Consider the following 54,673-nt stretch of genomic DNA (forward strand, 5'->3'; position numbering starts at 1 on the left):
TGGGAATGGGCACAGGGTTTCCATCGGCTAGGAAAAAATCAGTTATATGTCAATCGTGGTTTGGGAACTTACCTCCCAGGACGCTTATTTTGCCGCCCAGAAGTTACTATAATCACCCTACAAGGTGAATGAGAAGGCAGGAGGTAGTCACTGACTTGTACTTAGCGAACGCAAGAGCGTCTCGTAGCGTAGTCGTTGGCGCAGCCTCTCGCAGAGAAGTAGCTTTACCGTACCACTTCTCTACCAGACGCTCCGCGAACGTGGAAGCAAGCTAGCAAGAGCGTCTCCAAGAGTTGTGCAGGAGGAAAAACCCAAAACTAAATTCAGTGATTTAAAATAAATTAATTAGTTAATTGTATCTGGAGTATAAGACATAAATTATTGCAGTTTCTCAAGTTACATTTTGATTTTTGGTAAGCTGTAAGCGCTGGTATGAGGGGTATCGGTTGTCTTATGCATTGGTTGTTTACAGGACATTTAAGAGTAGATAAAATCACGGTTAAGATTGCGGAACTTCCTGCATCTTTACAGGGGACAACGTTAGTGCAGTTGTCAGATTTTCACTACGATGGTTTGCGGCTGTCGGAAGATATGTTAGAAAAAGCGATCGCATTTACTAACGAAGCTGAACCAGATTTAATTCTATTAACTGGTGACTATGTAACTGACGATCCGACGCCGATTCACCAACTGGTGCTTCGACTCAAACATTTGCAAAGTCGCTGTGGTATCTACGCCGTACTTGGTAATCACGATATTTATTACAGCCACTCCAAAGCAGAAGTTACACAGGCGTTAACTAGCATTGGGGTGCATGTGCTTTGGAATGAAATCGCCTATCCATTAGGAAAAGAATTACCATTGGTAGGACTAGCTGATTATTGGTCACGGGAATTCCACCCTGCACCAGTCATGACTCAACTAGACTCCGTTACACCCCGTATCGTTTTATCCCATAACCCAGATACAGCCAAGATATTGCAACAATGGCGCGTAGATTTGCAACTATCTGGTCATACCCACGGCGGTCACATCGTTATTCCGGGCATCGGCCCTGTAGTATTCTATTATAAAAAGCTACTCAAACAAATTCCCAAAAAATTACGGCGTTGGGTAATATTTTTCCTGGGTGACTGTTCTAAAGTAGTGCGATATTGGGAGTGGGCGCAAGGGTTTCACAAGTTGGAAGAAAATCAACTATATGTCAATCGCGGTTTAGGAACTTATAAACCAGGACGTTTATTTTGTCCGCCAGAAGTGACTGTAATTACCTTAATTAGTCATTAATAACTCTGAACTTTTTAATTAATTCAAAGCAGAAACCGCCTGAAGCTACGATGGATAAATCTCAGCAGCTTGGGGCGGTTTCTTGAAGATTGGAGAATTCAGAAGTAACTAACTTAAACTTTGGTGGACAGTATTCGCAATCGCTTTACTCAGAATTGCACATCCTTATATTCTAACTAGGCAGGCATTTTCTGGCTGTGCGTTGTAAGAACCTCCAAAACAACTCATTGAATTCAAGGCAAAAACACATTCAATGGATGCCACAACTTTGGAGCGATCACAATATCATTAGAGCAGGAGGCACAGGCTCTAACTTGAAAGTTTTGTTTAACTTTTAACCTGTTTGTAACTTTTGTACCTTGCTCTTAATTTAGCATTCTGTTTGTTCAGCTACAAGACACGTTTACTAAACTTTAATACCATTAATTTATCGCAATAATTTATAAATATTGCTTAAAAATTGTCCCACTTGCTATATGTTGGCGTTAATGCCAGCATTATCAAGTGGGCTAAAAATTCAGAAGCCGTTATTGAGCAGAACCGCGTGTAGTAGGATCATCTGCGGTAGAAGAACCGCTATTAGATTTACTGTTTGACTGGTCTACTCCTTGAGGTGGAGTGGTTTTAGAGGTGTCACTTTTCGTACCTGGAGCGACAGTATTAGTAGAAGTATCGCCCTTGTTCTGCGAAGTCGGAGTATTACTCGTTGGACTCGTCGGGCTTTGTGTGGCTTTGGGGGTTGGCTGGGTAGCGAATGGAGCTTTTTGTGCCGCAGGCTGCTGGGGTGGAATAGTAATGTTAATATCCGGTTGGCGAGGTGGTGCAGATGGAGGTATAACCTGCTGTGGAACAGGAACAGCAACAGGAACAGGTACTTCCCTAGTTCTTTCGATTATCGTCGTTTGTGGTCGAGGAGATGCACTGGGGGTTGGACTACTCTTACTCGGTACAGGAACCACGACCGGCACAGTATTGTTAACCGCTGCGTTATTCTGCTGGTTGAAGTACCAGACCCCACCTATAACCAAACTAAGCAAGGAAGTAATAATAACACCCAACAGCAAACCACCACTAGCATTATTATTGTCACGTTCGGCTAAATCAGCTTGCTGATTGCTACGCTCAGTATTTCGACCTTCTACGTAGCCCTTACTATAAGAGTTGGGATTATCTGTGCTATTCTTTACTGTCTCAGTAGTTCGCGTCAAGTCAGTGTGAGTATTACCATTAATATCTGTGTAAGATTCTTGCTTAATTTCACTGTTTTTCCTTTCATGTTCATTGGGAATGGACATAGCTGTTGATTTAACTCCTCAGATACGATATTGACAAACTAAAGCTTTGTAAGAACAAGAGGTTTTTATGAGTTGAAAAATGTATGTTGCTGATAAATATTGAGTTTTATTTGCTACCCAACTGTTGGTAATTCTCAGGATAACCTCTGTGATTAGCAAGTGGCTCTATCTCTAGGGAGTTAATACTCAATCAAAAGAAAGAGTATCTCCAAAGATAGATGTTATTAAACTGTCAGGTGAGCATTGATAAAAAATCTAGTAATTTACTGAAATCATCTAAATTTTTAATTTGTTGTTAGACATGGCAGCGCCAAATTTTAATTGTCATGTCTCGACTACCACTAGCTAGGGTTTTGCCATCGGGACTGAAAGCGACAGAGTTAACCCAATCCGAATGGTTATCCAAAGTGTAAAGATTTTGTCCAGTGCTAACATTCCATAGCTTCACAGTATGATCTGCACTACCACTAGCAAGATGCTGACCATCGGGGTTAAAAGCTACAGACCAAACATAACTATGATGTCCCGCAAGTGTGTTAATTAGCTTACCTGTACTGATATTCCATAACTTGATAGTCTGGTCATAACTACCACTAGCTAAAATTTGCCCATCAGGGCTAATGGCAACACAAGTTACCCAACCTGAATGCCCGTTGAGAGTTTGCAGCAGTTTTCTATTCTTCAAATTCCACAGCTTAATGGTATTGTCTGCACTACCACTAACTAAAATCTGCCGCTTTGGGCAAATAGCAAGGGAATAGACCAAGTAGGAATGACTTTTGAGGACGTGCAACAATTGTCCCATGCCTATATGGGAAATCTTGATCGTGGTGTCTCTACCACCACTGAGGACAGTTTGACCATCCGGACTAATGATTACAGAAAAAACTGGGGTTGAATGTACTTTGAGGGTGCTGAGTAATTTACCTGTAGATACTTGCCAAATCATCATGCTGCTGTCATCACTTCCACTAACCAGAGTTTGGCAATCTGGGCTGTAGGCGAGGCATCTTACCCATTTTGTATGACCAGTGAGAGTATGTAGCAATTTCCCTGTGTCGAGATGCCAAATTTTGATAGTCTTATCAGTACTTCCACTAGCCAGAGTTTGCCCATCTGGACTAATTACAGTAGTAAAAACCCAGTTCAAATGAGTTAGGGTGTGTACACATTTCCACGGTGAAGGTTGAGGTTGTGGTTCTGGTGGCTTTGGCGGTGGCGATGTAGGTTTGGGTGGTGGTGGCGGCGTTGGTGGCTTTGGTGTTGGTGATGAAGGTTTAGGCGATGCTTTTTTCTGTTTCAGTTCCCGTTGTGCGGCATTTTTAAAATCAGACCAAGCTCTATTTTCATATCCCAGTTTTGAGCAAGCAAGCCCTCGGTATTTGTAGGCTTCAAAGTAATTAGGGTTGAGACGAATCGCTTGGCTAAAGTCTTCAATTGCTTCAGTATATTTTCCTCTTTGAGCTTTCTCCATGCCCCGTTTATAGAAACTTTCAGCATTGAATGTAGTGGAATCAATTGTGGTGGAAGTAGAAGCTGATTGATTTATCTCACTTGGTTGATAAGATTTTAACTTTCCATAAGCTTGATTAATTTCTTTGATTTTTTCTTCCGCTTCTAGCTTTTGCTGCGGTTCGAGAAAACAATCTGGATGCCAAGTCTTAGCCATCTGGCGGTAAGCTTGCTTGACTTCCTCAACAGATGCACCTGGTTTTAACCCCAGAATATTGTAAACACCATTTATATCAAAGCGATCGCTCATACTAAGAAATCAGCAGCAAATCAAACTTTACTTAGTATTCCCAAGCATAAGTATTATCTAACTCAAGTTATGGTGTCGCCGTCTGAACTAACACGCAGTAGGGGCACAGCATTGCTGTGCCTCTAAGAATGATATGTATTCCACTTCTTATCTCGAACGCCGATTTAGCCGCAGTAAACTTTTTATCCCTTCACAAAATCTTTTTACCAGAGTTCTAGGCTTTGATACAGGTCTAGGTGAGCGTGATGTACGTGCAGCGCCCGGATTTGTTAACTCTTGTTCTATTTGTGCAGCTTTATTTAAATCTGAAGCGGCTCTATATTCGTATCCCAGTTGAGAGCAAACTAGCCCACGATATTTATATGCGTCAATATAGTGAGGATTGAGACGAATCGCGTGGGTAAAATCTGCGATCGCATCTTCATATCTTCCTTCTGTAGCATTCTCTACTCCCCAACTATAAAAAGTTTCTGCATCCCAACGATTGACAGATATTTTTGTGGGATTTGTAGGCGAAGATGAAGATGGGTTTTCAGGAGTAGGAGGCTCGGATGGACTTTCAGATTTGAGCTTGTTGTAAGCTGCGTTGATTGATTTGATTTTTTCCTCAGCTTCCTGTTTTTGCTTTTGCTCAAGAAAGCGATCGGGATGCCAAATTTTTACCAGTTGACGGTAAGCTCGCTTCACTTGTGCTTGTGATGCACCAGTTTTCAGCCCAAGAATTTCATAAGCATGATTGAGATCGAAGTCATCGCGCATACTGAAAAAATCGGCAACTATATAAATCTATGTTAACTATTCCTCTAAATCTCCTTCAATCAACCCAAACACCTCATTCTGGCTATCACTGGGATGGCAGTAGTCGCCGCTTCTTTGAAGGCTGGTATTACCGCATCACGTTACCGGAAATTGGGCAAACATTCGCCTTTATGTACTCCATCGAAGATCCCATCGGCGGTAAACCCTATAGTGGCGGTGCAGTCCAAATCCTCGGCCCGGATGATGAGTATTTATGCCGGACTTTTCCTGATGTGAACAAATTTTGGGGTAGTCGAGATGTCCTGGGTTTAGGTCATTGGGGTAAAACGGATTTGCAAGTTTCTCCCCTATACCTCCTGCCAGCCGAGTTTGAGCATCATGTTCAAGAGGGTTATCAGGCCACAGCCACTTTAAATCAAGGAATTATTCGCGATGGCAAAGCCATCGCCAAGGGCGAACGCGCCACCAATAATTATTGCCGTTGGGAATATGAAATTCAACCTGTATACGGTTGGGGCAATCAAAATAGCATTCAGCAGTCAACCGCAGGCTGGGTGTCATTTTTGCAGATTTTTGAACCCGGATGGCAAATTTTGATGGCTCACGGTCTAGCCAGCGGAAAGATTGACTGGAATGGCAAAATCTACGAATTCACCAACGCCCCAGCCTACGGCGAGAAAAATTGGGGTGGTGCTTTTCCTCAAAAATGGTTTTGGCTAAATTGTAATTGCTTTGAGGGCGAACCGGACTTAGCATTAACTGCTGGCGGTGGACGGCGGGGTGTACTGTGGTGGATGGAATCTGTAGCGATGATTGGGTTGCACTATCAAGGCAAGTTTTATGAATTTGTTCCCTGGAATTCACAAGTGGATTGGGAAATTCAGCCTTGGGGTAGATGGCAAATGAAAGCTACCAACTATAACTATGAAATTGAATTGATAGGAACTACGGATTTACCTGGTACACCTCTGCGTGCGCCTACAGAGGAAGGTTTAAGATACTGTTGCCGAGACACCATGCAAGGAAAGCTAAATTTAGAGTTACGAGAATTAAATGGCAGAAAATCTCAAATAATCCTGAAAGCAGAAAGTTTTCTTTGTGGTTTAGAAGTAGGGGGCGGCTCTTGGGATAATTATTGGCAGTCTCGCTAAAATTACTGCTATGATTATATATGCTTCATAGTTGGGGTTGTAGCTCAGTTGGATAGAGCGGACGCCTCCTAAGCGTCAGGTCGTGCGTTCGAGCCGCACCAGTCCCGTAAGCAAAATAAATCCCTAAGACCTTGATTGATAGTAGGTCATAGGGATTTTATTTTTACCAGTCCTGAGTTGGCAGCAGCTTTTAATGATAAGACTGATGAAGTAGGATTAACTAAGCCTTCTGCTCAGAGTGTTGCGTGAATTTAAGCAATGTCAGAAATTCCAATAATAGATAATGTGGAGCCGCCAGAGGTTAAACTAACGGCTTTAACATTATCTGAGACAGAAATGCTAATCAGCGACTCATTGCAAAAATCTGTTCAGCCGTTAAGGGAATGTTCGGAAACAATTTAAAATCAATTCGATCCTGCCCTCGAAACACCTTTGGGGGTAAATACTCTCCATCTTCATGTTGGTAGATTGTAATAGTTGGCTGCTTGGGAGAGCCAATGAACCGAATGCCACCAAAAGCAGCATAGTCTACAATGATGTACTCGAAAACGCCCAAGTCCTCATATTCAGCAAGTTTTGTCAGATAGTCGTCCTTCCAGTTGTTGCTAACGACCTCAATGATTCCGGGTGGTGGAATATATGCAGCAGCAGAACTAGAGCTAGTTTTCATCCTCTGCCATTCTTCTCTAGCAAATATGACAATATCTGCTTTCCGGCTTTTTTCCTTTTCTCCTGGTGCTGTTTTGAGCCGAACCTGCTTGGACTGGCGCGAGATGTAAGGCAGGTCATTTTCTTGGCAGTGATTTTCTAAGTAGGCACACAGTCGCTCGATCAAATCCTCATGATTTGCATTTGGTTCTGATAATGGCACGGGAATCCCATCCAATAGCTCAAAGTCTCTGCCTGAACCATCGTCCCAGGCAAGAAACTCTTCAAAAGTCAGTGGTTGTGTGACGGTTGCGTACATCGCCCTCGCTTCCTTGCTGACGGATACTTCACTCAATGCTACCAAGATGTACAGCTTTGTCTATAAGTCCTGCTTGATTTTCCTGCCGTAGTTCTGAAACAACAGCTTGAGGTTGGCTAACAAAAGGCGATCTAAGAAAAATTTGAGTGAATGTTTGGTGACACAGAATTCTAACAAATCTACAAATTAAAATCAATAATTAGCGATTCCAAATATATTTTATATATTGACGTAGGTAATGCAAATATCCATCATTAACTTGAATGAAATAGTTAAATGTCTTAAATTCTTCAGCATCAGTATTCTCAGTCTCTATTCCATTTTCTTCTACATAGACATATTTATGAGTAGGAATTTGCTCATTATGTAAAGTTGTTTCTATTAAACTATAATCAAGTCCATGTTTAGACATTACTAACATTTCAAATAACTCTTGATTTTTACCTTGTATAGCAAATAAAGGATAGGATATGGATGCTATTTCAGAAGCAGATTTTATAATATTTTCTAAATTTTCAGGATAAGTTTTTCTATCCCATTCAATAAAACCTGTTAGAAAAATAACTTTATTATCCGGTAAATTATCTACTAAAACCTCTAAGATAGGATGAAAATGAACATTATATAAAGAAAGTAGTATATTGCATGGGTTGTAAATAAACACTGAAACATTCGCTTCATGATGTTCATTTTTAATTTTATCTAAAAACGATTCTAATCCTGCTTGCCAGACTTCATTTCCTAATAAACAATAGTGGATTTTTTGAATGGCACTATTCCAAGAAAGCTGAAAATTTGGGTTAATTATAGAGAAAAATCTTTCAGCATTCCCACCTTTTAAACCCATAATCTCTTTTAGTAAGTCTTCATCATTTATTAAGGTTTTAGATGTAGATGAAGCTAACCTACCTTGTCTGCAAATCTCTTCTATTTTCCATGATTTTTGTAACCTAGCAAATTCTTCTGGGTTACTTGTTCCTGTTTTCTCACATAAATGACTGAGTTTTCGAGAAATTTCACAAATAACTAATTCTTCAAATTCCCATTTTTCTTGTTCGGCTAAATAATTTTTGGGAATCCAACTATCTTGAAAAATATTTTCATCTTTTGTATTTAAAGAATATGTTTTTCCTATGATTGCTTCTTTTTCGTGTATTCTAAGCTCATCAATTACAAGATATTGAATAAAAGGGTATGTATCATATACTTTTTTATTTTTACCTTCATAACACATTGCCAAGATGTAATAGTTTTTTATTCCTATTTCTTCTAAAATTATTGCATCAAGCTTTGACAATGCATCATCTCTTATACTCTGTTTTTCAAATGAAAATATTAAATGTTTAGGACAAATATTATTTTCTTCAATTTCTGGTGTAGGCTTGACTTTTTTAGCTTCATAAGGTATAAATTCTGGGTCTAAAGAAAGACTATAGCCATCAACCGGATACTTAACATTACGTTTAAAATCAGAGAATGGTACTATTAATTCATGCCAATCAGTAGAAATTAGAATACATCGCAAGTCTTTATCGGCTATTTTTAAATTTTGTTTTATCAATGCAACATATTTACATAACTGATGTGAAGCGTTTTTTGCGGAAGAATTACTTGTTTTGATTTCTATAATCACTATTAGACCAAATTTATCTCTAGCTATAATGTCAACCGAACCATCTGAACCAGAAATATTTGGTAATTTAAATTCTGTTTTGATAGCATTTAAACCATCTTCAATTAAATGTAAATTGTTTACGAGAAAATCCCTAATTTTTGCTTCCTTAGTCATATAGAGTTATTGTTGAAGCTTATAGTTTCTTTTCTGGCGTTAGTTAGCTATACCATAACTTATACTTGTTTGTATGTCAGTAGAAAACTCTCCTCATAAACAGAATTAATCTACTAAAAAAAATATAAGTTTTAGTCAATGAAAAATTTCATTTAGATTCTATTTTTTTTAGAAAAGCTATGGATAGGGTGAACGTGTGTCATTGTTCATTTTAAATTAGCGATCTGAATGGGAACAAAATCTACATCACCTCCCAGAACACAAGGCCCGATCGCTTTTCATTACTTTCTGGTTAGTCTGCAAATAATCATGCAGCAAATTGCAACCCCGTGCCAGTAAATTTTCGAGTTTGATATCTGCCAAATTCTGGAAAATCACTGTGCCATTACCACTACCCGCAGCCAGAGTCTTGCCGTCAGGGCTGAAACTGACGCTGGTTAACTCTTGCTTATCACCTTTCAAAGCAATCAACAACGTCCCTTCTCGGTTCCAAATTCTTACTTTATCATCACTGCTAGCTGCCAGAGTCTTGCCATCGGGGCTAAAACTCACACTTATAAAACTATCGCCATCTCCTGTGAGAGTATTTAGCAAATCACCATCCCTGCTCCAAATCTTCACCGTGCTATCAATACTAACTGAAGCGATCGCCTGACCATCGGGCGACCAAGCAACCCCATTTACCCGGCGACTATGACCAGTTAAGGTGTATAACAATTTACCATCTACACTCCAGATTTTCACTGTTTTATCATCACTGGCTGAGGCTAGCAACTTGCCATCGGGACTAAAACTTACCCAGTTTACCGCATCTTGATGACCCTGCAAGGTGTTGAGCAGTTTACCGTTACGACTCCAAAGCTTTACTGTTTTATCTTTACTAGCCGAAGCAATCACCTGACCATTAGGTGACCAAGCTACACTCAAGATGGTATTATTATGACCCTGTAAGGTGTTGAGCAGTTTACCGTCAAGACTCCAAAGCTTCACTGTTTTATCTTTACTAGCCGAAGCGATCGCCTGGCCATCGGGGCTGAAACTGACTCCCCAAACTTCACCCTCATGCCCAGTTAATATACGGAGTATTTTCCCATCTCGACTGAAAAGTTTTACAGTTTTGTCTCGACTCGCTGCTGCTAAGGTGCGACCATCAGGGCTAAAACTGATGCTAGTTACCCAGTCATCATTATCAGGTTTGGGCTTTCGCAGTAACACATCGTCCCAATGCCAGAGTTTAATAGTTTTGTCCCGACTTGCAGAAGCCAGGGTGCGACCATCTGGGCTGAAACTGACACTGTTAACCCAATTATTATGTCCCTTCAGGGTTCCCAACAGCACACCTTCAGAACTCCAAAGTTTGATTGTCTCGTCGGTACTTGCGGAAGCGATCGTGTTACCATCGCGGCTAAAACTGACACTGGTAACTCCAGCACTATGCCCTGATAAGGTTCTCAGTAGTTTACCCTCCAGATTCCACAGTTTGATTGTCTGGTCTAAACTAGCAGAAGCGATCGCTTTTCCATCGGGTGACCAAGCTACACTTTTGACTGCATCATCATGTCCCTGCAAAGTTTTAAGCAGCTTACCAGCGCGACTCCACAATTTTACCGTCTTGTCAGCACTCGCAGAAGCAATGATCTGTCCATCAGGTGACCAAGCGACACTCAAGACTGCACCATCATGTCCCTGCAAGGTTTTAAGCAGCTTGTTATCCCGACTCCACAATTTTACTGTCTTGTCGCTACTCGCCGAAGCAATAATCTGACCATCTGGGCTAAAACTGACACTATTCACCACACCCTGATGCCCGAATAAGGTAGCAAGCGGTTGACCCTCTCGACTCCACAGTTTCACCGTCTTGTCTTGACTGGCGGAAGCAATGATTTGACCATCGGGGCTGAAACTGACGCTATTAACTACATCTTCATGCCCGGACAAGGTTTTGACTAAGCTACCATCAGGACGCCAGAGTTTGATTGTAGTATCGGCACTAGCTGAGGCAATTAAAGAGCGATCGGGGCTAAATGTAGCACTATTTACCCCAGATATATGCCCCTCCAAGCGGTTATATTCTCTTAACCCGGAAACTGCTTGATAAAGCGCCGTCTGTACTTCCTCTCTTGTATAGGAATCTACCCAGACTGTTTGTTGTAATTTTCTCCCCGCCTTTAAACCTTCCTTTAAAGCATCAATACCTTTTTGGGAGGCAAAGAGGGCATCACTTGATGCACTAAGGGTTTTAATTTCACTATCTATTGCTGTGACTATAGAAACACTTAATCCCAATATGGCAAGAACACAAGCAGTCAGTGCAATTTTCAACGAACGATTTAATTGAGCTTCACTGAGCCTTTGTTTCTTTTGACTCTCTGCTAGTTGAGATGTTAATTCTTTTTCTTTAAGTTCAGCTCGTAACTGCTCAATTTCTAACTGACTCAATTCTTCCCGCTTGTGTAACTCTCGCAATTCTGTTAATAAGTCTAAACCCTGTTGGGGATGAGTATCTACTAATTTGGTTCGCTGCTTATTTTGGCTAAGTTCACTTTTAAGTCGCTCAATCTCAGCTTGACTCTGTTCTACTTTATAGCGCAACTGGTTAAGTTGTACCTGTAAGCTCGATTCCTGTTGTTGTAGGTAGCGAATCAAGTCTACTAAATAATCGTGAATCAGTTGATAACGTTCTGGGACATCAGGGAATAGGACTACTAACCCGGAGCTAACTAAAATTTCTAATACTAACTCTAATTTACCAGCATCTTCTACTTCTGCTAGCTGCGCCGCTAACTCAGCACGAGTTTTAAAAGGTCGGTTGTTACTTTCATCTGTTAATAAGTATAAGACGAGTAAGGCGGCTCGTTCATTTTCTGGACCGCAGTCTTTAATTAATTCCTTAATATATCGCTCAATAAGTTTGTTGGGTCTATATGGCTGATATTCTTCTAATGTAGTAATCCGCTCATCTTGGATTTGCGCTCCGACAACTTGCAATTCAATGGGGCGAACTTCACCAAATTCTGTTGATAAATCTTCGATTAAGGCATCAATTAAAGCCGGCTCTAAATTAAACTGCGATCGCTCTGTCAATTTTTGGATAATCGCTTTTGCATATTCTGGTGAAAAATTGTTTAACTGGTAGCGAATATGCTTGTCGAGAATATTGTTATTAATCGCTTCCAATGCCGAAAGATGTTTAAAGTCCAATAACCGATGTAAATAATCTTCTCGCAAGGAAAGGATAACTTTGACAAAGGGTATATTCAGGCAGTCACTAATAAATTTATCAAATTCTTGCTTTTGATTGCGATCGCTATAACCAAAGAAAAATTCTTCAAACTGGTCAAAAATTAAAACTGTGATCAGATGGTTATCAGCATTTTCTTGGAGTTGTTGTAAAATTCTCACGATGGTGATCGGTGTGCCAGAGTAGGGCAAAGCTTCCGGTTCAATGGCTACTTCTGGCTTAATATCAGCGTAAATGGCAAGGGATGCATCACTAGACATCGCCTCACTTAAAGATTTTCCTAGTTCCCGCGCCCAATCGGTGTAAACTTGCAGTACCACAGGCACGGCTATTTGATCGCCAATGGCTCGATTTTGCAGTGCTGGAACTAAGCCCGCAGTTACAATAGAACTCTTACCCACCCCTGATTGACCGTGAATCACCGTCAATTTTTTATCGGCGCGGCTAATTCTCCCAATTAAGTTATTAATATCACGCTCCCGACCAGAAGCAGCAATTTCTAAAGCAACACTGCTACTCCCAGAAGATGACATCAATGCTGGATTTGTCGCCTGTCTTTGCGGTTGCAAGCGCCCTGCACCGATAAAAGCTCGAAAACCGTACTGCTGCTCAATAGAACGCCGTTTTTGTCGAATATAATAGGCTTCCAGATAGCGACCCTCTTCAAAGTAAAGCGATCGCAGTCTCCGCAATAGGCGAATATAACGATGGGCATCGTATTGATGGGCACTGCTTTCTAGGGCTGCTGGCAGTTCTTTTGTCGCCTTGTCCAGGTATTCACGAGCTACTTCTAGCTCACCTAAATTTCGCTGTGCTTTCGCTAAAACTAAATAGTAAATTTGCCCCAATAATAATGGAAATAAGCAGTTATAAGGGTCTTTGTGCTTTTGCGCCTCAGCTAATTTCAGCAGTGATACATGTGCTAATATACTCGCCTGTACCCAGCGCGACTGCTGCACAGCCACTTGCGCCAGAAAACCGTAGTCACAAGCTAATTGGATTTGACTACCATAAGTTTGATGCAACTCCAGAGACTTTTGAGCAACCGTCTGCAATTCTTCCCACTCTTGCAGATATTGCAAAATCTCTGCAAGTTTACTAATAAATCCAGCAACTATGTCTGAACGCCCAGCCACCTGCAAGATATTTAAGCATTGCTGAAAATAAGATTTAGCTGTGTACCAATGGCGGCGGTTTTCTATTTGATTTTGCTCTGCGAAACGGCAATAACACAGCCCAATATAAAACAGCAAGACTCCCTGTCGCAGAAGTAGGGGAGATGGGGGAGATGGAGGATATGGCGAAGAAAATACTTCTTCATCCCCCCTTGCTCCCCCTGTTCCCTCATCCCCTCTCTCCAGCAACTTTTGCCAAACTTGCAAGCTTTGCTGAAAATGGTTTAAAGCTGTATTGATGCGATCGCTAATATAATTATCTAAACCAAAAACAAATTCTAAACTAGCGTGTAATTCTGGCTCTAAGGTAATACCCCGATTGTGCAACTCTTTAATGGCAAACTGGAGTTCATAGCTATGTTCCCAGATTTGCTCCACAGTGGAATAATGCTTTGCAACTTCAGGAGGTTGATGTTGTGCAGCATTCTGACTTTTCACAGGATCTGGAAAACCTCTCTCCTGCTTTTTTAGAGGCTTTGAATTCTCCCCCAATCCTACAAGGTTTGGCGTTAGCTTTTCCACATCACCTGAATTGTTAGGTGCTGCATTTGATAACACCGTGGCAAACAAAGAGTCAGTTTCCTGTTGCAAAAATTGCAGCAATGACTGAGTTCTCATTCCAAACTGAATTGGTGTAGCCGCCCAACTAGCGAAATCTGGTGCTAAACGCACCACCTTTTGCAATACTTCCTCATTCACCCACAAAATCATTGGAAATGGGTGGCGTTTGCGAAATTCATCACGAATATGATTGATCGACCTAAGTAGATCATCGAGTCCATCTACTGACTCTAAACCCAATATCATCAATGCCGATGGGGGATTATTTTCGGTTAGCAGTTGTAAATGAATACTTGTGTAAAGGCTTCTAGCATTATGCGGCAAAACTACCTTTTGAATTTGGTGTACTCCTGAAGAGAGTTCTTCGAGTCGTTGCAGCATTTGCTCTTGCAAAACTCGATAGTTGCAGCACACCAAAACCAGGGAGAATTGACCCTTAGAAAGGTCAATTGCTCTTTTTAAACTCCGTAAAGCCCGCTCGTTAGCGGCTCTTATATCTGCTTGTGGGTGTCGTTCAACCATGATTTAAATTTTTCCGTCTCTGCTAAAACTGGGTTGACGGCAAACCAAGCTCCCTGATGATCGCGGTATTCAAATACAAATAAACTTCGCAAGAGAATGTGGTATTCTATATCACCTCTAACTCTCTGCTGTTGCACTACCTGAAAGATTAGTTCCCACTCATGGGGATCGATGGCATTGGCTCGGTAATCGCGCTGTCTTTGAATCACCAATTCGACACACTCCCGATCAAAGGGTGGATCTTGTTCTCGCAGACAGTCAAACAATAAGCCTAGCAAGTCGCGCACATGACCACCACTAATCAGGCACAACCGATCTAAGGTTTCCAGATTATCAAACACCTCTGTAATTAAGCTTAACCGATCGCTAGCCAAAATGTCTGGAAAAGCTCTAGCTAGAACCATTTGCCGCAACATCGTTAGCCCTTGAAGGAAAATCTCCCCAGAGCGCAGACGTACAGGGATCATCGGTAACACTTTTGGTGCGACTCCACCTCCCAAACGATGCTGAAGTTCGGCGCTATCGTTAGAGAAAGTCAGTGCTAAGGGAATAGTGTAGACTACATGACAATTTAGTTTGCGTAACTGTTCACCGCGCTGAATAAATAAGTATTCTGGTAGCGATCGCCCCGATGGTAAAGGTCGAATTGCGACTCGATCTAGGTTATCAACAATGACCACCAGTCCTTTTTTACCCCTGGCTTTCAGTTCCTTGTTGGCACGTTCTAGTAATTCTTGATTAATTGACTGTAAAATATTTGCTGTTCTTGGTTCGAGATAATCCCTTAACCGTCGCCGCAATTGGGGACTTTCTTTAGTTTTAGCTGTAATTTTGGCAATTCCCACAGACAACTCTGCTTCTACTCCAAGGTCAATTGGCGTTTGCAAGAAATCCACAAGTTCACCAAACAACTTGGTAAAGTAGGTAGGTTTGAGCCTAATTTTCATTGCTTCTAGGCTTTCACTCACTTGGCCGGCGATCGCCAAGAGAATATCAGTCACATCCACATCTGCCATTTCTAAGACATGGGTGGACTCAAAGTAAACTACATGAAATTGCTGCACTTCTAATTCAGCTTTGAGCCGCAACAACTCCGTTGATTTTCCACAACCGAGATGTCCTGTAAATAGCTGACAAGTTGGTACATCCGGCGATATTCGAGCGATCGTGCGTTGCAAAGCCTCAATGATTTTACCACCCCGCACCGCAGCAAAATCGATATAGTACCTGCGATCGCTGGCATTTCCTATGATTAGAGGTCTGCTCGGATTGCAAGCCTGATAAAATCTTTCCAAATCTAGGAGCATAACTAATCGAGTTCACTCAGGAATGGGGATGACAAAATCTGCTGAATAATAAATATATTGGTTGTAGGGAATTTATCCCTTAATTTAAGTACATCTCACTCAAACTACTAACTAAACTAGCAGCATTCCGGTTAATTGTTGATATACAGCAGGAGTCAGGAGTAAAACAGGCTTTCTATATGGCTTTGAAAGCTAGTACACTGTGGCAGAAGTTTGCCTACCTTTAACCTAAGGCGCTTTTAACAACGGGATTTTGCCCGTTGCTTAGTTAATCAGATGGTAGCTAAATTTTTGCCAAGCTGTACCAGTTTGTGTACTACACCAATCTGAAATCTGCTGTATATATAGGTTGGATGTAACACATGGCAATGCTGATATTTTATTTTAAGTAAGCAGAAATACTACTATAAGTATAACTAGCAGAAATTGTCTATATTTAATAAGGTACTCTTATGAATATTAAAAATATCCAACACAAAAAAAGGTACTGTTGAGTACAATTTTGAAGTTTTTTTGAATATAGAGTTCTGTTACAGGAATTTTCAGGTAATTAAACCGTACTATGGCAGCTCTTTAACTCCATTTTATATCTCGTTTCTAAATCAACATAATGTTGGTGACGAAAGTCATGATTTTGTTGATGAAACTCATAATTTTGTTCACGACAGCTTCTGCATTTAGGGTGACCACCCTTGAAATAGTGAGAATCGGTGAACTGAGAAGGAAATAATCTACAACCCCATTGAGTATAAAATTATCTTGTCATGCAGCTTATCAGGCAAAATATGCTTCAGTACAGATCCGATTTTGGCATCTTGTCCAACGAGATAGCGTGTCTTGGGTTGTTTTGCAGTCAGCGCCTGGACAACAACCTGAGCGACAATATCCGCAGAAATTCCCCCAGATGCGATAATCTGCATTTTCTTGCGGACAATATTCATCGCCTTACCGTAAAGATTTTGTGCCGATTGTGGTAGACCCTGCTGTGCTATTTCAGATTGACTTAGGGACTTTTCCCAGATTGGGGTAGCGATCGCACCAGGTTCAATAATTGAAACCGAGATTCCCCAAGGACGTAACTCCATCCGCATAACATCAGTGAGGGCAACCATCGCAAATTTGGAAGCATTGTAAGCTCCCAGGAACGGCGTCGGACTTCTACCAGCAATGGAACCCATATTGACAATTCGACCCCGACTTTGGCGTAAGAGAGGAAGAAATGCTTGTGTTACTGCTAATTGTCCGCTGACATTAACCTGCATCTGGTATTGAAATTCTGCGATCGGTAATAATTCTAAGGGGCCAGGGACAGCAATTCCGGCATTATTCACTAAACCTAAAATTCCCCCACCACCGACTGCATTTGTTACTTGATCAACCGCAGATGCGATCGATTCAGCGTCAGTAACATCTAAAAAAATTGGAATGAGCCTTTGTGACCCCTTTTGTTTAAGTGTTTGAGCATCAATATCTTGACGCACGCCAGCAAAAACAGAGAAGCCCAACAGGTCTAAAAGCAAAGCACACGCCTGACCAATTCCTGTTGATGCTCCTGTAACCACTACTGTCCCTTGATTTTCTACAACCATTAATTTTCTGTTTTGATGATGGGACTGCTGTAATTACAAATTACGAATTACGTAGCTTGCTTCTCACCGGAGGTAAATATTACGAGTTATGAATTAGTATCAATCTTTGCAAGTACCAGCCCGAAGGCAATCTTCGGTTTGGTCATCTCTAGCTGATATTTGCCACGGCAATATGCGTGACTGAGCATTTGTACTGTAAGCAATTAGAGCAGGTATTATGGGAAATTGGTCTTTGACAATTGGCAAGTCACTGCTACTAGTATTGCCAAGCTCAACATTGTATAAATAAACAGGCAATGCCATTAGGGCAATGCAAATTGTCCGCTTCATACCCAACCTCAGCTAAAAATTTCCGATTGCGCTATGTATGTATAGATGCCACCTTGATGAACCGGATTTTTAAAACTGAGTATTATATGTTGATGTTGTGTGAATTTACCCAGTGCTACTAGCTGCAGAGACGTGATTTATAAATTATCGGTTCCACCCTTTTTTTAGGTTAGGCATTGCCTACAAGATGTCTTCCTACTAACTTATGCAGATGCAACCCCAAAAAACAGGATAAAAAACTCATAGCACCCAAAAACATATCTTGGTAGCTGCATTCCCCGGATAAAATAATGAAGAGGGCTGAGTTAAAAGACTGCTCACAAAGGACAGGACATATATCAAGTGCATAAGTACTAATTATAAGTTAGTTCCGAGTTGCAAGTGCTAAGTGAAAAATCTTGCTCATTACTCAGCACGGGCTAAACCATAGCTATCCGCTAACAGCACGGGCTAAACGCCCAACAGCACTCAGTTACAAATGTTGCCTACTAGCTGACCCATGACGCCTTCACAAGACGTAAATAGTATAAACCTTCCCAACATCGACTCAGAAGAATATGGCAATTCAGACACTGATCCTCTTGATGAGTTGCCAGGTGAAGTCGAAATGTCCCTTTTCGACCACCTAGAAGAGTTGCGACAGCGCATTTTCTATTCGCTGATTGCCGTAGCGGTGGGTATTATTGGCTGTTTCTTTGCCGTTAAGCCGATTGTCCAGCTACTTGAGGTTCCAGCGCAAGGAGTAAAATTTCTCCAACTTGCACCGGGAGAATATTTCTTTGTCTCTCTCAAAGTTGCAGCCTATACTGGCTTTGTACTTACTAGTCCTTTCATTCTTTACCAGATTATCCAGTTTGTGCTTCCAGGAATGACTCGCCGCGAACGCCGTTTACTGGGGCCTGTAGTTTTGGGTTCGAGTGTGCTGTTTGGGGCTGGATTAGTATTTGCCTATTTACTACTTATCCCCGCAGCTTTGAAATTTTTCATTAGTTACGGAGCAGATGTAGTTGAACAACTTTGGTCAATTGATAAATATTTTGAATTTGTGCTGCTACTGTTATTCAGCACTGGTTTAGCATTTCAAATTCCCATTATCCAATTGTTGCTTGGTAATTTAAATATTGTTTCCTCTAAACGGATGGTTTCTGGTTGGCGTTACGTGATTATGGGAGCAGTGGTTTTAGGAGCCGTCCTTACACCTTCTACTGACCCCCTAACTCAAAGTCTTTTAGCGGGAGCAGTTTTAGCACTTTACTTCGGTGGTGTTGGACTGGTTAAGCTCACAGGTAAATAATGCGATCGCATTGCTTCAATTCAAAATAAACAAATCTCATTTTACAAATAAATGAGACAAGTTAGTTATGATGACTTGAAAAAAGTTGAGATTTATATTGGCAAAATCATCAAAGTGAAAGAGTTTCTCAGAGCTAAAAAACCAGCTTATAAATTGTGGATAGATTTTGGTGATTTGGGTATTAAAAAATCTAGTGTCCAAATTACTAAATTTTATGAGCAAGAGGAATTAATCAACTGATTAATATTAGCCGTTACTAACTTTCCACCCCCTCAAGTAGCTGATTTAATCTCGGAATTTTTAGTCTTGGGAGTGGTTTTAGACATGGAGAAGTTGTATTAATTCAGCCAGATAAAGATGTAGCGGTGGGCAAAAGAATTTTATAGCACGTTATAGCGTTTTTGGATAAAAAACACTGTGATTACTCAGAAACTTATTAATAATATTAATGGAATAGTAGGTCATAATATCCATTCCGAAGCGCGTTCACCCAAATCTAGAGGAATGCTAACAGCTTTACCGAGCCGGGGGCGATCGCGTGTTTGGGCAATAAATGTTTGTACTTGTATTGACCCACCCAAGGCATGAAGATAATTAGCAATGCTATCAAGATGCTCTTGGTACTCCGCCTCGCTCAAGGGAAAAGAAGCTTGCTCCAGGTATTTCCACATTACTTGCAAAAATATCTTTCCCTGTGCCCGCCGGAACTGGACATCGTAAGAGTATCCCCACTTATCAAGCAATATCTGATGTAATTCCTGTCCTGTCATAGCTTTTCTCAATCAGATTTTACATTTAGTTATGATGTTAAGTTCCGTGACTCCAGTATGATAAGGATATAAAGAAATGTAATGCTAACAGAAAAGATGCTAAATATATCTTGGAACAGAGAAGTATGGCATCGTTGTGAGCGCTAGCATTTCGACTTAGACAAGAGTTCCTTAGGTACTAGTACTTTTGTCAAAATGCTTAACAAAATACACAAAGAGCGCGTAAATTATGGCTCAATTTTCTGAATCAGCAGACGTGCCCGATATGGGGCGTCGTCAGTTCATGAATCTGCTCACTTTTGGGACTGTCACTGGAGTGGCTCTGGGTGCATTGTATCCCGTTGTCAAGTACTTTATTCCACCCGCTAGTGGTGGTGCTGGTGGCGGTGTAACGGCAAAAGACGAGCTAGGTAACGATGTTAGCGTCGCTAAATTTCTAGAAAACCGGAATGCAGGCGATCGCAACTTAGTCCAAGGACTAAAGGGAGATCCCACCTATATTGTGGTAGACAGCAAAGAGGCAATCAAAGATTATGGCATTAACGCCATCTGCACTCACTTAGGTTGTGTCGTCCCCTGGAACGTTGCTGAGAACAAGTTTAAATGCCCTTGTCATGGTTCTCAATACGATGCAACTGGTAAGGTTGTCCGGGGTCCAGCACCTCTGTCTCTGCCTTTGGCCCATACCAATGTAAACAACGACAAAATCGTTTTGACCCCTTGGACTGAAACCGACTTCCGCACAGGTGATGCACCTTGGTGGGCTTAATCAGTGCTGTTAGCGGATAGCTATGGTTTAGCCCGTACTGAATGCTGAGTTAAAAGTCTAGAGTCCAAAGTCTAAATTTTAGACTCCTAACTCCTAGCTCGCAACTTTTGAACCTCGACTGTTGACCAATCCATCAGAGAATCGTTGCCCTTATTAGAGATGAGAAATGTTTTCATAACAGCGAGGTTAACTCGCAGTGCTAGAGCGATTGTAAAAACATTGCTCATAGCGATCGCTACCCTGACATTTTACTTCACCAGCGATCTAGCTCTTCCCCAATCTGCTGCTGCCTATCCTTTTTGGGCACAGCAAACCTATCCCGAAACTCCCCGCGAACCAACTGGGCGGATTGTTTGTGCCAACTGTCACCTAGCGGCCAAGCCGACAGTTGTGGAAGTTCCTCAATCGGTGCTACCTGACACTGTATTTAAAGCAGTGGTGAAAATTCCTTACGATCTCACTGCCCAGCAGGTTGGTGCCGATGGTTCCAAGGTTGGCTTGAACGTCGGTGCTGTACTGATGCTACCTGAAGGCTTTAAGATTGCTCCTGAAGACCGTCTTTCCGAGGAACTTAAAGAAGAAATTGGCGACACTCCCTTCCAACCCTACAGCGAAGACAAAGAAAATGTCGTCATCGTCGGGCCTTTACCTGGTGAACAGTATCAGGAAATCGTCTTCCCGGTTCTTTCTCCCAACCCCGCAACCGATAAAAACATCCACTTCGGTAAATATTCAGTTCACTTAGGTGCTAATAGGGGACGCGGACAAGTTTATCCCACTGGTGAAAAGAGCAACAATACTGTTTACAACGCTTCCGCTACTGGCACAATTACCAAGATTGCCAAAGAGGAAGATGGAGACGGTAACGTTAAATATCTAGTCAACATCCAACCTGAATCTGGTGATGTTGTCGTTGATCCGATTCCTGTAGGGCCAGAACTACTTGTTTCCGAAGGGCAAGCAGTTAAAACTGGTGATGCTTTGACCAGCAACCCGAATGTTGGTGGATTCGGTCAATCAGATACAGAAATCGTATTGCAAGATGTCTCTAGAGTCAAAGGGATGATTGCGTTCGTCGCTCTTGTGATGTTAGCTCAAGTTATGCTTGTGCTGAAGAAGAAGCAGGTTGAGAAAGTCCAAGCTGCTGAAATGAATTTCTAAATTCTCTGTTAAATCATTACTTACGAGACAGGCTTGTTGCCTGTCTTTTTTAACGTTAGTTACACGAAGCCTGGAAATTTGGGACTTATACCATTTCATACAAACCCTGATACATACAGATTTATGGTAGGGAAGCATTGCTGTGCCCCTACCAGCGTATTTGTATGATTATTAAAGTGAAACAGTATAAACTGCTAGTAAACTTTATGAACTCAATCATGGTTATTCATCCCTATAAGTTCGGCGAGATGTGGGTGTTTGACGATGACAAGGTAGGTCTAGTTCAAGAGCCTTTCGTGGCAGGGTCAGACGAAATTATTGAAAGAATGGTGGCACAGATTCCAGATGCAGAGTCAGGGTTCAGTTTGGTATTTTCTGCATTTCCCTTTCCTGGATACCAGATTAAGTTTGACTGGCGGCGTGAAGAATATGGAGGTAACTGGTATTACAGTGAAAATTTAGATCGGGAAGGATGGCTCTGCCCTGCTCTATTTAAGTATTTTGATGAGGCTCCCAAAGAGTTTTACGCTCAGTTCAAAGCGAAAACAAAGTTGTAAAGCTTGTAATGCATAGCAGACTTTTTTATACCTAAAACTTGAAGCGCACAGCAAATGATTAACAAAGATACTGCCGAGCATTATTTATAGGGTAATAGTCGCTCTTACAAAACCTGGGAAGAAAATAATCAAACCCCAAATTTTGTTCTAGAGATTACCTCAAAAACCACCCGCAGCAAAGACCAAGGGGCAAAGAAAGGAATTTACGCCTTTCTGGGAGTGCGTGAATATTTCCAATATGATCCTACAGGCGATTATCTCAATCCCCAACTCCAGGGTTTACACTTGGTTGATGGGAATTATTTCCCTGTGGCAATTAATACCTTGCGAGATGGTACAGTATCCCTACCCAGTGAAGTTTTGGGGCTAGAGTTACGCCTGGAAGCAGGAAAACTACGTTTTTACGATCTAACTAGGAGTCAAACACTTTTAATTCATAAAGAGGAAGCAGCTGCACGACAAGCCGCAGAAGAGAAAGCGCAAAGATTAGCTGCTAAACTTCGAGAATTAAACATTGATCCAGATAGCCTTTAGGGTGGATAAATAACACCAACCCTACTCTTGCTTACTGAAGTTAGACAATAATCTCAAAGTTCTCCATTAATCTTGCGCCTGATGATTTCCATCTGGGCTTGCATATCAGCTTCTGTCACAGGTATAGGATAGCCTTTAAAATTAGGATCACGTTTGCTTATCAAAAAACGTAGAGCCTCAACGTCTTCGCGGTTTTCCACGACGTAAGCTCTCAACTCTGTAAAACTCATTTGCTCATAATTCTGGTTCATTGACAAAATCCCAGATTCCATTATTTAGTACAATGACTTGCAGTTCATCTCCAGCTAGGATGTAAACTTGTCCTGTTTTGTCGTCAAATCGAAATAAGCGGATGTCTTTGTAAAGATTTGACAGCATTTGACAAACCCTTACACAGACTAAGGCTTGCTCTGTGTATTGGTATAAACATTCCTCACTACTAATATAAGGTGGACAATGCCCACCTTACTGCTGTTGATTACTTTATGTGAGACTATAGCGGACGATAGACGCGATAGTTGATTTCGGGGAAGATATTATCCATTAACTCGACTTTTTCTAACCAACCACTGTCAATTTTGCCGATTTTCACATCTTCGTAGAGCTTATTAAACCGCATCAGATGCGATCGCGTCCGTCTAACCGCATAGGGTACCATTGTTCCCGTCCGCATAATAAATGCCCAGTCAGAAGATTGTGCTAATAGCAGTTCCCGCGCCGCTTGGTTGAGCGCTTTGCACCCCAATTCATCCTCTGGTTCCAAATGCGAGATTTCAATCATCCGTTCCGCGGCTTTGTGCAAATGCGGATAAATCCACGCATTCGTTTCATTCAACCAATACTCGTGGAAACCCTTAAAACCCCAACTTGACTGCGAAGGACGACAGACTTGCTGATTTGGCTGATCCCGCAAATAGTCTGCTAAATGCGTCATTGCATAGGTTTCTTGGTCATACCACGACTTGCGGAATAGGTAATCGATGAACCAAGGGCCTTCATACCACCAATGTCCAAATAACTCCGCGTCATAGGGCGAAACGACAATTGGTGGGCGCTGCATCATAGCATAGAGATGTTCAGATTGCCGCTCTCGGTTATACATAAAATTATCAGCATGTTCTGCCGCCTTTTCTCGCGCCCAATACGGATCGTAAAGTGCTTTATCTGATAGACCTAAGCCACGCCCCGTGATTTTGTGATACTTAATGCCCGTATTTTTCCGTTGACCATTGGGCATGATGTAGGGCTTGATATACTCATATTCTGCTTCCCAGCCCAAATCTTTGTAAAATTCTCGATATTCCGCCGCCCCAGGATAGCCCACCTCAGAAGACCATACCTGTTGGGACGATTCATGATCTCGACCAAAGACAGCAACACCAGTTTCTGTATAAATTGGGGCATAAGTACCAAAGCGTGGACGGGGACGGGCGTAAAGGATGCCATGCCCATCAGTCAGGAAGTAGCGTAATCCAGCATCGGCTAGCATCCGCTCTAAACCTTCATAGTAGGCGCATTCAGGCAACCAAATGCCTCTGGGTGCTTGTCCAAAGGTTTGTTCGTAATGTTCGCAGGCTACCTGAATTTGCGCCCACACTGCTTCTGGATACATTTTCATCAACGGTAAATACCCGTGGGTAGCGCCGCAAGTAATGATTTCCAGGTTGTTACTGTCTTGGAACTTCTTAAAAGCTGTAACTAAGTCACCCTTGTAGTGTTCCCATAGCTGACGCGCTTCTTTAAACTCAGTAGCGTAATATTCGGCTAAATAACGAAGATGCCCGTTATTGACATTATGTTCTGCTTCTAGTTGTATAAGTTCTTCTAGTTGAGCTAAGTGTGCGTCATAGCGTTCTTGCAGCAGAGGATCACGAAGCATCGACACTAGAGGAGGTGTCATGCTCATCGTGATTTTAAAATCGATACCGTCTCGCTTTAAGCCTTCAAATACTTTCAATAAGGGGATGTAAGTTTCTGTGATGGCTTCATAGAGCCATTCTTCCTCCAGCACGTAGTCACTTTCCGGGTGACGAACGAAGGGCAGATGTGCATGGAGTACAAGCGCGACGTAGCCGATAGCCATAGTGATTTTGGGGTGATACTTGTAAGTTGAAGGTTGAGAAGTTGGGCTGAAATTAACAATATTTTAAGACTTTATGGGGATCGTAAGAATAGTTTTCAATATGAGTTAAATACAGTCTTTGTAGAGGTACAGCCAATATTGTTGTGCCTCCACTGCGTGTTTTTACTGTTACGTAAAAACGTAAACTCAGTATTCTCCAAAATTTTGGGATTTGAATATTACGCAGATGATAAGCGTTCAGGGGGCCTACCAAGATCGAGCGAAGAGTACAGTACATACTGTTTGCTAAGGGAGAAGTAAATATTGGCAATAAGCACCGCAAGTATTTCATGTTCAAATCAGGCTTGGCAGTTCCTTAACTAGCCATACAAAACTGATTTAGAGAGTTATATAAAAAATTCTGCATAATAAATAGTTGTGCAAATACGTATAACTTAATAAGTCATCCGCTACTGTATAATGATGAGTTGTTATTATGTCCTTCTATAACACAATCTATCGCATAGTTGATGGTGTAACCATTCCTGGCGTATTTTTGCAAGCCTTTATCAAGAATGGAGAGCAATATTTTGTCACCGAAATTAAGGTCTACAAAGACGGTAGAATTGATTGCTGGGGGATGGTTGACTTTGATGGTTTCAAAGAAAAGGTGAGCAAAGGTTGGATTACAACTCATCTGCCTGAAGGAGCAAGAGTCTCAATGATGGTGTCTGGTCTTAATTTCACCGCCTATCAAGTGAAGTCAAGAGTTGAGGAGCAGGAGTTTGTAAAAGAAGTTAAAGACGAGATCCGACGACTCAATGGGCAGCTAACAACAACAGAGATTTGCCGACAGGCATTAACACAATACAAACATGAGCCAAATGAGACAAATAAGGAGTATTTGCGCCAAGCCTATGATGCTGTTCCTAAACACTGTCGTATATATTTAGGTGATATGGACGACAAAGATTCGGAATATCGCTCAATTTTAAACAGATGGAGCGACTAGGAGGAACCAACATCGGTACAACATTTCATTAATAGATAGAAATGTGTAGGTGCAGCCCGTCGTAGACATCGCACACTTTATTCCTCGTCTCGATATAATTCCTGCAAGTCTTGTAACTGAGTCTTGCGGGAAATTCGACGATATTTTTTACTTTCTAACTTGGGTTCGTATTGACTCTGCCCTTTGCCTTTGCTTTTGCTTTTTAACTTCATGGTGGATTCTGGATCGGCTTGTTGGTGCATCTGTGTTTGATGAGCGATCGCAGCATCCAAAAATTCTAAATAATGTTCATATCGTTCCCAGTCTCCCCGCACCGCACACTCAGGCTCGTCTCGATGCAGACAATCACTAAACCGACAGCTAGCAACTGCTAACCGCTTTCTTGCTTCAGGGAAATAATGGATTAATTCTTCTGGGATACAATCCATATCAGGCTGATTAAAGCCGGGAGTGTCTGCCAGTAAACCACCGCTAGGTAACTCAAATAATTCTATATGGCGAGTGGTATGACGACCACGAGCTAATTTACCAGAAACTTCTCCCACTCGCAGTTCAAGAGAATCAATTAGTGTATTAATCAGGCTGGATTTACCAACGCCGGAAGGCCCAGCAATTACAGTAATTTTATTGCTCAAATATCTGTCTGCTTGGTCGGTATTTATACCATCCTTGACACTGATAAATATTGGTTGATAGCCCCAACCAAGTAAGCGATCGCTAACTTGCTGCTGTTCCTGTTGTGAAATTAAATCACTTTTATTCAAGCATAAAAGCACATCCAAACCAGTAGACTCAGCTTTAATTAAAAACCGACTCAGTTGATAAGGTTCTAAAGGTGGATCAGCTACGGCAAATACCAAGAGAATTTGGTTGACATTGGCGATCGCTGGACGATCTAATTCGCTTTGGCGGGGTAAAACATCAGCGATCGCTCCTCGCCCCCCAGCCCAATCTGGCTCTTCTACCACAACGCGATCGCCTACCATTACCTGTTGCCCGATTTTTTTCAAGCGTGTTCTCCGGGTACAAAGTAGGACAGGGGGATAAGGAAGATGAGGATCTTGCTCCCCCATCTCCCTGATCTCCCTCATCTCCCCACCCTCTTGATCCAGCTGTACTCGGTAAAAATTAGCCTGTACAGCCAGCACCGTACCCAATAACTGTCCAGTTGCGGCAAAATTTTCCCCTGTCATTGCCCAGTAATTGGACGGCGCACTAACAGAGAAAAATAACCAGTGCAGTCTGTAATTTGTTCCACCTGATAACCTGCCATTGTCAGACTATCAGGAACCTGCTCAATCGGTTCACCAGGGTCGAGCCAGACTTCTAGCAAACCTCCCAATGGCATTTTTTCCAGACGTAGTTTTGTCCGCACGAAATTAATTGGGCAAGGGGTGCCGCGCAAATCAAGTTGAGCATCGGGAATTAAAACAGAAGAGGGCTTCATCACTTAAATAAATTTCCCAAGAATCCTTCTAGACCGCCTTTACCAGTGCGATCTCCCTTAATTTTAGCCAGCTTTTCCAACAGTTCCCTCTCCTCTGGGGTCACTTTGTTGGGAATATCAATTAATACGTTTAGCATGTGATCCCCACGACTAACGGGATTACCCAAACGGGGTACGCCGCGATTTTCTAATTTCATCACCGTATTGGGCTGGGTTCCAGCTGGAATGATCAGTTCTACAGGGCCATCTACCGTATCTACCTCTAACCGACAACCTAAAATCGCTTGCAGGTAGCTAACTTTGATTTCCGAGAGAATATTAATGCCATCCCGTTGGAATTCCTCGTCCTCATTCACGAACAAGTAAACGTACAAATCCCCAGCAGGGCCATTACGTTGTCCAGCATCTCCTTCACTAGAAATCCGCAAGCGTGTGCCATTATCCACCCCAGCTGGAATGGTAATTTTGAGTTTCTTGGTTACTTGATTTGCGCCCTTCCCATCACAGGCATCACACTTATCTTCAATTACCATCCCTGTTCCATTACACGTGGGACAAGTCGAGACTTGGGTGAAACTGCCAAAGGGTGTTCTGGTGACACGGCGGACTTGACCCGATCCGCTACAAGTAGAACAAGTCCGAGGGCGGGTTCCAGGTTTAGCACCAGAACCGCTACAGACTTCACAATTTTCTAAATGTGAAATGCGAATTTCTTTTTCACCACCAAATACCGCTTCCCGAAAGTCTAACTTCAAGTCTAGCCGCAGGTCATCACCTCTGGCAGGCCCACTGCGCCGTCTTTGTTGGGTGGGACTACCCATACCGCCAGCAAAGCCACTAAAAATGCTTTCAAAGATATCAGCAAAACCGCCCATATCGCCGACATCTTGGAAGCCAGCGCCAGCAGCACCTGACACACCCTCTGGACCAAAGCGATCGTAACGAGCGCGGGTTTCTGGTTCCGAGAGTACCTCATAAGCGCGGTTAATTTCTTTAAAGCGATCCTCCGCCCCGGGTTCTTTGTTCACATCTGGGTGATACTTCCGGGCTAAACGGCGATAGGCTTGTTTGATTTCTTCTTTGTCGGTGTCACGAGAGACACCCAGGATTTCATAATAGTCGCGGGCCATATAGCAAAGGTAAAAGTTAGAAGGAAGAAAGCAGAAGGCAGTAGAACGTCACTCACGGCCACTTACTACCCTACGAGAAGGAGTTTTGCCTATAGACTCTGGAAGAGCAATGCAGTGTCCTTCAGAGGGTGGCTGGCCAAAGGCCAGGTAGAAGATAAAATTAATTTTTGTTAATAACTGATTTTACCCTTTACCTTTTACAAAAATCACCGACAAATCTTGAGCAACAGATGCTTTCATCGTGGGAGACGACAAAAGCTACAGAAGTTAGGATCAGGGCAAGCCTCTGCTCAGACTTCTCACTGCCGAGTCGGCTGTCTCTTTTACAATTGTGCTACGTAGCAGAGGAAAACCCCGCCCATCAACCAGAGGGGCTAGCCGCACTATTAGGTGTGGAAAACCACCCATCTGCTTTGGATCGCATCTGAACTGGCATACTGTCTAGCCCACAGTAATTTGCTTCTACAATCTAGCAAACGGCTGGGGTCTTGTGAAACTTCATTAAATTTATAATCAATATATTTAGATATATTAAAGTGTCTTAATAAAAATCTGCAAGTTAGGGGAGTGGGGAAGAGGCAGAGGTGCAAAAGAGCAGAGGGCCAGGGGAATACTAATAATGCCCAATGACGCCAGCTGCTTCTCCTGTTCAAAGACGCTTCTCTACCAGAGGCTTTGCCAACGCGAACAAGGATAGCGAGTCGTCTCCCAAAGGGAGACGATGCCGCGCAACGAGCGTCGGGAACCTCCCGGCGGGAAAGCTAGTCGCCTCCAACGGGTTTCCCGCCGGAGAGCGCTGGACTCACCGCAACGCACTGGCTCCCCAATACAACTTTTGGAGAGGCTGCGCCCTATGCGTAGCTATGCCGTAGGCTTTACGACGCCGGCTCCATCGAGTGACTTGTGCTGAGTTTAGCCTGAGCGGCGTCGTTGGCGCAGCCTCTCGAAGAGAAGCAAGCCGAGATGCTCAGTACAAGTGCCCAATGCCCAACCCCTAATCTATCGCCTCATAATCAACCTGGGCAGTACTTTCTTCGTCAAAATCAAAGTTGAATTGTGGTATGAGTGTGCCATTCATGGGTGAGTCTATTTCTGGGGTAAAGAGACTAGTTGAAGCCTCCTCAATGTCATCACTTTGACTGTTAGCTCGATTGTAGACATCGGCACCAATTGCAAACAGGGTTTGTTGGAAGTCGTCTAAGCGCTGCTTAAATTCCACTGTGGAGATGCTGGAGTCAATCATTGCAGCTTGGAGTTGTGAAACTTTTTCACTAGCCAAAGTTTTCATCTGGTCGCCGATAAAGTTGCTATTATTCTTAATTGTGGACTCGTAACTGAACAACAGATTATCTGCTTGATTTTTGAGTTCAACCAATTCTTTACGTCTTCTATCTTCTTCGGCAAACAGTTCGGCTTCTTGGCGCATTCGTTCGACTTCGTTGGTATTCAAGCCACCTGTATTGGTAATCCTAATACTCTGTTCTCGACCTGTACCTTTGTCTTGGGCAGAAACCTTAAGGATACCGTTGACATCGATTTCAAAGGATACTTCAATTTGAGGTACGCCCCGGGGAGATGGGGGGATTCCTGCCAGCAGAAACTTACCGAGACTCTTGTTATCTCGTGACATCGCCCGTTCACCTTGGAGAATGTGAATTTCTACTGAGGTTTGCCCATCAACTGCTGTGGAAAAAACTTGTGACTTACTAGTAGGAATTGTGGTGTTGCGTTCAATGATTTTGGTGAACACTTCACCCAAAGTTTCAATTCCTAAAGAGAGAGGGGTGATATCCAATAGTAAGAGATTATCGACTTCGCCACCCAACACCGCTGCTTGGATAGCAGCTCCCAATGCTACGGCTTCATCAGGGTTGACAGAGCGATCAGGAGCTTTGCCATTGAAAAATTTAATTAGCGCGTTTTGGACTGCGGGAATACGGGTAGAACCACCTACCAAAATAATCCGATCTATTGCTTGTGGTTTGAGATCCGCATCTTTGAGCGCTTGGATCATTGGTTCAATGGTAGCTTCAATTAAATCAAGTGCGAGTTCTTCAAATTTAGAGCGGCTGAGTTCCATCTCCAGATGCTTTGGGCCGGTGTCATCGGCGGTGATAAACGGCAAGTTGATGGAGGTATTCACCATGCTGGAGAGTTCAATTTTTGCCTTTTCTGCTGCTTCCCGCAGGCGTTGCAGCGCCATCTTATCTTGGGAAAGATCGATTTTATCTTGTTGCTGAAAGCGTTGCATCATCCAACGCACGATCGCATTATCAAAGTCGTCTCCACCCAAGTGGTTGTTACCACAAGTCGCCTTAACTTCAAAAACTCCATCCCCTAGTTGCAGGATCGATACGTCGAAGGTGCCACCTCCCAAGTCGAATACTAAAATTAGCTGCTCTTGGTCTTGCTTTTCCAATCCGAAAGCTAAAGCCGCAGCTGTTGGTTCGTTGATGATCCGTAGGACTTCTAGTCCAGCAATCGTGCCAGCATCTTTAGTTGCTTGTCTTTGGGCATCTGTGAAATATGCGGGTACCGTAATCACTGCCTGAGTGACTTCCTCACCCAAGAAGTTTTCCGCATCCTGCTTGAGCTTTTGCAGGATCATGGCAGATAGTTCTTGTGGCGTGTAGTTTTTTGAGCGAATTTGAACATCAACAGTATCGTCTCGACCTTTTACACAGTTATATGGGACGCGATCGCGTTCTGTTTCAGTGTCTTCCCAACGCCGCCCGATGAATCGTTTAATACTGTAAATTGTGTTTTCCGCATTCGTTACGGCTTGGCGCTTTGCCAATTGACCGACCAAGCGATCGCCACTCTTCCCAAATCCCACAATACTTGGAGTAGTTCGTCCACCTTCAGAACTAGCGATCACAAGTGGTTGACCGCCTTCTAGAACTGCGACGCAACTGTTAGTAGTGCCTAAGTCGATCCCAATAACTTTTCCCATACTTATAAGTACTTTTACTGAGTGTTTCTGCTGTAATGTGTCGCGGACTAACTTTTTGAGCTACGAACCAAGGCTAGCGGAAACAACAGCATCTAGAAATGGAGAAGATAGGGGATCAGGAGGAGATGAGGAAGCTGATTGATAATTTCACTGCCTCATCTCCTTCATCCTCTCAATGTCTCAGTAACAATGCTCGTCCTTGCAAGAAACCAGGCACTTTTGGTCAGCAAGGCAAGCAACTACAGCTTAACTGTTGGCTGAACTCGACTGATCCTCCTGTACAGCAGGTGTATCTTCCTTTGGAGCAGCTACTTTGACCATTGCATGGCGCAGCACGCGATCGCCCAAGTAATATCCGCGCACTAACTCTTCTAACACTGTTCCTTCAGGATGTTCATCCGTAGGTTCCCGCATTACTGCTTCATGGAGGTTGGGATCAAATTCTTGAGCTTCAGGACGCATTGGTGACACACCTAAGCGCTTCAAGCTATCCACTAATTGTTTGTAAACGCCTTGGTAACTTTTGTGCATGGTCATTTCACCATCAGATTGCGGTTTGAGGTGCGATCGCGCCCGCTCAAAATTATCGACTACTGGCAGCAATTCCAGAATCGTATTCCGCTTTATCTGCACTTCTAGCTCTTCTTTTTCTTTGCTAGTGCGTTTCCGGTAATTCTCAAAATCAGCGGCAATCCGCATATATTGAGTACTACGCTCTTCTAGTTGCGTTTTGAGAGACTCGATTTGTTGAGTCAGTTCTGCTAAAGCTGCTGTTTCCACTTTAGTTTTCTCAGTTGCAGCGACGCCATTATCTTGATTGAAAGTAGTCGTATCCCCCGGTATATTGGTTTGGGCTGCCACTTGCTCTGTAACCTCATTACCAGATTCATTGAAATTAATTTGGGCTGCGGAGTCACTCTTCATTGCTTGCTTTACCTCTGTTGGTTCACCCAATTGCTGGCTTATATTGTTTATCTGTCTATTTTCATCCATCATTGTCTACTCATTCCAGATGCTTTTTATGGCAGTGTATCTCCACAGCTTGCAACTGTCGTTATCCACGACTTGCCACTGAGGCTGATTTTGTTGCCGACAAGTTCCTGGAAATGATGTCACCGTCCTCTTATTGTGACAAATGGTGAACACGTTAGCCTAGACGCCACTAAGGGACTTCCAAATAAAAAAATAATCAATCGTTTTGGTAAGCAGGGGGAGCTGGCGTTGCAGGGGGAGAAGAAATCGGATAGTCGTATTGGATTACAGGAATTGAGTAATTTAATTTTTGGAAGTCGCTAAGGCGGTAACCTGAACGAGTAGTGTACATCTAGGAGTAAGTAATTTGGAAGAGTGGTGCTGAATGTGATTCGCTCCTCATCTTATTCATGAGTTAGTTTTTTCAGGAATTACTACTTAAAATTTAACCATTTATCAAATATTGTCATTCCTTCAAAAGTGCTAAGTGTTGAGTGCTGAGTCATATATTTTGAATCTTGGCTTCTACCCTATGACTGAAGGTTTGTTGATTGAGCGAGTCAGGAGTTTCAATTTTCTCTACTATTGCTTCTTTTTGACTCAACACTTAGCGATAACTCTGAACAACCGAAACCGCAGATCAGAAGTTTAGTGACTAGTAGAGCTTGGCTCAAATCCAGCTAAGTAAGTTTGTGTAAAAAATTAAACCCTTGTAGTAAGCCTTTTAGCGTTGAAGCGCTTACTACAAGCAAATTACAAAGCTTTATTTTTCTTTATATAGTTTGCTTTATTTAGGCCAAATTACTTACCATCTCAATTAACAAGACTTGGGGCAAAATCGCTTGTTAAGCCCCTTGTGAAAGGTAGGCAAACTTTTGCCTGCACTAGGACTTTTTGGTAAATGAGAATTCTGTCTCACAGTAGGGGAATACTTTAAGCAGAGGTTTTCCAAATCAATTGCTCATTTATGACTTACTTGTCACCACAACGGCGCAGTACCGCTCTAACTACCAGAACAGAGTTTTCGCCTTTCGGCAACAAGCTAGTGCAATCTGGCTATGCCAATACCGAACAGATGAGGCAGGCACTAATTGAAAGCCGCAAATCTGGCAGACCCTTAACTGAAGTACTAGAGTCAATCACTGGGCAACAACTATCGCCTGAGTTGCTCAGGCAATATAAAAAACAGCAGCTATTTGAACTTAAAATACTATACGGTGTTGAATTCCTCGATCCAGAAGTCAACCAGCTTGGCAACACGATAATCGGGAACCTGATTGAAACCCTCATTCCAGTAGATATCTGTCGTCGCCATCGTTTAGTACCACTGTCGAAACACGAAGACCAAACCCCGCCCTCAGTTTTAGTGGCGATGGTCGCTCCAGATAATCTAGAGGCTTCCGATGACCTGAACCGCATCTTGCGTCCCCAAGGCTTGGCATTGCAGCGCATGGTGATTACACAGGAAGACTACCAGCAGCTAATCAACCAATACCTGGATGAAATGGCTGTTCGGCAAAAGCACCTGGAACAAGCAAAGTTTACAGATATTAATCAGGATTTAGAAAACCTCGGAAATCTCGATATTCAGGATGCTCCTGAAGAAATGGAGGCTGATCTAGGTGCGGCGATGAAGGGTGCAGAGGATGCCCCAGTCATCAACCTAGTCAACAGAATCCTGGCTAAAGCTTTGCACGAGAAGGTTTCTGATATTCACATCGAACCGCAAGAAGAAAACTTACGCATTCGCTTTCGGAAAGATGGGGTACTGGGTGAAGCTTTCCCCCCCCTACCGAAAAAAATCATCCCGGCGCTGACAGCCCGATTTAAAATCATCTCCAATCTAGACATTGCTGAACGACGTATACCCCAAGATGGACGCATCCGGAGGATGTTTGAGGGACGTAAAGTAGACTTCCGCGTGAGCACCTTACCCAGTCGTTACGGGGAAAAGGTGGTGCTGCGGATTTTGGATAACTCCTCCACCCAACTAGGATTGAATAAGTTAATTACTGATCCAGAGACTTTACGAATTGTCCAGGATATGGTGAGCCGTCCCTTTGGTCTGATTTTGGTGACTGGGCCAACTGGTTCTGGGAAAACAACCTCGCTGTATTCTGCACTATCAGAAAAGAATGATCCCGGTATTAATATCAGTACTGTGGAAGACCCAATTGAGTACAGCCTTCCAGGAATTACTCAAGTACAGGTGATTCGGGAAAAAGGGCTGGATTTTGCTACCGCATTGCGGGCTTTCTTGCGGCAAGATCCAGATGTGCTGCTAGTGGGTGAAACGCGGGATAAAGAAACGGCAAAAACAGCAATTGAGGCTGCCTTGACGGGTCACTTGGTATTAACTACCTTACATACCAATGATGCCCCAGGAGCGATCGCTCGTTTGGGAGAAATGGGTATTGAGCCTTTCATGGTTTCTAGTTCGCTGATTGGCGTTTTAGCTCAACGTTTGGTACGGCGTGTATGTTCTGAATGTCGCATTCCCTACACTCCTACGATCAAAGAACTGGCTCGCTATGGTCTATCAGCTTCCTCAGATGTCGGAGTCACCTTTTACAAAGCTAACAGTTTGACATTAGAAGCGATCGCAGAAGCCAAAGCCAAAAATCAACTTTGCCCAGCGTGTAATGGTGTCGGCTACAAAGGGCGTTGTGGTGTTTATGAAGTCATGCGAGTTACCGAAAACCTGCAAACTCTCATCAACGAAGATGCACCCACAGAACGGATTAAGGAAGTGGCAATAGAAGAGGGCATGAAAACCTTGCTGGCTTACAGTTTGGACTTAGTGCGCCAAGGTGCTACCACTCTAGAAGAAGTAGAACGAGTGACATTTACTGATACTGGTTTGGAAGCCGAGTTAAAAGCCAAACGCAAGACTGGTCTTACCTGCCGGACTTGCGATGCCACATTGAAACCAGAATGGCTGGATTGTCCCTACTGTATGACATCTCGTTTTCAAGACTAATCATAGGTCAAGGGGAGCCAGCGCGGTCTTCTTCCATTCGTGAGAGGCTAGCGCCTGCCGTAGGATGCCCGTTCGCCGTAAGGAGAAGGGCTGTAGGGAGAAGCATCTGGCGTTCAAGAGTTATTACTTTGGACTATGAACTAAACAAACATCAAAAGGAAGCAGAACTATGGAAATGATGATTGAAGACCTGATGGAGCAGTTGATTGAAATGGGTGGCTCAGATTTGCATTTATCCGCAGGTTTACCTCCCTACTTCCGCATCAGTGGCAAACTCACCCCCATCGGTGAGCATGTATTAACAGCTGATCAATGTCAAAGGCTGATTTTTAGTATGCTCAACAACACCCAACGTAAAACCTTGGAGCAGACCTGGGAGTTGGATTGTTCTTATGGTGTTAAGGGTTTAGCTCGCTTCCGGGTCAATGTCTATAAAGAACGTGGTGCTTATGCTGCTTGCTTACGGGCATTAAGTTCTAAAATTCCTAACTTTGAAAAATTAGGTCTGCCAGATATTGTGCGGGAAATGTGCGATAAGCCCAGAGGACTAATTCTAGTGACAGGCCCTACAGGTTCTGGCAAGACAACTACCCTAGCGGCAATGATCGATTTGATTAACCGCACCAAGGCGGAGCATATTTTAACGGTGGAAGACCCAATTGAATTTGTCTACGAACCAATTAAAAGCTTGGTTCACCAGCGACAACTGAGTGAAGATACTAAGAGCTTTGCTAATGCTTTGAAAGCAGCCCTGCGGGAAGATCCAGATATTATTCTGGTGGGAGAAATGCGCGATTTGGAAACGATTTCTTTGGCGATTTCCGCAGCAGAAACAGGACACTTGGTATTTGGCACGCTACACACCAGTTCGGCTGCACAGACAGTTGACCGGATTATCGACGTTTTCCCCCATGAAAGACAAACTCAAGTGCGGGTGCAATTGTCTAACTCGTTAGTGGGGGTATTTAGCCAAACCTTGGTGTCCAAGAAAAACCCTAAACCCGGTGAGTATGGTCGGGTGATGGCTCAAGAAATTCTGATTGTCACTCCCGCTATTTCCAACTTGATTAGAGAAGGCAAAACATCTCAAATTTACTCAGCTATTCAAACTGGCGGCAAATTGGGGATGCAAACTTTGGAGAAGGTTCTAGCCGATTTTTACAAAGCAGGAACGATCTCCTTTGAAGCTGCGATGTCTAAGACTTCTAAGCCAGATGAAATCCAACGTCTCATCGGTACTGCTACACCGCAGGCAGCAGGTGCAAAACCCGGTGCGGCTGCCAGAGCGCATTAAAGGAACTGGGGTTAGGGGAGATGAAAGGGATGAAAAACCCTTAACTATTTTGAATTTTGAATTTTGAATTTATTTATGCCAAACTACGTTGCCCGTGTTCGGGATTCTCAAGGAAAATCCCGAACAGAAAAAATTGTTGCCGAATCCTTAGTACAAGCTCGTACTAATCTTAGAGAACAAGGTTTTGTAGTCCAAGAACTCAAACAATCTCAAGGATTTCAGCTAAATTTTGACTTAAAAAAATTCCAGACTTCCTTAGTTAAGGTTTCTGTGAAAGACAAAGCCGTTTTTTCCCGTCAATTTGCCGTTTTGATGAATGCGGGAGTTGCGATCGTTAGAAGCCTGGGGGTACTTTCTGAACAGTGTAGTAACCCTAAACTAAAACAAGCTCTTGTAGAAATTAGCATCGATGTTCAAAGTGGAATGAATCTTTCAGAGTCAATGCGGAAGCATCCTGACTGCTTTGATGGATTATATGTGAGTATGATTCAAGCTGGCGAAATTGGTGGTGTTTTAGACGAAGTATTGAATCGTTTAGCCAAGTTATTAGAAGATGTTGCCCGCTTACAAAACCAAATCAAATCAGCATTGTCTTATCCAATAGTCGTGGGTTTTATCGCAGTTGCTATCTTTCTCGGCATGACCATTTTTCTTATTCCCATTTTTGCCACGATTTTTGAACAAATCGGAATTACATTACCACCTCTAACGCTATTCTTGATGAATGCTAGTAAATTTTTGAGAAGTCCGAATGCTGTCATCCTTCTCTTTATTATTGTCGGACTGAAAATTGCCTATTCACAATTCGGTAAAACTCCTGGTGGTCGCTTAACAATTGATCGTCTTTCCCTGAAAGTACCGTTGTTTGGCGACTTAATTCAAAAATCTTCGGTTGCCCGCTTTAGCAGAACTTTTGGATCTTTGACTCGTTCAGGTGTGCCAATTTTAACTTGCTTAGAAATTGTCCGAGATACATCGGGAAACCAAGTGATTGCTAATGCCATAGATGCAGCCCGCCTTGAGATTCAACAAGGAGGTATGATTAGCATTGCTTTACAAGAAAATGATGGCGTTTTTCCGGCTATGGCAATTCAGATGATTAGTATCGGAGAAGAAACTGGAGAATTAGATGCAATGTTGATGAAAGTTGCCGATTTCTATGAAGATGAAGTTGAGCAGGCAGTAAAAGCAATGACCAGCATTTTGGAACCAGTGATGATTGTAGTTTTAGGGGGAATGGTTGGAACCATTTTACTAGCGATGTATCTGCCTATGTTTAAGGTATTTGAAACGTTGGGATAGGGGATTAAGAGTTAGGAGTTAGGAGTTAAGAGTTTAAACTCTTTATTTTTTATCCTCATTCTTAACTCTTAACTACTTAATTTTATTTCTAACTCCTCACTCCTAACTATTTAATCAACTATGACTGTGCAAAAATCTCACTACGAAGCAAGTTTGGCAGAATATAGCAATCATCTAGCTGCGATCGCCTTACTAAAGCAATATCGGCCATACTTAGAGATGATTCCCAGTCTGCGCCGTCCAGATGAAAGTGTCATTACTATTCCCTTACCAATTGTCCGTCTTCGCAACACTCCTACAACACCCCCACAAACGATTTGCTTATCCTGTGATGTGGCAATTTTGATGTGTGATCCAGAGTGGAAAATTAAAACAGGAGCAGAAATTTTAATCTTTATTCATCGTGCTCACGAAGACTTTTCTGATTTGTTAGGACGTTGGCGACAAACCCAAGTTTGGCTGGACAATGATTATGAGTGGCTAATGCCTCTCCGTCACAGTCATATTTTGAGTGAGGGAGCTAATAGTATATATCCTCTGTTTGTAGTTTTTAGTGATACTTTAGAACGCATCCAACGAGGACTCATAGGAGCCGAACTTCCATTTATTATGCAAACGCCAGATTTGCTGCTTGAGGATAATTCCACAGATATTTTCTCTCCACAAATTCCACCAGCTTAAAAAAAGTTAGGAGTTAAAAGTGAAGAGTTAAGAGTTTAAAATTGCAAATTCTGAATAAAGCTAAAGATTTTTAAGTCTCAAGTTTAGGTTTTTAACTCCTAACTCCTAACTCCTAACTCCTAACTATTACCTAACAAATTGGGGCATAATTTCGGCAGCAGTGAATATTCCATAGATGCCGCGTTGATGCAATTGCTTACCAGCTTTGAGATAGCCGAAGGCAGGGCCGCAGACATTAGCTGCCATGCTAGTTTCATCTCCCAGGGTAAAGGTATGGGTGGAAATCTTCCCTTCAAAGGTGCGCCCTGTTACCTTAACGTTGGTGCTAAGGGGCTTTTTGGGATTACGAGTATCGACTACACCACCAACAGTAACGCGATCGCGCCCCACTATTCCTGCTACCTCTAGCATCACATCATCAGCGTGTTCCATATTCGTCAAAGTAAGCACGCCATTAGTTTTATCTAGTAGTGCTTCTACTTCAACATCAGTCATCGCTTTAGCAGTTTCTACTGTGTAACCAGGCATATGGCCAATATCTTCCCGAACGGTGGCGCGGTAAGCTTCCCAGTTGGCAATTCCCACCCCAAAGGTAATTTCGACTTGATGAATTTCGGCGTAGCTTTGAGCGGCTAAAGCGGCGGCGGCGGTTAACAGTCCAGGCGTAGCACCACAGCCTGTCATGTACGTAATTCCGGCTGCTTGCAGTTCTTCTTTCATTGCTAGTAGTTGTTCCACAGCAGTGGTGCGCTTAATCGCATCCACTAGTACACCACGCCAACCAGATTTGATAAACTGCTTGGCTACAGAGGGAATAAAATCATTTGGTAGGTTAGGTAAAGCCAGAAAATACCCATCCACAGGTTGAGCTATTTCAATTACATCCTGAATACTTTGATTTGTTAACGTACCAACTGGCTCTAAGTGACCTACCGAATCTTGGGACTGGTAGGTGGCGATACATTCTTGAGTATTTAAACCATCAGCAGCGTAAGCGTAGCCTTTATGATCTGCTGCTGCGACTAAAATCATTTCCTGTTTAGCAGCAAGTACCTTAGCGGCAGCTTGTCCGAGTCCGCCGAAACCTAGTACTCCTACGCGGATAGCTGGCGAAATATTTAGAGAATTTTTGACTTTTTCGGAATTCATAGTCAATTAGTTAATTTGAATCAAAAGCCTTTAGCATTCTGCATCTCAGCTTCCGGCTTGTAACTGGTGGCTGATGGCTGATAGCTCAAAGCTATAGAAGTTAATTATGATTCATTATCCTGGGTTCTTTGGCTGACTGATGTTTTTTTATGTAAGCTACTTGTACAGTATCAAAAATTACTTTTCATCAACAGGCTGCAAAACCCTCTTGTATAAAGGTTCAACCACCAGAATCCTGCTTGGTTAATCAGAGCATTTAACAGAGGTTTCACAGCAGAAATTAGCTTTTGACTTTTACAGGACTTACGCAAAATCATGATAAAACGAACCGCAAAGGACGCAAAGGACACAAAGGAATAAGAGTTTCAGAGAGTTCTTGCGTAAGTCCTGTTTTAGCTTCAACCAAGATTCCTAAAATCCCTGTGTAGCTGAGATTTACCCTATCTGCAACCATGCGACCACGACCTTCATCAATCATCTTTTGCTCCCTATTCTTATACAGTGCTGTATCATAGCCATTTTGTAGTAAGTCTGTTGCAAAACTGTGGCGAAATGTATCGTAGCCAACTCGTTTTTTAATCGCTTTCCGAACTGCCTGTTTTAATGCCTTTTGTAAACCACTCTTGTGTAAATAAAGTTAGCCAATCAATAGTTTTGGGTACATTATCACTATGAACCTCATTTATATTTCATCCAGCTTTAAATTTGAGGAGTTGAAGTAGTGGAAATAGAATTTGGCTATGTTAGGGAATACAATACAGCGAGGGGATTTGGTTTTGTAATTCGCATATTTAAGAGCATTGATAGACAGAGAAAAGGTGTTTGGTTTCACATGACAAAAGTCAAACATAATTACTCAGAGTTAGCACGATAATTAGATGCTGGCTCGTCTGCGAATCTTAACTTCTGGTACGAAATTGATCGTAGCGAAGGCGAAAAGGTAAGCAGGATTTGCTTAGATGCAAAAGATATTCCCGATCAGCAGCGAAATGATCTAGTTAACCACATTGAGCATCTATGGCGCAATATCGATAACTCGATCCCACAATGGTTAGATCAGGTCACACTTGCTTTGGTTGGACAGCTTTGTCGAGATGAGTTTAATCAAGAGCGCAACCACCGAATCCATGAGCGAAAAGAAGCAGAAGAGCAAGAACAACAAAAGAGAAAGTCTCAACAAGAACAGCTTTTAATATCTGCAAGAGGGGCTAGAATTCCAGTGCATTCGGTGAGACAAAACAAAAGAGTTCATAGAGAACCTGAACGAGTTTATCTAGGTCTGCCAGAACATCTTACTCATCTCGTATTATGGGTTGATCGTAAGTATCGAACAAACAGATCGCCTATTGTAGTGCCCAGAGCGATATTTTAATAAATATAGAGTCCCATATCTACGACGATGATCCGCCTACGGTTCCAGTAGCAGTAATTCCGAGTTAGGATCATAGCGAAATATTGACAAATAAATGCCTATAGTTGTTATGGTACCAACATCGCGTATTGTTCACAGTGACCCCGATATATTAGGGGGAACTACTGTTTTTGTTGGAACTCGCGTACCAATTAAGACCTTGCTTGATTATCTAGAAGCAGGTGATTCGCTAAATGAGTTTTTAGATCATTTTCCCAGTGTTAGCCGTGAGCAAGCGATCGCAGCACTGGAATTAGCAAAAGAAATGCTAACTGCTTATGCGAATCCTGCTTGATGAATGTGTTCCACGTCCTCTCAAACGTGAACTCAAAGATTACGAAGTACGCACAGTTGTCGAGATGGGATGGTCAGGCAAAAAGAATGGTGAACTTTTACAACTAATGAAACAACAAAGTTTCACCATTCTACTGACTACAGATCAAAATTTGCGATACCAGCAAAACTTAGAACAAGCAGGAGTTGCAGTTATTGTGCTGATCGCCTCCAAAAATCGTCTTCCTGATTTAATACCGCTCATACCAGATGTACAAAAATCGCTAAATGCCATCCTTCCTGGTGAGGTAATTGAAGTGGGACTTTCCTAATTGGGCTACGCCTACGCATATTACACATCTATCATCAAGCGATCGTCTGCTCATAACTTGGGTTGATCCAAGAAAACCCAAAATTTACTTTTGTTTAAAACTTATACTATTTTTATATTCTGGCGATCGCAGTCTAAAAATCCCTTCACACCCGATGCCAGGTAAAGCCACTATCTCAAAGACCTAATGCAATGCCTACGATACCCACTATTTTGCTGTAGACTAACACTGCGCTGCATTTAATCTACCTGGAAAACCTTAAGAGAATAAGGTAAATTTAAAGGTAATGACAAAACTTTTCAATAAATTTTATATTTTTATGAATTGTATTGGTGGCTAGACTACGCCTAATGCTTATTTTTAGGACTTTTGCAGCTTACTTAGCAAACTTCAGTAGTTACCTTGACTAATCGATGAGGTTAAGAGAGACTAACTAAAGACTGATGTGCCTGCTAACAAAATTAATAATTTTTGTAAAGATTTTGAGATATATATGTTGTAAGATGGAACATTATTTAGCAAATGGCAAGTTTGTATCTAAGTAAAAATGTTCCTACGGCTACATTTGTAGCCTTCTGCTAAGGCAGTACAATTTAAGCGTACTTATCGTGGTTGGCCAAGAGCATGGAGACATTAGAGTTCATAATCTATCCAGACGGTCGGGTACAAGAGAAAGTCACTGGCATTGTGGGTGCTTCTTGCGCTGAAGTTACAGCAGCAATAGAGGCACAGCTGGGGCAAGTACTTAATCATGAGCCAACCTCAGAATATTTCGCCGCTAAGGTGCAGCAATCTAATATGGCGAATACACACACCACTTACAGCGATTGGTAAGTTTTCACAGTAGTTTAATGTTATTAATTTACAACCACCATGTCACACTTTAGCCAAATTAAGACTCAAATCCGTAACCTTGATTCTTTGAAAGATGCTTTGACTGAATTGGGCGTAGACTGGAAACCCGGCCCACGCGAAGTCCGTGGCTATCGCGGTCAAACCCATCCTGCCGAAGTTAGTATTGAGCAGGAAAATGGCTATGACATCGGCTTTAGATGGAATGGCTTGGAATATGAACTGGTGGCTGACTTGCAATATTGGCAGCAAGACCTATCTGTGGATGGATTTTTGCGCCAGGTAACGCAGCGCTATGCTTATCAAACAGTTGTGAAAGAAACCGCTCGTGTTGGTTTTCAAGTCTCTGAACAACAAAAAAATGAAGATGGTTCAATTCGCCTGGTAGTACAGCGCTGGAGTGCGTAATGGCTGATTTTCTGCCGTCGCCGGAAGAAGAAGTTGACAACCGTTCCGGTTTGGAACCAGAATTAGGGGGTTTTTTACGGGATGCCCCAGAACGTTCTGGTTTAGAACCGGAATTAGGCGGTGTACTGCGCCAAAATGGTGTTTATGTTGACGAAATCACCTGTATTGGTTGCAAGCATTGCGCTCATGTTGCGCGTAACACCTTTTACATTGAACCAGATTACGGGCGATCGCGCGTAGTTCGGCAAGATGGGGACAATGAGGAAATTATCCAAGAAGCAATTGACACTTGTCCGGTTGATTGCATTCACTGGGTTGATTACACTGAACTGAAAAAGTTAGAAGACGAGCGCAAATATCAGGTAATTCCCCTAGTGGGTTATCCGGTAGAACAGGCAGTTGTTGCTAGCGAACGTCGGCGTAAAAAGCAAAAGTTAAAGACCAAAAAATCCCGTTATTAAGATAAAAACATTAAATTAATATAATAAAGGACTGGTATATCCAGTCCTTTTGTTTTTCGCTATATAGTTAATTTCTGATGTCTATATTACATCAAATGCCAAAAGGTAATATTGTTTGATATTCGTGAAACAGCTTTTTGGTAAAGTCTTTTAATCCAAAATTGCTCTAACTCCCTTCATTTGAAATTTAGAGGATCATGTTGTAAAAGCAATTTTTCTACTTTCGCCTCGTCTAACCTGGCGGTTAATCTTCTAGTTTCATGCAAGTCTCTAGTAGTTTTCGCCAAAGTAAAAGTTGAGCCAAGAGAAAAAGCTAAACCCATGCCCATAAAGCCTTTCACCCAGCTATCCACAGGCAAGTTTATAATACCGAAAGTGGTCATAGAAATAGAAAGTATAAAGGCTGCCCAAGTTTGAATAATCCAAGCTGCACTATCTTTTTGAGTACCAACTGTTTGCATATTTCCTACCTTTTATCTGGGTGATTTATACCAATTCAGAATCACGCTCTTTACGAGACGCTCTTGCATTCTTGGACTCGCTACCGTTACGCTAACGGAATTCGGAATTAAGAGGCGTCAGATTTAATCTGGGTTTCCAGACTTGTATCTGTAGTTTTATTTTGGAGAATTGGTGTTAACAGTAATTGTATTGATTGGTAGGTTTACTGGTATCAATAATAAGACCAGTTTGGTAACTGGACTCCAAAAGGTAAGCTCAAGAGCAATTGGAGTAAATAGAAACTGGTACTAGATTTGTACCAGTTTTAGAAGTGGCATTAAACTGAAATCTTTCAGTATTCAGGGTAAGCCAACTAGCCCGCTTCGGATTCCACACGTCCCGCAATATTTTTGTCAAAGGCTAATAGCCCAAGTCCACTTAAGTGGACTAAAACCGTTTACTAGTCATTTAAAGATGACTTTAGCTAGCCTAGTAATGAATTACTAGGTGGTTATTGGGACTAGTGTAATATCTCAGATGAAACAGATTAGTTTACTTATTCATCTGCAAAAGTCTGTACCTTGCCATCAGGACTGAGAACAACTCGAATTCTGAGATTTTGTCCGCGTGGATTGGCGGAAACAAAAGGTTTACCAACTTCAGGCATCCCAGTGTTATCAACGAATTCTCTTGCTGCCTTATTGAGGGGAAAAATTCGTTCCACCGTACCGTCAATACTGACTATCAAACTGTACTCTAATGTTTGTCCTAGTCCAGTGGGTGGTTGCCAACGCTTTCTTAAATATTCTCTAGCTTCTGCTACTTGAGGTGTATCAAATAAGGTGCCAGTAGCTACTTGTGTGGATGTAGGGGGTTTGCGTCCGTCCCCTAATTGATCGATAAAGGGATTATTCTGGGCAGTTCTAGAGGAGGGAAGTTGTGAAGCAGGTTTTTTTCCAGGAGAAGGTTGTTGTAGGGAATTGATTGTTTCGTCTAGTTGTTGTGAGTTTAGTGGGGAGGGTTGGGTAGAGGTATTGCCACGATTATTATTGGGTATGATGTCAAGAGACGGGGGGGCGACTGGTGAGATATTAGTTGGTAAGCTGCCTGCGTTAGAAGATAGTCTAGGTGGCAAATTGCGCCGCAGAGGGAGAGCACCAGCTTGGGGACTTGATCCTGTAAGGTTCTGTCCAAGATTTGGTAATATGGCAATTTCCTGACCTGGGATTTTGCTGGATGGTGCGTTAGCGTTCGCGGAGCGTCTCGTAGAGAAGCTCGCCGTTGGCGAAGCGTCTCCAAGAGTTGGCATCGCTCGATTGGTAGGAAGGGTTGAAGTCTTGCTCTGAGGTATAGTCAGTGCATTATTTGGAAATAAAGGTGGCGGTGTAGAAAAACTGGAACTAGGGGCTGTTAGAGGTGCTTGGGGCAAACTAGATGTGGGAAGTGGAGGGGTGGAACCCAGCAAATTATCTGATGGAGTGGTAAGTCCGGGTTGAGGCGTAGGGAAGTTTAGTGAGGATGAAGGTTCTAAAGCAGTCTTTACCGCTGCTGAATCTGCTGTTTTGACTGGCTGCTGTTGCTTTTCCCTAATGTTGTTAGCATATTGCCAAGTAACTGGTAAAAAACCTACACCTAATACTAATACTGCGGCAACAGGTGCCCAAGCAGGGAACCTCAGAGTCGAAGTGCTGTTGAGAGTTGGGAGTGCCATAACATCAGTCAAGTATTCATCTAAAGCACTTGCCAAATCAAATAGTTGCAGCAGAGTGAGTTGAATTACGGGGCCAGATGAGTGGTTGGCGAGAGAACCGAGAAATAAGTTGTGAGTTAAATAGCTGCTTGGTTCTAAGTGAATATTTGCCCCTGGAATCTGGGTACTAAAGGAATTTAATGTTTTTGTTGAGGACTTTAATTCCGGCTCACCCAATGCTGTGGTTGACTCCTGGGTACTGGAGAAACTGACCCAAAAGCTTTCTGGAGACTGTTGGAGGAACTGCTGTACGTAAGTTGTGACTGCATCACATAAGGCTTCAAGTTGATCGCGATCGCCCCGAATTGGAACTCTGTTTTCTTCTGGTAATCGGGGATCATCAAAACGTAGCTCAAAGCTTAGGTGCTTGAGGACAGTTTTCCCCATCCAACGGGACAAAGGTGAGCTTTGCGCGAATACTTCTAGCGTGCAAGTAGGGGGTGTGTAGCGACGAATGACAGAATTTGATAGAGGCATAGCAGGAACTGCGAGGAAGACTATTTGGGATTTTGCAAAAAGTTGAGCCAGTTGCTTGCAAAGAAAAGTCGAAACGGCGGATTCCTCCACTCAGAACTTTGTCAGGTTTTTTGCATTATGCAAACTGGGGTGTAAGGAGGAAGCAGTGCTGATAGTGGCTCGCCCAAGAACTAACGACCATCAAAAGGGTTTTCTAATCTTGCAAACTTTCATGAGCGAATTTTGGTTGAGGAATTTCCAATCTAAAATTTAAAATTTTGTAGAACGGTCTATAAGTGCTAGCCAGAGACGGCGATGCCCACCAGAAGCACTGTAAAAAAGTAAATCTACAAGCAGTTTTAGTGCCAGGTTAGTAAGTAAATCCGTTGAGATTTGCTCGTCCTCTTCCATCCGCTCCTGGTAGGTGTTGCAAAAAGCATCAATATAATCTCCAAGTAAAGCAGCCTGGTGAGGTTCCCGGTTATTTTCTGCCATTTGTTCCAACAGACCGACAGCGCGGCGAATCAATTCCTGGTGCTGTTTGGCTAAATAGCAGATGATCAGAACAAGCGATCGCGCTTCTTCGACATCTAGCTTTTTTCGCCCTCCTTGACCTTTACGTAGAGGATTTGATTGGCGCAGTCGCCATAAAGCTACGCGGTCTGGCACTCTTGACTCTAAATTCAGATCAGTTGCCGCCGAAAGCATAGCCTCTGAACCAATGCCAGTTAAGGTTTCTAGCGCCAACAGCACCAAATCTAATTGGGTTTTGATATTATCCCATTGAACTGTGTTTGGGGCTGGAAGCTTGATTAAATCCTCCCACTGGGAATTTGGAGTGGCTGAGTTGGCGGCCGAGTGCATAACTTTTAGCATAGGTGATCAAGCTGATAGGGGATGTTGCTGTTACCCATTTTGAAACCAGACTCTTAAGCATCAAGCTTGGTTTCCCATAGCTCTGAGCCAGAGGCTTCAGGTAGCTTTTTCTATGTGGTAAACAACAGGTATCTTTGTCCTACTCTAGATGAAAATTTATTTTTGACAAAGTAAAAAATTATCAATTCTAGTTAAGGTTTACCCGATTTTCGCTGCTAGCTCCGTACAAGAGTATAAATAAACAATATTAAGAATTCTAACCGCGAATTATCGCTAAGTAATTATCTAGAATACCTCCTAATTTATTTGCGGTTTTAAATTTTGAAATTTCTTGATGTTTATTACTTGGTTTTCATGTATACATAATTACTATACAAATCTTTTGCCTGTTTGCTAAAGGTGCTTCTTGCTTTTCTAGCATTCCACCTCAGTTTCGCTTTTGTGCAGCCTCTTAGGAACTAACAAAAAATAAATTATCCAAAATTATTTGTACATTTGTAGGGGTACAAGGACTTGCATCTGGTCAACTTAAGGTGAAACCCGCTTTGTGAGAATGTTTTGCCCTCATCCCCTAACCCCTTCTCCCAAAATTGGGAGAAGGGGAAATTAATCAAAGGCTCCCCTCTCTCCCAATTTGGAGAGGGGTTGGGGGTGAGGGACTGAGGGGGGAACGAGGTTTCAGGTTTTTAATGCCTAAATCCTGAATTTGATAAAGTCAGCGTTTGAAGATATTGGCCAATTGATTTTGTCCAACTTAGTTGGTACTATAGCTCTAACCGTAAACCACGCACATATCAGAACTCATTTATAAAGTTGATGAGCAGAGGTGAATAGTTTAGACATTTACCAAAACCCATGCTTAAGTATGAGTTACAGATAATTCACTGAGTAATAATAGCAACGCAATAATATAACAAATATGAAAAAGCATTTTTTTGCCTTTTCACTGATAGCTTGTGCTATCGGTGTGACTATGCCAACTCAGGCATTCGCCCTTAAGCTATACGCTGCTGGTAGTTTGCGAGATAGCCTCACAGAAGTAGCTGAATCTTTTAACGATAAATATGGGATTCCAGTAGAAACGAGATTTGGCCCGTCTGGTTTAACACGAGAATTTATAGAACAAGAATTCTCCAAAACTGGAAAATCCGCAGATGTTTTTGCTAGTGCAGATATTGATAACCCTCAGACATTGTTTGAAGAAGGTTTAAGTGAACCTGTAGTGAACTTCACTAGCAATCGCATGACTGCTGTTGTCAGATCAGGACTTGGTATCACATCAGATAATTTGTTAGACTTTTTGCTAAAACCTGAAATAAAGTTGGGAACCTCAACCCCTGTAGCAGATCCATCTGGTACCTATGCATGGCAGATATTTGACAAGGCTAATCAGATTACACCTGGTAACTCTCAAATTCTGAAGGATAAAGCTTTGCAGTTAGTAGGTGGTAATCCTAATGCTCCTATAGTTCCTAATGGCAAAAATAATTTAGTCTACTTTCTAGAAGAAACAAAACAAGCAGATATCTTTTTAGCTTATTACACCAGTGGGAAGACTGCCCAAGCAACAAAAGGTGGTGACAATCTGCAAATAGTAGAATTACCCGAATATTTAGCAACAAAAGCTAATTATGGATTGACTACACTGAAAAACGCTGATCCTGATGGGGAAAAATTAGCTGAATATATCCTCTCACAAAAAGGGCAAGGAATTTTGGCAAAGTATGGATTTAGCGCCCCCTCTACTTCTGTTCCCGAACATCAGGGTGCGGGTGGAATTTTACTGGCTGTAGGTGTAGCTTTAATCTTGAAGAAAAAACAAGCATTGGTCAAAAAGCAATTAGTCAAATTAGACCATCACAGGTAGAAAACTTCCTAATCTTGTCTTGTTCTGAATCAACATGATAGTACATCTAAAAAGTAAGTAAAATATGAATAATGGCTATGCTGATAACCTTTCGCTAGTAATCACCAAAGTTCCAGAACATACGCTTGGTGTTAGTGATATTTTGCTCTCGAAGATTTCCCCAACACAATATGGTTTACTTAAGGCTTAAGTCTTTGTCAAAGTCAATTTTTTTAAAGAATCGCCAAGGACTCAGAGAACGCAAAGGAAGACAAGGAATAAATGCTTAATTGAAGTGTGTTGGGTTATAGATAATTCACTGAGTACAATACCTTCGCCAAAAAAATAGGATGATTAAAAAGGGCTAATGTAGCAGAGTTGAGCTGTTCCACAACGACAACTCTAGCCACTTTCATATTACTCACGCCCCTAGATATTGCCATCCTAAAAATTTTGTCTTCGTCTTTGGAAGTTCTTAGCTTGCTGTTTAGTAGTAATTAATAAAGGATGTAAGAACTCTTTACGTCCTTCCTGATTTAGCAACATCAGCACTCCATCAGAATCTTTTCCGAATTCACTTACTACCTTATGTGCGTAATCACAATTGACCTGCCACCACCCATTGTGTTTGCCTATTGTGTATAGTACATAAAAATAAGTATCGGCTGCTACGTTTTTTTCAGCACATTTATAACTTACTGCGGCCATTCCAGTACCAAAAGCCACGTCTGTCCATGTTAGTATTCCACCTTTATTAGCTAGAGTTTCTGGATTTTTACCTTGCACCATTATGTAGTAAACCCTATCAGTTTGCTCTGAGATATTTGCTGCACCTATATACTCAGCACAAGCTGGGCTATTAGTAAAAAAGCTAAAAGCTCCAATGAAAGGTAAAATCTTGGTCTTCATACTGTTTTTATTCTGTAACTTCTGCTTCATCCTAACTTTGGGTGATGAAATATACCAGTTATCGTTTGAATGCAACACATGGTAAGGGCAAAGGAATCCTGTGCCCCTACAGTGGTCTGTATTCCATGCAATTGAGAACCGCTATAGTTACATTTATTGCTACTTTATTTGATGTGAGCAACGGTGACACCAGTGCCGCCATCTGCTTGTTCTGCTGGTTCGTAGTTGTTCACTCTGGAATGCTGTTGCAAAAAGGTGTGAACTCCTTGTCGCAGCTTACCAGTGCCGTACCCGTGAATAATCCAGACTGGGCCTGTCGCCTCCGAGATGGCTTTATCTAAAATGTATTCGGCATCAGCCACCCGCTTACCGCGCAAATCAATGGTGTTTCGCGAGGTGCGAATTTCTGGAGGACTTTGCGGTGGTGGTGTGACTGCTACTGGGGCTGATTTGGGTTTAACGATTGGTTCTGCTTTTTGACCATCTAGAGATTCTACGTCTTGCAACTTCACAGTCATCTTCATTAGCCCAAACCGAACGCTTAACTCGCCATCTTCATCAGGGGCGGTTATGACATCTGCGATCTGTCCTAATTTTGGAATGCGGACACGATCGCCTACTTTAGGCATAAACCCAACTTTTGGTTTTGCTGGCGTTGCTGGCTGATATTGCTGGCCAATTTGATTCAAAGCATTGGTGGCTTGCTGGGCTTCTTGGGCTGTGGGCGTACCTTTCTGCAAGCGGCGAATCACTTGGGCAATTTCACCTTTTGCCTGAGCGATCGCTTGTTTGACTGCTACTTCCTGTGAAGCCCGCAAACTGCTTTCCCTTTCCTCCAAACTTGCGGCTTTTGCGGATACTTCTTTGTATAAACGTTCCGCTTGCTGCAACAAACTTTGGGCTTCCGCAGCTTTGGTTTCCTGACGGCGGCGTTGCGCTTCTAACCCAGCAATCACCTGGTTAACTTCATCTGTGGCCTCTCCCACTTGAGTTTTCGCCTCTTCTACCACTTCTGGCTTCAATCCCAAACGTAGGGCAATTGTTAAGGCGTTAGAACGTCCGGGTATGCCCCACAGCAGACGGTAAGTAGGCGACAGAGTGCTTTCGTCAAATTCTACAGAGGCATTTTCAAACCGATCATCTTCGTATTTCAGGGCTTTTAGTTCGCCGAAGTGAGTGGTGGCGATCGTTAGCTGGGTATGGTTGGCTAAATATTGCAACAAGGCGATCGCTAAAGCACTACCCTCAACTGGATCGGTTCCTGCGCCAACTTCATCGAGTAAAACGAGTGCTGAGTTAGAAGTAGGAAGTTCCCCTTCTGCTTCCCCGTTCCCCAATGCTTCTAAAATCCGACTAATCCGGCGGATGTGTCCAGAGAATGTGGATAAACTTTGCTGTAAGGATTGTTCATCGCCAATATCTGCTAGCACCTGATCAAACCAAGGTATTTCCACTGGTTCGCGGGCGGGGACAAATAAACCCACTTTGGCCATCAGTGCTGCTAATCCCAAAGTTTTTAAGGTTACAGTTTTACCGCCAGTATTTGGCCCCGTAATCGTCACTACCCGAATTTGGGGACTAATCAACAAGTCTACAGGTACTACTGATTGCCCTTGTTCGTGCTGTTGTTGCCACACTAACAGAGGATGGCGTAAATTCCGCAAGGTAATAATTTCACGTTCTTGACGCTGAATAAATCGCGGGGGATTAGCTCCTAGCCAGAAACTATATCGTGATCTAGCGGTTGCCAGATCCAAAGTAGTAGCGATCGCTAACAATCTCTCTAAATCTGGTTTGACTGCGGCTACTTGTTCCGTTAAAACGCGGCGAACCGCTTCTTCTTCGGCTTGCTCTCTTCTAATTATCTGCCGTAGTTGGTTGCCCAGAGGCACAATAGAATTTGGTTCCACATAGAGCGTGGCACCACTGGTAGATGTATCGTGGACAATACCGGGGATGGCATCTTTTTGGGGTGCTTTTACCGGGATTACAAAGCGATCGCTCCGTTGGGTAATTAGCTGTTCTTGAACTGCTCCAGATTTTGCTTGTAATATATTTTGCAGCTTTTGAGTAATTTGGCTACGTAATCGCCGCAAGTCTGTGCGAATTTCTCCCAGTTTTTGACTAGCGCGGTCAGTTACCTGGGCCCGTTCATCAATACAGCGGTGAATTTCCTGTTCTAGTTCTGGATAAGTCCGCAAATCGGCAACTAACTCAGTCAGTATCGGCAAATCTTCCTGATTGTCAATCACACGGCGCAAATTTCTGGCACCAGCGAGGGTGGTGGCGATCGCTAACAGTTCATCCCCTGTCAAAATTCCGCTGCGTTCTGCCCGTTCTAGGGAATCGCCAATATCTTGAATTCCCTCAAATGACAGTCCCGTGGTGAGGCGAGTTTCCAGTTGGTAAATTTCTTTGGTTTGCTCTAACAACTGTTCGCTTTGGGACTGAGAATCAGGTATTTTCAGATGACGCGCAGCTGTCGCCCCCAGCTTAGTTGCCGCAAAGGTGGCAAGGTGCTGGCAGAGGCGATGCCATTCTAATAGTTCTAAGGTTTCAGATTGGATCAAGGTTTCAACATCTAATCTGAAATTATCGTAACAATTCTAGCTCCTAGATGGATGAATCTTAAAGGAGAAAATTCTGCTTTAGTCAAATTAGCCAGCTAGTGCGTAGCAAAAATCAAGTAATAACTGACACATCAAGCTATCTTTCTTTAGAAACTACCCCAACACCAACTCTCATCGAAAACAACACAGGACTAATTTAAGCAGAGACTATTTCCTTCACCAAAACGTAAGGCTGAACAATCAGGGTATTAAATCGCTTACTGTGATCGCCATTCCATTCTCCTACTTGTACTGTCGTGGGTTTGGTAATTAATTGCTGATCAATCCACTGTTCCACTGATGGAATGTTATCACTAGCGATCGCTACTCCAACATCCACCAAGTTTAAATCAGGTGCCACCAAAATTACTGCATCTCGTTGTACATGAGGAATTAGCCACTCCCACTCTGCCTCATCCAAAATTTCTGTTAATTCTGCTCTTAAATCCGACATTCTTCCTCAATTTGTATTGACTAATCAACTATTTTACATTAATTACTACTTCCAACTCTTGTACAGACGCGATTAATCGCGTCTCTCTCAAAATTCCTGTACAGACGCGATTAATCGCATCTCTCTCCAAATTCTTGTACAGACGCGATTAATCGCGTCTCTCTCCAAATTCCTAACTAAACTTCAGATTTCATTTCATCAATTTCAAATAAAGATACAATGACTCCAGCGATCGGAATAGATATAAAAACACCTAATAATCCTGCTACTCTAGCGCCTACTAGTAAAGCAAAAAACACCACTACAGGATTAAGATTCAGCGCATTTTGCATAATCCGAGGCGCAATCAAGTTGTCTTGTATTTGCTGAAGAACAATACAAGCTATCAAGACTTTCAATGCTAACCAAACACCTTGAGACAAGACAAATAGAGTTACTGTGCTTACTGCTAATGTTGCTCCTATACCAGGAATGATATCAACAATTCCGATAATCACTGACAATATCAAAGCAAAAGGTACTTTTAATATTAAAAAAACTACAAAAGTCGTAATTGTGAGAAATGCACTTAATAACAATTGACCTCTAAAAAACCCCAGAAAGGAGCGTCTAATTATATTTGTAAATCTATCGCGGCGCTGTTTTGGTACTATTTTTATGATAAAATTCCACAGCTTTTCTCCATCTAATAACATAAAAAAAGCCACAACTGCAATTAATATAAAAGTAAGAAAATTCGTCATGAATCCTTGTAAAACAGCCAAGCTAGTAACCAGACTTGATACAGCTTGGTTTCGTAATTGTTCTTGAATAAAACTTAAATCTATCTGCAAATTCCGGTTTTGTAAAAAGCCTTCTAGTCGCTCTAATACAGGTATAAAAGAATTTACAAAGCCAGTTATACTGTCAATTAATTGTTGTCCTTGAGATAAAACCGTTAAGCCCACAGTAATTATCAGACTGCCAATAATTACAATACTGAGCAAGAAAACGACACCAACAGCTACACCGTGGGGCAAAAAACGCCGTAGCCATTCTACAGGATAGCTGAGTAAAAAAGCCAAAATTGCAGCAAATGTAAAAATAACAATGACCGCTTCAAAGTAGGCTAAAAGCTGTACAATTGCCCAGCCAGAAGCAACTAAAAGTAAAAAGCGGACTAACGCCAGATTATTTAATCGCTCCCAAAAATTCTTGGCTTCAAAGCCGCTCATATGCTGTTTAGGGTGAAATATGATGGTAGATTTGCCTAGCAACTGCATTTAAGCACAAAGTCTGACTTCATTGCTAGAGCGCGTTGACCTTAAATATACAGAGACTAAGGGGCGTAGTTTACCGCCGTAGGCATCGCTACCTCCCTAAAGCATATAAACCGCGTCCACCTTGAAAACTGTAGTTCTTTCCGTATGAAAAGAAAAAACCCTCATCCCCCAGCCCCTTCTCCCAAATTTGGGAGAAGGGGAGCCGGAAAGAAGTCCCTCTCTCCCAAGTAGGGCTACGGTGTACACACAAGTCGGAAAAACTTCATCTATCAAAGATTTGCAGTGTGTTTCGCTGGCGTAACAAAGCTAAATTGTTGCAATCATGGCGATACCTACGGTGGTCACTGAGCTTGTCGTTCGCGCAGCGTCTCGTAGAGAAGTGCGGGCTACGCCAACGCATTTGTTATTTCGGCGATGCCTACGGCTGGCTACGCCTACTCATTTGTTATTTCGGCGAACTCATTTGTTATTTCGGCGAACTCATTTGTTATTTCGGCGAACTCATTTGTTATTTCGGCGAACTCATTTGTT

General features: G+C 42.5%; 47 protein-coding genes, 1 tRNA gene and 3 pseudogenes (1 of these 51 running past the window's edge). 24 read left to right on the plus strand and 27 right to left on the minus strand.

Going from position 1 to position 54,673, the window contains the following annotated elements; translation table 11 throughout:
• Positions 1–132 carry the 3' end of a metallophosphoesterase gene (locus V7K46_RS30890; RefSeq protein ID WP_335120107.1) on the plus strand. 699 nt of this gene lie to the left of the window's left edge, so 132 of the gene's 831 nt are visible here — the last part of the coding sequence; its start codon lies off the left edge, out of view; it ends in the stop codon at positions 130–132.
• A gap of 321 nt (positions 133–453) precedes the next feature.
• Positions 454–1,287, plus strand: a complete 834-nt coding sequence (locus V7K46_RS30895; protein WP_335120109.1) for a metallophosphoesterase — start codon at positions 454–456, stop codon at positions 1,285–1,287.
• A 527-nt stretch (positions 1,288–1,814) separates the two neighbouring features.
• On the opposite strand, the gene V7K46_RS30900 is transcribed toward V7K46_RS30895, so the two are convergent.
• The 3 genes from V7K46_RS30900 to V7K46_RS30910 all read right to left on the minus strand — a co-directional run bounded on the left by V7K46_RS30900 (position 1,815) and on the right by V7K46_RS30910 (position 5,103).
• Positions 1,815–2,582: a hypothetical protein gene (locus tag V7K46_RS30900; RefSeq protein ID WP_335120111.1), complete on the minus strand. Its 768-nt coding sequence runs from the start codon at positions 2,580–2,582 to the stop codon at positions 1,815–1,817.
• Between the two features lie 295 nt (positions 2,583–2,877).
• Positions 2,878–4,344 (minus strand): DnaJ domain-containing protein, encoded by a 1,467-nt coding sequence (locus V7K46_RS30905; protein WP_335120114.1) that lies wholly within the window; start codon positions 4,342–4,344, stop codon positions 2,878–2,880.
• Between the two features lie 147 nt (positions 4,345–4,491).
• Entirely contained in the window at positions 4,492–5,103 is a 612-nt protein-coding gene (locus tag V7K46_RS30910; protein WP_335120117.1) for a J domain-containing protein, read from the minus strand.
• 29 nt (positions 5,104–5,132) lie between these two features.
• Between V7K46_RS30910 and V7K46_RS30915 the strand changes: the two genes are divergently transcribed.
• Together V7K46_RS30915 and V7K46_RS30920 are read left to right on the plus strand one after the other, a co-directional pair.
• Complete coding sequence (locus tag V7K46_RS30915; protein ID WP_335120119.1) at positions 5,133–6,254, plus strand: tocopherol cyclase family protein; 1,122 nt, start codon at positions 5,133–5,135, stop codon at positions 6,252–6,254.
• Between the two features lie 33 nt (positions 6,255–6,287).
• Positions 6,288–6,361: transfer RNA gene (locus tag V7K46_RS30920), tRNA-Arg, on the plus strand.
• 236 nt (positions 6,362–6,597) lie between these two features.
• On the opposite strand, the gene V7K46_RS30925 is transcribed toward V7K46_RS30920, so the two are convergent.
• The 6 genes from V7K46_RS30925 to V7K46_RS30950 all read right to left on the minus strand — a co-directional run bounded on the left by V7K46_RS30925 (position 6,598) and on the right by V7K46_RS30950 (position 17,735).
• Positions 6,598–7,221: a Uma2 family endonuclease gene (locus V7K46_RS30925; RefSeq protein ID WP_335120121.1), complete on the minus strand. Its 624-nt coding sequence runs from the start codon at positions 7,219–7,221 to the stop codon at positions 6,598–6,600.
• A gap of 199 nt (positions 7,222–7,420) precedes the next feature.
• Positions 7,421–9,010: an endonuclease NucS domain-containing protein gene (locus tag V7K46_RS30930; RefSeq protein ID WP_335120123.1), complete on the minus strand. Its 1,590-nt coding sequence runs from the start codon at positions 9,008–9,010 to the stop codon at positions 7,421–7,423.
• A gap of 246 nt (positions 9,011–9,256) precedes the next feature.
• On the minus strand, positions 9,257–14,509 hold the full coding sequence (locus V7K46_RS30935) for an nSTAND1 domain-containing NTPase (RefSeq protein ID WP_335120126.1): 5,253 nt from the start codon (positions 14,507–14,509) through the stop codon (positions 9,257–9,259).
• On the minus strand, positions 14,479–15,816 hold the full coding sequence (locus V7K46_RS30940; protein ID WP_335120129.1) for a P-loop NTPase fold protein: 1,338 nt from the start codon (positions 15,814–15,816) through the stop codon (positions 14,479–14,481). Before V7K46_RS30940 ends, V7K46_RS30935 begins: the two co-directional genes overlap by 31 nt.
• Before the next feature lie 731 nt (positions 15,817–16,547).
• Entirely contained in the window at positions 16,548–17,405 is an 858-nt protein-coding gene (locus V7K46_RS30945) for an SDR family oxidoreductase (protein ID WP_335120131.1), read from the minus strand.
• Positions 17,406–17,504: 99 nt separating this feature from the next.
• On the minus strand, positions 17,505–17,735 hold the full coding sequence (locus tag V7K46_RS30950; protein ID WP_298912840.1) for a hypothetical protein: 231 nt from the start codon (positions 17,733–17,735) through the stop codon (positions 17,505–17,507).
• Between the two features lie 499 nt (positions 17,736–18,234).
• On the opposite strand from V7K46_RS30950, the gene tatC reads away from it, so the two are divergent.
• On the plus strand, positions 18,235–19,029 hold the full coding sequence (gene tatC / locus V7K46_RS30955) for a twin-arginine translocase subunit TatC (protein ID WP_335120134.1): 795 nt from the start codon (positions 18,235–18,237) through the stop codon (positions 19,027–19,029).
• A 51-nt stretch (positions 19,030–19,080) separates the two neighbouring features.
• A pseudogene (locus tag V7K46_RS30960) lies at positions 19,081–19,415 on the plus strand (tRNA-binding protein).
• Positions 19,416–19,490: 75 nt separating this feature from the next.
• Here the strand turns inward: V7K46_RS30960 and V7K46_RS30965 are convergent.
• A complete protein-coding gene (locus tag V7K46_RS30965) occupies positions 19,491–19,799 on the minus strand; it encodes a DUF3067 family protein (protein WP_334975889.1) in 309 nt (102 codons plus the stop codon).
• 229 nt (positions 19,800–20,028) lie between these two features.
• On the opposite strand from V7K46_RS30965, the gene petC reads away from it, so the two are divergent.
• The 4 genes and pseudogenes from petC to V7K46_RS30985 all read left to right on the plus strand — a co-directional run.
• Entirely contained in the window at positions 20,029–20,568 is a 540-nt protein-coding gene (petC, locus tag V7K46_RS30970; RefSeq protein WP_335120136.1) for a cytochrome b6-f complex iron-sulfur subunit, read from the plus strand.
• A 159-nt stretch (positions 20,569–20,727) separates the two neighbouring features.
• Positions 20,728–21,729 carry a cytochrome f gene (gene petA, locus V7K46_RS30975; RefSeq protein WP_335120138.1) on the plus strand — a complete coding sequence of 334 codons (1,002 nt, stop codon included), beginning with the start codon at positions 20,728–20,730 and terminating at the stop codon, positions 21,727–21,729.
• 206 nt (positions 21,730–21,935) lie between these two features.
• Positions 21,936–22,286, plus strand: coding sequence for a DUF6717 family protein (locus V7K46_RS30980; RefSeq protein ID WP_335120140.1), 351 nt, complete (start codon positions 21,936–21,938; stop codon positions 22,284–22,286).
• 114 nt (positions 22,287–22,400) lie between these two features.
• Positions 22,401–22,820 (plus strand): annotated as a pseudogene (locus tag V7K46_RS30985) (Uma2 family endonuclease); the annotation flags it as partial.
• Positions 22,821–22,873: 53 nt separating this feature from the next.
• On the opposite strand, the gene V7K46_RS30990 reads toward V7K46_RS30985, so the two are convergent.
• The 3 genes from V7K46_RS30990 to V7K46_RS31000 are packed head-to-tail and all read right to left on the minus strand — an operon-like array spanning position 22,874 to position 24,903.
• Entirely contained in the window at positions 22,874–23,071 is a 198-nt protein-coding gene (locus V7K46_RS30990) for a DUF6887 family protein (RefSeq protein WP_335120142.1), read from the minus strand.
• On the minus strand, positions 23,055–23,264 hold the full coding sequence (locus V7K46_RS30995) for a DUF6888 family protein (RefSeq protein ID WP_442939891.1): 210 nt from the start codon (positions 23,262–23,264) through the stop codon (positions 23,055–23,057). Before V7K46_RS30995 ends, V7K46_RS30990 begins: the two co-directional genes overlap by 17 nt.
• Before the next feature lie 49 nt (positions 23,265–23,313).
• Positions 23,314–24,903 carry a glycoside hydrolase family 57 protein gene (locus V7K46_RS31000; protein ID WP_335120144.1) on the minus strand — a complete coding sequence of 530 codons (1,590 nt, stop codon included), beginning with the start codon at positions 24,901–24,903 and terminating at the stop codon, positions 23,314–23,316.
• 475 nt (positions 24,904–25,378) lie between these two features.
• Here V7K46_RS31000 and V7K46_RS31005 point away from each other — a divergent pair, with 475 nt between their 5' ends.
• Complete coding sequence (locus V7K46_RS31005) at positions 25,379–25,894, plus strand: DUF7638 domain-containing protein (protein ID WP_335120146.1); 516 nt, start codon at positions 25,379–25,381, stop codon at positions 25,892–25,894.
• A gap of 77 nt (positions 25,895–25,971) precedes the next feature.
• Here V7K46_RS31005 and rsgA read toward each other — a convergent pair whose 3' ends face one another.
• Genes rsgA through dnaJ form a run of 3 tightly spaced genes read right to left on the minus strand, consistent with a single transcriptional unit; the run spans position 25,972 to position 28,471 of the window.
• On the minus strand, positions 25,972–27,087 hold the full coding sequence (gene rsgA, locus V7K46_RS31010; RefSeq protein ID WP_335120148.1) for a small ribosomal subunit biogenesis GTPase RsgA: 1,116 nt from the start codon (positions 27,085–27,087) through the stop codon (positions 25,972–25,974).
• Entirely contained in the window at positions 27,084–27,341 is a 258-nt protein-coding gene (locus V7K46_RS31015; protein WP_334794077.1) for a sulfurtransferase TusA family protein, read from the minus strand. The genes rsgA and V7K46_RS31015 overlap by 4 nt, the downstream gene beginning before the upstream one ends.
• A complete protein-coding gene (dnaJ, locus tag V7K46_RS31020) occupies positions 27,341–28,471 on the minus strand; it encodes a molecular chaperone DnaJ (RefSeq protein ID WP_273766366.1) in 1,131 nt (376 codons plus the stop codon). Before dnaJ ends, V7K46_RS31015 begins: the two co-directional genes overlap by 1 nt.
• A gap of 167 nt (positions 28,472–28,638) precedes the next feature.
• Here dnaJ and V7K46_RS31025 point away from each other — a divergent pair, with 167 nt between their 5' ends.
• Together V7K46_RS31025 and V7K46_RS31030 are read left to right on the plus strand one after the other, a co-directional pair.
• Positions 28,639–28,899: a hypothetical protein gene (locus tag V7K46_RS31025; protein WP_335120151.1), complete on the plus strand. Its 261-nt coding sequence runs from the start codon at positions 28,639–28,641 to the stop codon at positions 28,897–28,899.
• Positions 28,900–29,097: 198 nt separating this feature from the next.
• The gene (locus tag V7K46_RS31030) at positions 29,098–29,343 is read left to right on the plus strand and encodes a hypothetical protein (protein WP_335120153.1); all 246 of its coding nucleotides are present in this window, start codon (positions 29,098–29,100) and stop codon (positions 29,341–29,343) included.
• Positions 29,344–29,465: 122 nt separating this feature from the next.
• Here the strand turns inward: V7K46_RS31030 and dnaK are convergent, their stop codons facing one another.
• Positions 29,466–31,424, minus strand: coding sequence for a molecular chaperone DnaK (gene dnaK / locus V7K46_RS31035; RefSeq protein ID WP_335120155.1), 1,959 nt, complete (start codon positions 31,422–31,424; stop codon positions 29,466–29,468).
• Positions 31,425–31,670: 246 nt separating this feature from the next.
• A complete protein-coding gene (gene grpE, locus V7K46_RS31040) occupies positions 31,671–32,420 on the minus strand; it encodes a nucleotide exchange factor GrpE (protein ID WP_335120157.1) in 750 nt (249 codons plus the stop codon).
• Between the two features lie 943 nt (positions 32,421–33,363).
• On the opposite strand from grpE, the gene V7K46_RS31045 reads away from it, so the two are divergent.
• From V7K46_RS31045 to V7K46_RS31060, 4 genes and pseudogenes are all read left to right on the plus strand, one after another.
• Complete coding sequence (locus tag V7K46_RS31045) at positions 33,364–35,376, plus strand: GspE/PulE family protein (RefSeq protein WP_335120159.1); 2,013 nt, start codon at positions 33,364–33,366, stop codon at positions 35,374–35,376.
• Between the two features lie 166 nt (positions 35,377–35,542).
• Positions 35,543–36,670 (plus strand): annotated as a pseudogene (locus V7K46_RS31050) (type IV pilus twitching motility protein PilT); the annotation flags it as partial.
• Positions 36,671–36,745: 75 nt separating this feature from the next.
• Positions 36,746–37,972: a type II secretion system F family protein gene (locus V7K46_RS31055; protein ID WP_335120161.1), complete on the plus strand. Its 1,227-nt coding sequence runs from the start codon at positions 36,746–36,748 to the stop codon at positions 37,970–37,972.
• A 120-nt stretch (positions 37,973–38,092) separates the two neighbouring features.
• The gene (locus V7K46_RS31060) at positions 38,093–38,653 is read left to right on the plus strand and encodes a hypothetical protein (RefSeq protein ID WP_335120163.1); all 561 of its coding nucleotides are present in this window, start codon (positions 38,093–38,095) and stop codon (positions 38,651–38,653) included.
• A gap of 126 nt (positions 38,654–38,779) precedes the next feature.
• Here the strand turns inward: V7K46_RS31060 and bioU are convergent, their stop codons facing one another.
• Both bioU and V7K46_RS31070 read right to left on the minus strand, forming a co-directional pair.
• Positions 38,780–39,802: a (S)-8-amino-7-oxononanoate synthase BioU gene (bioU, locus tag V7K46_RS31065; protein WP_335120165.1), complete on the minus strand. Its 1,023-nt coding sequence runs from the start codon at positions 39,800–39,802 to the stop codon at positions 38,780–38,782.
• A 313-nt stretch (positions 39,803–40,115) separates the two neighbouring features.
• On the minus strand, positions 40,116–40,280 hold the full coding sequence (locus tag V7K46_RS31070) for a hypothetical protein (protein WP_335120167.1): 165 nt from the start codon (positions 40,278–40,280) through the stop codon (positions 40,116–40,118).
• 1,003 nt (positions 40,281–41,283) lie between these two features.
• Here V7K46_RS31070 and V7K46_RS31075 point away from each other — a divergent pair.
• The 5 genes from V7K46_RS31075 (at position 41,284) to V7K46_RS31095 (ending at position 43,539) form a co-directional block, all read left to right on the plus strand.
• Entirely contained in the window at positions 41,284–41,508 is a 225-nt protein-coding gene (locus V7K46_RS31075) for a DUF433 domain-containing protein (RefSeq protein WP_335120169.1), read from the plus strand.
• Positions 41,492–41,818, plus strand: coding sequence for a DUF5615 family PIN-like protein (locus V7K46_RS31080; protein WP_335120171.1), 327 nt, complete (start codon positions 41,492–41,494; stop codon positions 41,816–41,818). Before V7K46_RS31075 ends, V7K46_RS31080 begins: the two co-directional genes overlap by 17 nt.
• A gap of 624 nt (positions 41,819–42,442) precedes the next feature.
• Positions 42,443–42,652 (plus strand): DUF2997 domain-containing protein, encoded by a 210-nt coding sequence (locus V7K46_RS31085; protein WP_273766383.1) that lies wholly within the window; start codon positions 42,443–42,445, stop codon positions 42,650–42,652.
• Positions 42,653–42,691: 39 nt separating this feature from the next.
• Positions 42,692–43,078 carry a DUF1257 domain-containing protein gene (locus V7K46_RS31090; protein WP_334947527.1) on the plus strand — a complete coding sequence of 129 codons (387 nt, stop codon included), beginning with the start codon at positions 42,692–42,694 and terminating at the stop codon, positions 43,076–43,078.
• Positions 43,078–43,539, plus strand: a complete 462-nt coding sequence (locus V7K46_RS31095) for a ferredoxin (RefSeq protein WP_335120173.1) — start codon at positions 43,078–43,080, stop codon at positions 43,537–43,539. The genes V7K46_RS31090 and V7K46_RS31095 overlap by 1 nt, the downstream gene beginning before the upstream one ends.
• A 176-nt stretch (positions 43,540–43,715) precedes the next feature.
• Here the strand turns inward: V7K46_RS31095 and V7K46_RS31100 are convergent, their stop codons facing one another.
• The 3 genes from V7K46_RS31100 to V7K46_RS31110 all read right to left on the minus strand — a co-directional run bounded on the left by V7K46_RS31100 (position 43,716) and on the right by V7K46_RS31110 (position 47,062).
• Positions 43,716–44,000: a YiaA/YiaB family inner membrane protein gene (locus V7K46_RS31100; RefSeq protein WP_335120175.1), complete on the minus strand. Its 285-nt coding sequence runs from the start codon at positions 43,998–44,000 to the stop codon at positions 43,716–43,718.
• A 536-nt stretch (positions 44,001–44,536) separates the two neighbouring features.
• Positions 44,537–46,207 carry a DUF4335 domain-containing protein gene (locus V7K46_RS31105; RefSeq protein ID WP_335120177.1) on the minus strand — a complete coding sequence of 557 codons (1,671 nt, stop codon included), beginning with the start codon at positions 46,205–46,207 and terminating at the stop codon, positions 44,537–44,539.
• Between the two features lie 249 nt (positions 46,208–46,456).
• Positions 46,457–47,062, minus strand: coding sequence for a DUF3038 domain-containing protein (locus tag V7K46_RS31110; protein WP_273766392.1), 606 nt, complete (start codon positions 47,060–47,062; stop codon positions 46,457–46,459).
• Between the two features lie 919 nt (positions 47,063–47,981).
• Between V7K46_RS31110 and V7K46_RS31115 the strand changes: the two genes are divergently transcribed.
• Both V7K46_RS31115 and V7K46_RS31120 read left to right on the plus strand, forming a co-directional pair.
• Positions 47,982–48,929, plus strand: coding sequence for a molybdate ABC transporter substrate-binding protein (locus V7K46_RS31115; RefSeq protein WP_335120179.1), 948 nt, complete (start codon positions 47,982–47,984; stop codon positions 48,927–48,929).
• Between the two features lie 64 nt (positions 48,930–48,993).
• Entirely contained in the window at positions 48,994–49,119 is a 126-nt protein-coding gene (locus tag V7K46_RS31120) for a hypothetical protein (RefSeq protein ID WP_335120181.1), read from the plus strand.
• Between the two features lie 233 nt (positions 49,120–49,352).
• Here V7K46_RS31120 and V7K46_RS31125 read toward each other — a convergent pair whose 3' ends face one another.
• The 4 genes from V7K46_RS31125 to V7K46_RS31140 all read right to left on the minus strand — a co-directional run bounded on the left by V7K46_RS31125 (position 49,353) and on the right by V7K46_RS31140 (position 54,094).
• Positions 49,353–49,847 carry a hypothetical protein gene (locus tag V7K46_RS31125; protein ID WP_335120183.1) on the minus strand — a complete coding sequence of 165 codons (495 nt, stop codon included), beginning with the start codon at positions 49,845–49,847 and terminating at the stop codon, positions 49,353–49,355.
• A gap of 134 nt (positions 49,848–49,981) precedes the next feature.
• Entirely contained in the window at positions 49,982–52,387 is a 2,406-nt protein-coding gene (locus V7K46_RS31130; protein WP_335120185.1) for an endonuclease MutS2, read from the minus strand.
• 196 nt (positions 52,388–52,583) lie between these two features.
• Positions 52,584–52,880, minus strand: coding sequence for a DUF2288 domain-containing protein (locus tag V7K46_RS31135; protein ID WP_335120187.1), 297 nt, complete (start codon positions 52,878–52,880; stop codon positions 52,584–52,586).
• 176 nt (positions 52,881–53,056) lie between these two features.
• Positions 53,057–54,094, minus strand: a complete 1,038-nt coding sequence (locus V7K46_RS31140; RefSeq protein WP_335120189.1) for an AI-2E family transporter — start codon at positions 54,092–54,094, stop codon at positions 53,057–53,059.
• Positions 54,095–54,673: the final 579 nt, after the last annotated feature.

This window comes from Nostoc sp. (assembly GCF_036917395.1).
Classification (GTDB): Bacteria; Cyanobacteriota; Cyanobacteriia; order Cyanobacteriales; family Nostocaceae; genus Nostoc.

Bases quoted from the DNA above. Each gene is read 5' to 3' on its own strand.
- V7K46_RS30895 (WP_335120109.1), top strand. From the start codon at position 454: ATGCATTGGTTGTTTACAGGACATTTAAGAGTAGATAAAATCACGGTT.
- V7K46_RS30900 (WP_335120111.1), bottom strand. From the start codon at position 2,582: ATGTCCATTCCCAATGAACATGAAAGGAAAAACAGTGAAATTAAGCAA.
- V7K46_RS30905 (WP_335120114.1), bottom strand. From the start codon at position 4,344: ATGAGCGATCGCTTTGATATAAATGGTGTTTACAATATTCTGGGGTTA.
- V7K46_RS30910 (WP_335120117.1), bottom strand. From the start codon at position 5,103: ATGCGCGATGACTTCGATCTCAATCATGCTTATGAAATTCTTGGGCTG.
- V7K46_RS30915 (WP_335120119.1), top strand. From the start codon at position 5,133: ATGTTAACTATTCCTCTAAATCTCCTTCAATCAACCCAAACACCTCAT.
- V7K46_RS30925 (WP_335120121.1), bottom strand. From the start codon at position 7,221: ATGTACGCAACCGTCACACAACCACTGACTTTTGAAGAGTTTCTTGCC.
- V7K46_RS30930 (WP_335120123.1), bottom strand. From the start codon at position 9,010: ATGACTAAGGAAGCAAAAATTAGGGATTTTCTCGTAAACAATTTACAT.
- V7K46_RS30935 (WP_335120126.1), bottom strand. From the start codon at position 14,509: ATGGTTGAACGACACCCACAAGCAGATATAAGAGCCGCTAACGAGCGG.
- V7K46_RS30940 (WP_335120129.1), bottom strand. From the start codon at position 15,816: ATGCTCCTAGATTTGGAAAGATTTTATCAGGCTTGCAATCCGAGCAGA.
- V7K46_RS30945 (WP_335120131.1), bottom strand. From the start codon at position 17,405: ATGGTTGTAGAAAATCAAGGGACAGTAGTGGTTACAGGAGCATCAACA.
- V7K46_RS30950 (WP_298912840.1), bottom strand. From the start codon at position 17,735: ATGAAGCGGACAATTTGCATTGCCCTAATGGCATTGCCTGTTTATTTA.
- tatC (WP_335120134.1), top strand. From the start codon at position 18,235: ATGACGCCTTCACAAGACGTAAATAGTATAAACCTTCCCAACATCGAC.
- V7K46_RS30965 (WP_334975889.1), bottom strand. From the start codon at position 19,799: ATGACAGGACAGGAATTACATCAGATATTGCTTGATAAGTGGGGATAC.
- petC (WP_335120136.1), top strand. From the start codon at position 20,029: ATGGCTCAATTTTCTGAATCAGCAGACGTGCCCGATATGGGGCGTCGT.
- petA (WP_335120138.1), top strand. From the start codon at position 20,728: ATGAGAAATGTTTTCATAACAGCGAGGTTAACTCGCAGTGCTAGAGCG.
- V7K46_RS30980 (WP_335120140.1), top strand. From the start codon at position 21,936: ATGAACTCAATCATGGTTATTCATCCCTATAAGTTCGGCGAGATGTGG.
- V7K46_RS30990 (WP_335120142.1), bottom strand. From the start codon at position 23,071: ATGAACCAGAATTATGAGCAAATGAGTTTTACAGAGTTGAGAGCTTAC.
- V7K46_RS31000 (WP_335120144.1), bottom strand. From the start codon at position 24,903: ATGGCTATCGGCTACGTCGCGCTTGTACTCCATGCACATCTGCCCTTC.
- V7K46_RS31005 (WP_335120146.1), top strand. From the start codon at position 25,379: ATGTCCTTCTATAACACAATCTATCGCATAGTTGATGGTGTAACCATT.
- rsgA (WP_335120148.1), bottom strand. From the start codon at position 27,087: ATGACAGGGGAAAATTTTGCCGCAACTGGACAGTTATTGGGTACGGTG.
- V7K46_RS31015 (WP_334794077.1), bottom strand. From the start codon at position 27,341: ATGAAGCCCTCTTCTGTTTTAATTCCCGATGCTCAACTTGATTTGCGC.
- dnaJ (WP_273766366.1), bottom strand. From the start codon at position 28,471: ATGGCCCGCGACTATTATGAAATCCTGGGTGTCTCTCGTGACACCGAC.
- V7K46_RS31030 (WP_335120153.1), top strand. From the start codon at position 29,098: ATGACGCCAGCTGCTTCTCCTGTTCAAAGACGCTTCTCTACCAGAGGC.
- dnaK (WP_335120155.1), bottom strand. From the start codon at position 31,424: ATGGGAAAAGTTATTGGGATCGACTTAGGCACTACTAACAGTTGCGTC.
- grpE (WP_335120157.1), bottom strand. From the start codon at position 32,420: ATGATGGATGAAAATAGACAGATAAACAATATAAGCCAGCAATTGGGT.
- V7K46_RS31045 (WP_335120159.1), top strand. From the start codon at position 33,364: ATGACTTACTTGTCACCACAACGGCGCAGTACCGCTCTAACTACCAGA.
- V7K46_RS31055 (WP_335120161.1), top strand. From the start codon at position 36,746: ATGCCAAACTACGTTGCCCGTGTTCGGGATTCTCAAGGAAAATCCCGA.
- V7K46_RS31060 (WP_335120163.1), top strand. From the start codon at position 38,093: ATGACTGTGCAAAAATCTCACTACGAAGCAAGTTTGGCAGAATATAGC.
- bioU (WP_335120165.1), bottom strand. From the start codon at position 39,802: ATGAATTCCGAAAAAGTCAAAAATTCTCTAAATATTTCGCCAGCTATC.
- V7K46_RS31070 (WP_335120167.1), bottom strand. From the start codon at position 40,280: ATGATTGATGAAGGTCGTGGTCGCATGGTTGCAGATAGGGTAAATCTC.
- V7K46_RS31075 (WP_335120169.1), top strand. From the start codon at position 41,284: ATGGTACCAACATCGCGTATTGTTCACAGTGACCCCGATATATTAGGG.
- V7K46_RS31080 (WP_335120171.1), top strand. From the start codon at position 41,492: ATGCGAATCCTGCTTGATGAATGTGTTCCACGTCCTCTCAAACGTGAA.
- V7K46_RS31085 (WP_273766383.1), top strand. From the start codon at position 42,443: ATGGAGACATTAGAGTTCATAATCTATCCAGACGGTCGGGTACAAGAG.
- V7K46_RS31090 (WP_334947527.1), top strand. From the start codon at position 42,692: ATGTCACACTTTAGCCAAATTAAGACTCAAATCCGTAACCTTGATTCT.
- V7K46_RS31095 (WP_335120173.1), top strand. From the start codon at position 43,078: ATGGCTGATTTTCTGCCGTCGCCGGAAGAAGAAGTTGACAACCGTTCC.
- V7K46_RS31100 (WP_335120175.1), bottom strand. From the start codon at position 44,000: ATGCAAACAGTTGGTACTCAAAAAGATAGTGCAGCTTGGATTATTCAA.
- V7K46_RS31105 (WP_335120177.1), bottom strand. From the start codon at position 46,207: ATGCCTCTATCAAATTCTGTCATTCGTCGCTACACACCCCCTACTTGC.
- V7K46_RS31110 (WP_273766392.1), bottom strand. From the start codon at position 47,062: ATGCTAAAAGTTATGCACTCGGCCGCCAACTCAGCCACTCCAAATTCC.
- V7K46_RS31115 (WP_335120179.1), top strand. From the start codon at position 47,982: ATGAAAAAGCATTTTTTTGCCTTTTCACTGATAGCTTGTGCTATCGGT.
- V7K46_RS31120 (WP_335120181.1), top strand. From the start codon at position 48,994: ATGAATAATGGCTATGCTGATAACCTTTCGCTAGTAATCACCAAAGTT.
- V7K46_RS31125 (WP_335120183.1), bottom strand. From the start codon at position 49,847: ATGAAGCAGAAGTTACAGAATAAAAACAGTATGAAGACCAAGATTTTA.
- V7K46_RS31135 (WP_335120187.1), bottom strand. From the start codon at position 52,880: ATGTCGGATTTAAGAGCAGAATTAACAGAAATTTTGGATGAGGCAGAG.
- V7K46_RS31140 (WP_335120189.1), bottom strand. From the start codon at position 54,094: ATGAGCGGCTTTGAAGCCAAGAATTTTTGGGAGCGATTAAATAATCTG.